Origin of the sequence: Gemmata obscuriglobus (assembly GCF_008065095.1) — a bacterium.
Classification (GTDB): domain Bacteria; phylum Planctomycetota; class Planctomycetia; order Gemmatales; family Gemmataceae; genus Gemmata; species Gemmata obscuriglobus.
Genome location: NZ_CP042911.1, coordinates 3733022 through 3790446, shown reverse-complemented (window position 1 = coordinate 3790446; position 57425 = coordinate 3733022). Strand labels below are relative to the sequence as shown.

Sequence of the window (57425 nt, the reverse complement as noted above, 5' to 3'; positions counted from 1 at the left end):
CCTTGCCGACCCCCGACCCGCCGCCCGTGACCACCGCGACCTTGTTTGCGAGCTTGCTCATGTGACGACTCGTTTGGAACCAAGCGCCCGTGGCTTCAGCCCCCCTCGGCGCCCCGGCTGGCCTTCTGGCGCTGAACCCCGTTCGCTATGCTACTGTCTAACTCGACGTGCGGCCGTTGCACCGCACGCAATACGGAAGGACGATCCCGCGATGAACCCGGACCTGCGCCGCCGGACCGACGAACTCTGCACCCGGCTCACCCAAGTGCGAGACTCTCTTTGACATCGCTGGCAAAACAGCGGTGCGGGACCAGCTCGAGGCCAAGCAGGCCGAGGGCGACTTCTGGAACAACCCCGAGAAGGCCAAAAGCGTCATCGGCCAGTTGAAGGTGTGTAACGCGCTGCTCAAGCCCTACGAAGAGCTGACGGCCGCAGCGAACGACATCAAGGCGATGGCCGAGCTGGCCGAGGAGGACGCCGCGTTCGAGTCCGAGCTGGAGCCCGCGCTCCAGAAGGCCGAAACGCAGTACGAGGCGTTCGAGCTTCAGATCATGATGGGCGGGAAGCACGACTCGCGGTCCGCGATCGTGACGATCAAGCCCGGTGCCGGCGGCACCGACGCGTGCGACTTCGCCGAGATGCTGTTCCGCGCGTACGGGCGGTGGGCGCAGCGGCACGGGTTTTCGGTCGAGGACGAGGACATCGAGCCGAACCAGGAGGCCGGCGTCGCGAGCGTGTCGTTCAAGATCGTCGGCCCCTACGCCTACGGCTACATGCAGTCGGAAATCGGCGTCCACCGGCTCGTTCGCATCAGCCCGTTCGGCGGCGGCGACACGCGCCAGACCTCGTTCGCGGCGATCGACGTGCTCCCCGAACTGCCCGACGACATCGAGATCGTCATCAAGGACACCGACTACGAGGTGCAGACCTTCAGCACCGGCGGGCCGGGCGGTCAGCACGTGAACAAGACGCAGTCGGGCGTGCGCCTCATCCACAAATCGGGCATCCGGGCCGAGTGCCGGATGGGCCGGAGCCAGCACAAGAACAAGGCCGAGGCGTTGAAGATGCTTCAGACCCGGCTCGAAGCCGTCGAAGAGCAGAAGCGGATGGGCGACGCGGTGAAGAGCTACGACGCCAAGGGCGAAATCGCGTTCGGCTCCCAGATCCGCAGCTACGTGCTTCAGCCGTACACGCTGGTCCGCGACGAGCGCGACGGTATCGACGTGAAGACGCCCGCCGTCAACGATGTGCTCGACGGCAACTTCGACCAGTTCATGCACGCCTACTTGCGACACAAGGCGGCCAAAAGCAACAAAGTGAAAGCGAAGTGATCGGCTCCGCTGATCCGCAGATGGTGCCGGCGGTCGCGGGCTCGAACCGAATTTCGAGCCCGCGACCGCCGGCACCGTTCCGCCCCCGTCGGCTGGCCCAACTCCCATGCCTCACACCCACAACATTGCCGACCTCGCGGCGACCGAAGCCTTCGGCCGGAAGCTCGGCACCCTCCTCTTCCCGGGCGCCGTGGTGGCCCTGGTGGGTCAGATGGGGGCCGGCAAGACCCACCTCACGCGGGCGATCGCCGAAGGGTTGTCGGTCAAGAACCCGGCCGCGGTGAACAGCCCCACGTTCGTGCTGATCCAGGAATACCCGGCCCGGTTGCCGATTTACCACTTCGACACGTACCGCCTGTCGGGGCCGACCGAGTTTGCCGAACTCGGGGCGGACGAGTACCTCCGTGGCGACGGCGTGTGCGTCATCGAGTGGGCCGACAAGGTCGAGACCGCACTGCCGCGCGAGCACCTCCGTGTCACCATCGAAATCGTGAGCGCGGACCGACGCCGGTTTCACCTCGCGGCCTCCGGCGAGCGGCACACGGCACTGTTGAACGAATTTGCGGAGCCGCCCGAGTAACGAACTCGCGGCGGCGCGGTTTGGCAACTTGCTTCCGCCGGCGCGGGCTGCTACGTTACGAACTTGACGCGCAACTCAACGACGGACCGCAACTTGCCGCCGGGGCCGGGTCATGCCGCTCACACTCGAGCAGTACGTCGAGAAGATCCACGACCGTCCGGACCTGCCGTGGCCCCCGGCGCCCAAGGTCGACGCGCCCAAGGCCAAGCCGTCTCTCACAGCGATGCCCGTCAAGTGCGTGTTCTGGACCGTGTACGGGACGCTCGTTTCCGTCCCCACGGGCGACATCCAGTTCGAGCACGAAAAGGACTTCATCACCGCAGCGGCGCTCGAGAAGGTGATCAAAGAGTTCAAAATGTGGAACTCGATGAGCCGCAAGCCCGGGGCGCCCTCGGAGTACATGCGGGAGCTGTTCAACAAGGCGTTCAGCACCCTCCGGCTCACCGGCGGGGGGGGCGAGAAGTTCCCCGAGGTTCAAACCGAACGGATCTGGGACGACATCGTCAAAAAGTTGCAGCAGAAAGAGTACACGTTCGACGCGATGCAATACGGAACGCTCGCGGAATACGTCAAGAAGATCGCGTACTTCTACCACGCCAGCATTCAAGGGGCCGGCGCGTACCCGGGCGCGGCCGACGCGCTCACGCAACTCGCCGCCCGCGGGGTCGCCCAGGGGTTACTCGCGGACGGGCAGTGCTTCACCGCCGCGCAACTCGAGCGCTGCGTGCGGCAGCAGAACCCCGACTTCGAGTTGCGCGCCGTCATCCCGGCCGCGATGCAGATCGTTTCAAGCGACCGGAAAGCCCGCAAGCCGTCGGACACGCTGTTCAAGGCGGCGGCCGAGCTGGCGGCGGGCCGCGGGTTCGTTCCCGCCCAGGTTCTGCACGTCGGATCGAACCTGGAGCGTGACATCGGCCCGGCGAAGCGGCACGGCTTCCGCACGGCCCTGTTCGCCGGCGACAAGGCCAGCCTCACCGCGACCGGGGAACAGCTCAAAGACCCGGCCCTCCGCCCCGACGCGCTCGTGACCGAACTGCCGCAGGTGCTCGAACTCGTTGAATGAACCGCTGGTCGCCCACGACCGACCCAACCGCTGTCAAGGAGTGTTCATGTCCGCCGCAGGACCGGTGCTCGATCCGACCGCGTTCGACTTCTCTCGGCCCATTGCCGGGATCGAGGAGATCCGGGCCGTTAACCCGCACCGGTACGAGTTCGAGATGCTCACCGGGATCGTGCACGTCGACCCGTCGGCGCACGTCATCGTGGGCTTCAAGGACGCCACACCGGACGATTTCTGGACCCGCGGCCACATGCCCGGGTTCCCGCTGATGCCGGGCGTGCTGATGTGCGAGGCGGCCGCGCAGCTCTGCGGGTACTATTATTCCACGCAGAAAATCGGCGAGGCCGGCTCGCTGCTCGGCCTCGGCGGCGTGGACGAAGCCAAGTTCGTCCGCACGGTGCGCCCGGGCGAGCGGCTCGTGCTCGTCGGGACGGGGCTCCGCGTCCACCGGCGGCTCACGCGCTTCTTGGTGAAGGGATACGTCGGCGCCGAGCGCGCCTTTGAGGCAGTTATCACCGGTGTACCGCTGGGCAAGATGGAGGAGCTTCGGGGTGCGTAAGCCGCGGCGTCTTTCGGCCGAAGAACTCGCGCCGTGGGTCTGGGAGCTGCCTCGAGAAGCAGGGGCGCGGACGGTGGGCCTCAAGGCCGCAGCGGCGGCCCTTCCCGCGGCGCCGGTCGCCCTCAATCGCATCGACTGGGAGCAGTTTTATGGCAACGCGAACCCGGTCGAAATCGAGGTCGGGACGGGCAAAGGGCTGTTCCTCCTGAACGCCTCGATCGCTCGCCCGGGCACGAACTTCCTGGGCATCGAGATCGTCCGGAAGTACCAGCTCTACGCGGCCAGCCGCTACGCGGTCCGCAAGATCCCGAACGTCAAGACCGCGTGCGCCGACGCGAAACTCGTCCTCCGCGATTTCGTCGCGGTCGGAAGCGTTCAAGCCGTCCACGTCTACTTTCCGGACCCGTGGTGGAAGGCGCGACACAAGAAGCGCCGGGTGTTCACCCCGGAGTTCGCGGCCGACGCTGCCCGTGCCATCCGCGAAGGCGGCCGGCTCTACATCGCAACCGATGTGGAAGAGTACTTCGGCGTGATGACCGCAATCGTCGGAGCGATGCCCTGCTTCGAACTCCGTCCCGCAGAGGAACAGCTCGCCGCGCCGCGAACGGATGCCGGCTTCGCCACCAATTTTGAGAGAAAAGCCCTGGAGAAAGGCGGAGGGGTCTGGCGTGCGGTCTATGAACGCACCAGCGCACCGGTGACGGTGGCCGCCGATCCAACTGAAGCGGAAAACGAAGGCACGAGCAGCGATTAGCCGCCCGTGCCCTCTTAACTGGCGCCGTTTACTTTACGTTCGCGATGCTCGCTGCAGCACCGGCGACGGCCTGAATGGCGGAAGCCGAACAGGCCTCATCGCAGCAGCCTTTGATCTCGCGCGGCTTCGCGGCCGCGCGAACGCTCTCCGCGGTGCAGCAGGCGGCCTGCACGAGGCAGCACTCGTCCTTGCCTGCGCAGCAAGCCGAAGCGGTCGCCTTCGGCTGGGTGCTGACGCCAGACGCGATCGCACAGCAGGCTTCGACGGTCTCGCAGCACTCGTCCTTCGCCGCGCAGCAGTCCGCCACGGCCTGTTCCTTCGCGCAACAGCCGCCGCTCTTCGCAACCGGAGCGCCGCACGTGGCCGTTGAGCAGGTGGAAGAGGAGTAGAAGTACACCCCGCCCGCAACAGTCATCAGCCCCGCCGTGATGATGGCAAACAGCTTCATGTCACAGTCCCAGTAATGTGTAATGGAGTGAATGCGAACGTTGTTCGCGCCGGACAACCCGGCCAAGACGACACAGCTTATCCCAATTCGGGTCGTTGTGACCACGAAATTCTGTCTAACAGCGCAAAACGTGGCGTTCGAAGAGCGCGGAACGGCGAGCGTCAACGCCGACACCCGGCTGGATGTTTCTCCGGGTCAAGTCGGCGTGTGCGGAGGCGCCGAGAAGATCGCTCAGCGCGAGGGAAAGCCGTTCGCCGGTCGGCTGTGGTGCCGAATCGGCAACGGTGCTTTTAAGCGGGACCGCTTCGGCCCGCTCTGGGCAGCAAGCACAGCCGGGCACGCGGGCCGGCGTGGGCTTCTCGGGGGCGGTCGATGAGTGCTCGTGCGGTTGAGAACCGCAACACGCCTTTTTCACCTTCAAACAGCAGACACTGGACTCGACAGGAATCGGAGCCGGTGTCTTGAGTGTGGACGTGCGAGCGGGGCGCGCGGATGGAACGAACCAATCCGCTCTACAGCAGCAACGGGAGGGCGAAAGCACAAGTGCCACCGCCAGCCCGATGTGAAGGAGTGCCCGCGTCATGTGGTCTCGATTTATCACCCTGTACTGATTTGAATTGTTCCATCACCCCGCGTAACTGTCAATTCCACTACGTCCCGGGCGCAGGCGGGCGGATGGCAGGCAGAGCCGCTTGGACGAATGAGCGACCGGCAAACAGGGTGCGGCGGGTTGTCGTGATCCGCGTCATGTCGTTGAGGTTGAGGAAGGATTTGCGGCACAACCGGGGCGAATGAATGCCCCGCCCGTTCGGTGGTACTTCAGTTGCCGCGCCGATCTCACTCCGGCACCCCGAACGCTGCGAAGTACCGTTCCAGAACGACCGCCTCCAGATCGAACGCGTAGCCTTCGGCGAACGGCTCGCCGCGCGGGCCGCTGTCTCGCTTCGTGCGGGTGTGCATGCGGTCCGCGTGGTGCCCGAGTTCGTGAAGGAACACGTGGCAGAGTTGGTACGCGCGAGCAGTGTCGTCGGTCCAGTGTATCACCGGAGCGTCACGGGGCTCATCTACCTCCACCCGGGCGCCAATGCGTTCGAGAAAAGCCCGGTGCCCGCGATACCAGTCGCCTCGGAGTTCGTACCGCATCTGCTCGGACCAGGCGCACACGCCGAGGACGCCGCGGTTGTACCACCCGTCGCAATCGTCGCGGCCGTGATCGAGGCAAATCACGTCCAGCCCAACCGCCAATTTGTCCCAGTTCGGGATGAGGGCGATGAACCGCTCGACATCCCGCTTGAGTAGCAAGTGCCGGTAGCCGGCGCTCGGGCGCCGGCGGTCGATCACCAGCCGTGCCGGTGTGTGCGTGTACGGGCTCGGCGACCGTTCCCAGTTGTTCGTGCGCTGCACGCGACCGTTACGAACACCCGGGGCGGTTTTGCGGTGGAACCGGGACATGGGGTTGATCCTCCGCACCCCGGACGCGCGCCGGTCGGCAGAGGTTCGCTCTACGAGGCGTCGCGGTGCAACGCGATCGGAACGACAACCTTCGATCGTCTCGGTCCCGTCCGTTCGGCGCTTCGCATAAATTGCTCGAGATGGGGCAGTGCTGTTGACGAGTATCCGAGGGCCTTCACCGTGATGTTCCAGTGTGGCATGTAAACGGCGAACGTGTCGTTCAGCCCCAAAGGGCTACTCTGACCGTGGCACATTGAATCGCGACACACGTACTCGGCGGCACCATTCGCGTCCGTTTTCAGAATGAACTCTTCCTCCCGCACCCCTTTCGCCCGGAGCCGATTGTCACCTTCGTAAAAGCCGCCACGAGAGGTGACCACGATTTCTGCACCGTTCAGCGGTTGCCCGGTGTCGGCATCGGTGATGACGAACTCCACTGTCAGGTCGGTGCTGCCGACCCACATCAGTCGGGATGTTTCAACCAGTAACAAGACGAGCGCGCAGCCCCCAACGACGAGTAGCAGATTCCGCACGGGTTTTCGCATGGGCGTCTCGGTTGGGGAATGCGGCAACGGATCGCGACTCCAGTTTACCTTCTTGCGGAGCGGGTTTACACTCCCGCTCATGATCCGACCCATCACACCGGCCGACGCGCACGCGCTCGCGGACCTGTCCGCGGGGACGGGGTTCTTCCACCCCGGCGAGATCGAGACGCTCCACGGCGTTCTCGCGGACTACTTCGCCACCAACCGCGACGACTACGGGCACCGGGCCGTCTTGTACGAAGAGGCGGGCCGACCGATCGGCTACGTGTACTTCGCGCCGGAGGAGATGACCGACCGCACCTGGTACGTGTGGTGGATCGCGGTCGCGGCCGACCGTCAGGCCCGGGGCATCGGCAAAGAGCTGCTCGCGTTCGCGGAGCACGAAGTCCGCGCCGCGGGCGGACGGTTGCTCGTGATCGAAACGTCCTCGACCGCGAAGTACGAGCCGACGCGCCGGTTCTATCTCAAGTGCGATTACGCGCACGTCGCGACAGTGCCGGACCTCTACGCCGACGGTGACGGAATGGCAGTTTTTACAAAGCGGGTGTGAGCGCGGACCCGCACACATTGCGCGTCCGCTCCCGCGTTTACACTCGCCTCATTCGGCTCTTGCCCGTCGGCCTATACTGTGTCGCGGGTCGGTAGAACCGGAGTAACCGGACCTACCGGTCCCTCTGCCACGGAAGGCACGTCTCGGCGAAGAGTTCTCACCCAAGTTACACATCCAGCCCGAACGATCACTGTGACTGACAGTGCGAGCGCCCGGAGGCCGGTGGTCGGCCTTGGACCGTTCGCCCGATCCAGTGGGCTATACCCCCGCCGGAACCCACGGCGCTTACCAACCTCCCAATTTCGCGGGTTTTGCGAAGACGGGTGCTTGGTGTAGCCGATGGAGTTAGCGTCGCAACCGTCACCCGCGCCACCGGGCACTTTTGCCCGGCCCGCTCCGCCCGCGTAACCCGCCGGCGGAGCAGGAATGGTGCGAGCGGCGCGCGCAGTGCTAAGTATTCCGGAATCGGCCCGCCGGACGTTCATACACCCGCCGCCACGACGCCCCGGTCGTGTGCGGCACGCCCCGCGACCCTGCGGGTCCGCACCAGACGGCTGCGGACCCGTCAAGCCCGCCAGGACGGCCGAAAAGGCGAAACGGGCGCGGGGTTAGCGAGTTCAAACGGAGTGTCTCGCCATGAAAAAGGTGTTCACCACCGGACAGGTCGCGAAGATCTGTAAGGTCGCCCCGCGCACCGTGTCCAAGTGGTTCGATTCGGGCCGCTTGAAGGGGTACCGCATCCCCGGCAGCCAGGACCGGCGCATCCCCCGCGAGCAGCTCATCCGGTTCCTCAAGGAACACGGCATGCCGCTGGGTGAACTCGAAGAAGAGGAATGGCACAAGGTGCTCCTCATCGGCACCGAGCGGCTGTTCAACGACCGGATCAAGGAGCTGCTGCCCGAGAACGACGACTACAAGTTCGAGCTGGCGGACAGCGGGTTCCAGGCGGGCATCCTGGCGAGCAGCTTCCACCCCGACACCATCATCATCGACCTGGGTCTCGGCCGCGCCGAATCGATCCAGATCGTCTCCAACCTGCGCAAGGACGAGGCGTTCGCCACGACGCTGATCGTCGGGCTGGCGAGCGAGGACGAGGCCGCGCCCGAGCAGCTCCACCAGTACGGCTTCAACGACGTGTTCAAGAAGCCGTTCGACGTGGCCCTGCTCGGCGAAAAGATCAAGAGCATCGCCGACGCCAAGCGCGAGGACTGAGACGCGCCGCACAAAACGCATGAGCCCCGGGAACAGGTTCGGATGCCTGCTCCCGGGGCTCGCGCGGTTAATCGTCGTCGCGCCGGCGCGACCGTCGGGGCCGGTCGTCATCCTCGTCCTCGTCCCGCCGCCGGGGCTTCGGCCTCTTTCGCGGCGGCTCGTCCTCGTCTTCGTCCACCACCTCGAATTTCGGCTTACGGGCGGGGCGCTCGTCCTCGTCTTCGTCTACCGCCTTCGGCCGCCGCTTCCGCGGCCGTTCTTCTTCCTCCTCATCGTCTTCGTACTCCTCGTCCGCACGGTACCGGCGCTTCGGCTTCTTCTTCGCGGTCAGGCCGGCGTCGAGGAACGCGGTGCCGGCGGCGCCGAGCAGCAGTATGAGCGTCAGGTACAGGGGGATCTGCCACCGGACCCGAAACACCTCCGGCTCGCCGGCCGTGCCCGGAGCCGCCTTCGCACCGGGCGCGGCCCCGAACGCGCCGCCCCCCTTCATTTTCTCTTTCTGCTTCGCGATCTCCTTCTCGAGCGGGAACCCGATGGCCGCGTGCGCGCCGACGATGCCCATCGCCCCCAGGCAGCACACGACCAGAACCAGCCGCCGGGCGAGGTGCGGCCACGGGACGAACCCGATCACGATCCCGGCGAGAAGCGCGACCGGAAAGAGGAACAGCAGCGGCGCGGTCTGGCCGTCGGCCTTGTTGGAAGGGTCCGGACCGAACTTGGGACCGGGTCCGGCACCAGCACCGCCCCTCACGCGCTCAACACCCTTCTCAAAATCCGGCGACACGGAAACGTCACCGGTGGCGATCTGGAGCCCGCTCTGGGTGTACATGCGGATGGGCCTGGACGGATCGATCCCCGTATCCTTTTTCAGCTTTTCCAGTTCGCCGGGCGGCGCGTTCTTGGCCACATCCGGCGGGAGCGTACACGAGAGCTCGATCCACGGGAGGAAGAACAGGATCAAGCAGAAGATGAGTTGCACCGGGCTGAGCAGTTGCAGCGGGCTGAAGGAGAGTTTCATGAGCGAGTCCGCGACGGGCGTGAACAGAAGTCGATCCCGGCTGTAGCGTACCCCTGCACCTTCCGGGCAGCAATGGCATTCGCGCGGGCGGCTGGGGGTGCTTTCGCGACGCCCGACGAGCCGATACCTTGGGGTACCCCGTTCCCCGGAGCCGACGAAATGAACCGCCGCGGATTCCTCTCGCTCTCGGCCTTCACCCCGTTCGCCCACCTGCTCCCCGCGCACGCCCGAGCGGGCGCCGCGCAACCGCCCGTGCGAGAGCTGAAGGCCGATTTGGTGGTCGTCGGGGCCGGCGTGGGCGGGGTCGCGTGCGCGCTCGCCGCCGCCCGCAACGGGCTGAAGGTACTGCTCACCGAGGAGACCGGCTGGATCGGCGGGCAGCTCACCTCGCAGGCGGTCCCGCCGGACGAGCACCCGTGGATCGAGGACCGCGGCAGCACCAAAACCTATCGCCAGTTCCGCACCAAGGTCCGCGACTTCTACCGGCGCAACTACCCGCTCTCGGAAGACGCCGCGAAGAACCCCAGACTCAACCCCGGCAACGGGAGCGTCTCGAAGCTGTGCCACGAGCCGCGGGTGGCGCTGGCGGTGCTCCTGGAGATGCTGGCCCCACACATCACCGCCGGCCGGGTCAAGCTGATCCAGCCGTTCGTGCCGGTGCGGGTCGAGACGGACGGCGACACCGTCACCGCGGTCCTCGGCGTGGCCCAAAACTTCGGCACGCGGATCGCGCTCACCGCGCCGTACTTCGTGGACGCGACCGAGACCGGCGAGTTGCTGCCGCTCGCGAAGGTCGAACACGTCACCGGGGCCGAATCGAGCGCCGACACCCGGGAGCCGCACGCCCCGGACCGCGCCGCCCCCGGCAACCACCAAGCCGCGACCGTGTGCTTCGCGCTGGACTACGAGCCCGACCAGGACCACACCATCGACCGGCCCGACGGCTACAAGTGGTGGCGCGACTACGCGCCGAAAATGCAACCCGCGTGGCCCGGCAACCTGCTCTCATGGGAGATGTCGGACCCGGTCACCCTGAAGCCCCGCGCCGTCGGCTTCGACCCGACCGGCCCGGTCGCGAAGGGGCTGAACCTGTGGACCTACCGGCGGATCGTCGCGCGGGATAACTTCGAGGACGGCGCCAGCCTCCGCGACGTGTGCCTGGTGAACTGGCCCCAGAACGATTACTGGCTCGGCAACCTGTACGACACCGCGGACCCGGCGGGGCACCGCGCCGCCGCCCGCGAGCTGAGCCGGTGCCTGCTGTACTGGATGCAGACCGAGGCCCCGCACCCCGGTGGCAAGAAGGAGGGCTGGAAGGGCCTCCGGCTCCGCGGCGACGTGTGCGGCACCGACGACGGCGACGGGCTGGCGATGGCGCCGTACGTCCGCGAGAGCCGGCGCATCAAGGCGCTGTTCACCGTCACCGAGCGGCACGTCGGCGTCGAGGCGCGGGCGAAGCTCCTCGGGAAGAAGCCCGGCGAGTTCGCCGCGGAGCCGTTCAAGGACAGCGTCGGGACCGGCAGCTACCGCATCGACCTGCACCCGTCCACCGGCGGCGACAACTACATCGACGTCAGCTCCCTGCCCTTCCAGATCCCCCTCGGCGCGCTGATCCCGGAGCGGGTCGAGAACCTGCTGCCGGCGTGCAAGAACATCGGCACCACGCACATCACGAACGGCTGCTACCGGCTGCACCCGGTGGAGTGGAGCATCGGCGAGGCGGTGGGCGAGTTGGTGGCGTTCTGCACCGCCAAAAAGCGGGTGCCGCGCCAGGTCCGCAAGAGTGCGGAGCTGCTCACCGACTTCCAGGCGCAACTGACCAAAGCCGGCAGCGACCTGGAGTGGCCCGACAACATCGCCAAGACGCCCCGCTGAGCACGCGGTCGGGGTTGTCCGAAGCGGTCGGCGTACCCGCGTGCTTGCGACCCCGTCCGGCGCTGCTTAGAATCCGCGCACCGTTACTGTCCCGCGCGGCGCCGGACGCGCCCGCCCGTAGGAGCGCCGATGAACAACACGTGCCCGAGCTGTGGCGTCCTCTACAACGTGGCCGATAAGGACGTCGGCCGGCGGCTGAAATGCAAGAAGTGTGGCGTCCGACTCACCGTCACCGAGGCCGGGCTGACCATCGACGACAGCCCGCCCCGCGACGCGGAGTCCTCGGGTTCCGACCTCGACGACACGCCGGCGGCGCGCCGCCGCAAGCCGCCCGCGCTCGACCCGCTGGCGCTCCTCGCCGCGGTCGGGGGCGTCCCGGGCGTCCTGTTCGGGGCGGGGATCATCGTCGTGCTCTTTTTCACCTCCCTCCGGCTGCTCTCGGTACCGTCCGACGAGCGCGCCGCGGAGTACACGAAGAAGGTGGCGCTGGCGGAGCAGATCGAGCTGCGCGAGCTGCTCAACGCGGTCGCGCCCGACAAGCGCGACCCCGCCGAGCTGGAGGGGGACAAGCGCAAGGAGTACGAGGACAAGAAGAAGAAGATCGAGGACCGGTACTTCTGGAAGAAGAAGATCGCGGACGAGGACAAGCGCGCCACCGAGATCGGGAACCGGCGCACGAAGGTGTTCGAGGGCTACGGCACGATGTTCGGTTTCGTGCTGCTCGCGTTCGGGTGCCTCGGGTTCCTCCGCACCCAGGACGCCCTGCTCCTGCGGATCGTGGCCGGGGTGATCCTGACCGCGATGGTGCTCGGGCTGTTCCGGCTGGCGATCGGGGCCGGCGCGGGTTTCGGCGCGGCCGTCACCGTCGGGTAGTGTCGGCCCGCACCGCCGTTCGTAACTTAGACTGGCGAGCGCCGGCGCATTCCGCGCTGGTGCGCACAGCCACCCGCGAAACCAATGCCCGATTCCGACCCGACGGCTCTGAAGTACAAGCGCGTCCTGCTCAAGCTCAGCGGCGAGGCCCTCGGCTTCGGCGGCGGCAAGCTCGGCATCAACCTCGACGAAACCAAGCTCATCGCGGCCCAGCTCGCCCGCGTCGCCGCCCGCGGCATCCAACTGGCGGTGGTGATCGGGGGCGGGAACCTGCTCCGCGGCGCCCAGTTCTCCGCAGGGGACGAGCAGATCCGGCCCGCGACCGCCGACTACATGGGGATGCTCGCGACCGTGATGAACGGCCTCGCGCTGCAGGACACGCTCGAAGCGATGGGCGTGGAGACCCGGCTCCAGTCGGCCGTGCGCATGGAAACGGTCGCCGAGCCGTACATCCGCCGCCGCGCCCTGCGGCACCTGGAGAAGAACCGGATCGTGATCCTCGCCGGCGGGACCGGCAACCCGTTCGTCACCACCGACACCGCCGCCGCCCTCCGCGGCACCGAGCTCCAGGCCGACGTGCTGCTGAAGGCCACCAAGGTGGACGGCGTGTACAACGCCGACCCGGTGAAGAACCAGTACGCCGAGAAGTTCGAGCGGCTCACGTTCGATCAGGTGATCCAGAAGCAGCTCGGGGTGATGGACATCGGCGCCTTCGAGATGTGCCGCCTCGCGAAGCTGCCCATCCTCGTGTTCAACTACCGGCAGGACGGGGCCATCGAGAAGGCCGTCAGCGGCCAACCGATCGGCACCGTCGTGACCGGGTGACATCGACCTCGCCGAAGGGCTCCCCACAAAGAGGGTTCCCGCTGGCGGGGCCCCTCTTTGTGGGGAGCCCTTCGGCCCGTCTTTCTGCCCGTCTTCCCGACCGGCTCGCGACCTGCGACAATAGCCCCATGTGCCCGCCCGGGCACGAACCACCACCGCACTGACCACGGGTGCCCCATGAGCGGACCGCAAATTCTGAAGGACACGGAAGACCGGATGGAGAAGGCGCTGGACGTGTTCCGCAACGACCTGAAGGGGATGCGAACCGGCCGCGCGTCCCCGCAGATGCTCGACTCGCTCCGGGTGGACAACTACGGCACCATGTCCCCGATCCGCGACGTGGCGTCGGTCACCTGCCCGGACGCCGCCACCATCGTCATCAAGCCCTACGCGGCCGAGAGCCTGAAGGAAATTGAGAAGGCGATCCGGTCCAGCGACCTCGGGCTGGCGCCCAACAACGACGGCAAGGTGATCCGGCTCACGATGCCGGCGATGAGCGGCGACCAGCGCAAGAAGATCGTCGCCGCGGTGAAGAAGTCGGCCGAGTCCGCGAAGGTGTCGTGCCGCAACATCCGCCGCGACGGCAACAAGCACTTCGAGGACGCCGAAAAAGCCAAAACGATGACCGAGGACGACCGCGACAAGGGCAAGGCCAAGGTCCAGGACCTGCTGAAGGTTTACGAGGGCAAGATCGACGACCTCGCAAACAAAAAGGAAAAGGAAGTGCTGGAACAATAAAACAGCAGCGGGTCCGGGGGGAACGGCCGCGAGCGCCGGTCCCCCTACCCCGGTGACCAGCTCTCGTGGCCGCCGCTCGCTACCAAGTGAACCGAGCTGCCGAATGCGTTCTCTTCGCGCCGTGTCCGAGCTGTTCCCGCGGGCCAGCGACGCGGGCCTCACCGACGAACAGATCACTGACAGCCGAGCCCGGTTCGGGCCGAACCGGCTCACCCCCCTGCCCCGCGAGCCCGTCTGGAAGAAGTTCCTCGACAAGTTCGACGACCCCATCATCCGCATCCTGCTCGGCGCATCGCTGCTGAAGATCGTCGTGGACCTGTTCGAGGCGTCCACGGTCGCGGGGGTGGTGGCGCTGGCCACCGTGCTCGTGGTGCTCCTCGGGGCGCTCGTGGGCCGGCTCGGCGCGTGGGCGCCGGCGCTCGCGTTCGCACTCGCCGGCGGGCTGGTGGGGGTGAGCGTCGCGCTGGACGACCCGTCCTACGAAGGCGCCGCCGTGATGGTCGCGGTGCTGCTCGCCACGGGCGTGGCGTTCTTCAGCGAGTACCGCAGCGACCAGGAGTTCGAGAAGCTCAACGCCACCCGCGACGCGATCCGGGTGAAGGTGACGCGGGGCGGCGGGGTCCAGACCATCGCCCTTGAGGACGCGGTGGTCGGCGACCTCGTGATCCTCGAAATGGGCGACGAGATCCCGGCCGACGGGCGGATCGTCCGGGCCAACGAACTGCTCGTCGATCAAGCGCTGATGACCGGCGAGAGCGAGCCGGTGCGCAAGGCGGCCGGGCCGCCCGACGACACCGCCGACGGCCCCGACCAGCCCGGATGCGTGTTCCGCGGCACGCAGGTCGTGGACGGGGCCGGGCGCATGGTCGTCACCAACGTCGGCGACGACACGATGCTCGGGCAGATCGCCCGTCGCCTGTCCGGGGAGCCGGAGCCCGCCGGACCGCAGGACCGGGTGGCCGAGAAGCTCACCATCTCGAAAGCCTCGACCCCCCTCCAAGAAAAGCTCGAAGCGCTCGCCGGTCTGATCAGCAAGATCGGGTACGCCGCCGCCGTCGCCATCTTCATCGCGCTGCTGGTCCGCGGGCTGGTGGTCGGCGAGGTCCGGCTGCCGGCCGCGGGAGAGGACCGCGCCCAGGTGCTGCTCGCGAGCGTGCAGGCGCTGCTCTCCTACTTCGTGTACATGGTGATCGTGATCGTGGTCGCGGTGCCCGAAGGGCTGCCCATGAGCGTCACCGTGTCGCTGGCGATCGCGTGGCGGAAGATGAGCCAGGCCAACTCGCTCGTGCGGCAGCTCGTGGCGTGCGAGACGATCGGCTCTGCCACCGTCATCTGCTCCGACAAGACGGGCACCCTAACACAGAACAAAATGTCGGTGTCGCGTCTCGGCATCGGCGGGCGCACCTTTGAAGGCGCGTTCGACGGCGCTGCGGCTCCTGCCCCCGGCGCCCGCCCGGCCGAGAACACGCCCCTGCACTGGCTGATCGTCAACGCGGCGGTCAACTCGACCGCGAACCTCGAACAAAAGAACGGGGAGCTGGTCACCGTCGGTAACACCACCGAGGGGGCGCTGCTTCACTGGCTACGACGCGGCGCGTGGGCCGGGTCCGGGCCGTTCGACCACGTCCGACTGCGCGACGAATTTCCGGTGCTGCACCAGGTTCACTTCTCGTCCGAGCGCAAGCGGATGACGACCGTCGCGAGTGTCGGCGGACGGCCGACGGTGCTCGTGAAGGGCGCCCCGGAGGCGGTCCTGGCGCGCTCCTCCTCGTACCTCGCTCCGGACGGCACGATCCACCCCATGACGCCCCAGGCGCGGGCGGAGTTCGAGGTGCAGATCTTCGCCGCCGCGGCCGACGCGATGCGCACCCTCGCGTTCGCGCACGCCGAACTGCCCGGCGACGATCCGGCACACGCGGACACGTTCCACACCCGCCTCGAAGCGCTCGAAACGGGCCTGGTGTTCGACGGCTGGGCCGGCATCCGCGACCCGCTCCGCGACGACGTGAAGGAGGCCGTAAGGCAGTGCCGGGGCGCCGGTATCGAGGTGAAGATGATCACCGGGGACACGCTCGAAACCGCCCGCGCCATCGGCCGCGAGATCGGGCTCCTCGACGCCCCCGACGCCATCGCGATGAGTCACGCCGAGTTCGACAAGCTCTCCGACGAGGAGCTGTCGGCGCGGCTGCCCCGGCTGCGCATCCTGGCGCGCGCGCTGCCGGGCGACAAGTACCGGCTGGTGCGGCTGCTTCAGGCCCAGAAGCACGTCGTCGCGATGACCGGCGACGGCACCAACGACGCGCCGGCCCTGAAGCGCGCCGACGTGGGTCTGGCGATGGGGATTTCGGGCACCGAGGTGGCGAAGGAGGCCAGCAAGATCGTCCTGCTGGACGACGCGTTCAGCACCATCGTGAGCGCGGTGTGGTGGGGCCGCGCGCTGTACGAGAACATCCAGCGCTTCATCCAGTTTCAGCTCACCATCAATGTGTCGGCGCTGCTGATCGCGCTCCTGGGACCGGTGATCGGGTTGAAGCCGCCGTTCACGGTGCTGCAACTGCTGTGGATCAACGTCATCATGGACACGTTCGCGGCCATCGCGCTGTGCAGCGAGCCGCCCCGCGCGAACCTGATGCAGCGACCGCCGAAGCGGCGCGACGAGAGCATCGTCACGCGGCAGATGCTCGGGACCATCTTCGCGACCGCCGGCTTCTTCGTGGTCGTGATGCTCGTGATGCTCGTGGGGATGCAGTACGGGGGGTGGTTCGCCGGGGACGGCGCGGCCTCCGAGTTCCCCGGCCTGACGCTCCGACAGGTCACGCTGTTCTTCAGCGTGTACGTGTTCTTCCAGGTGTGGAACCAGATCAACTGTCGCTCGCTCGACCCGGGCGAATCGGGGCTGCGGGGCCTGTTCGCGAACCGCCAGTTCCTGCTCATCGCCGCGCTGACGGTGGTGGGGCAGGTGCTGATCGTGACGTTCGGCGGGAAGGTGTTCAACGTCGCGCCGCTCGGCGTACTGGACTGGCTCGCGGTGGCGGCCGGCACGTCGAGCGTACTGCTGTTCGCAGAAGTCGCACGGCGCGTGCGGCGGTGGTTCCGGGCCAGCGCGTAGCGCAGGTTTCCGATTCGCGATGCGGCTGGTTGTCTTATGTCTTTGTGGCACAGACATTCCTGTCTGTGCGGCGACAGATGGTCGCACAGACAGGAATGTCTGTGCCACAAAGACACAAGACGAAAATGAACACGCACACTCGCAACCGGACGTGAACGAGGTGTTTCCGATGCCGGAATCGAACGAGAAGCTCGCCAAAATCGCCGAGAACCTGCTGATCGGCGAGTTCCACCGGCACGTGATGTTGTGCGTGGGTGATGCCTGTTGCGGCGCCATCGGCAAGGACGGCGCGCAGGCGGCGTGGGACGCTCTCAAGGACGAACTGAAAACCCGAAACCTGTCGCTGGCAACCGGCCCGACCGCGTGCTACCGCACGAAGGTGAGCTGCCTGCGCGTCTGCGCCGGCGGGCCGCTCCTCGTCGTGTACCCCGAGGGAACGTGGTACGGGAACATGACCGCCGACCGCATCCCGCGGTTCGTTCAGGAGCACCTCATCGACGGCAAGCCGATCGAGGAGTGGGTCTTCGCCCGCAACCCACTACCGAACCCGCCGACGGCCGAACCGGTTCAAGGTTAAGGCGGTGGCAGCGTAAGTACGCCCTGTGGTCCTCGGCTCGATCGACGCGGTGTTCAGTCAGAGCGTGATCCACAGGGCGCGGTCCGAGGGGATCGAGCCCCTATCCGACCTGGGGCATAGGAGCGCGAGTAACGGAAACAGAACCGCGGCCGCTGTCAGGTGCAAGGCCGGGTTAGGCCGTTCTGCCGCGCCGTGCACGATGGGCTGAGAAGGGGCTGACCGACGCGAACGAGAACCTCAAAGCATTCAAGGACGGGAGCAAGTTCTATTATGGCACGCTCTCCCACCCACTGAAGCTCGGTGACATCGGGCAAATCTACTGTGACTTGGAACACGGTGAACGTGCTCCAAGTCACTGACAAGACCACGATGTTTGTGAAGGTGTGCTTCACCGCGGATAGCTTCGAAGTGAAGGGCGGGGCCACCGCTAGCGATCTGAAGACCGCCGAAGTGCTGCTGATGGAGAAGAACTTGCCGAGTAAGGGGGCGACGGACGGGGTCGGGTTCGACTTGCCGCGGATCTTCGAGGCGACGGACACGAAACCTACACGACCACCGGCTCGAAGACGGTGGTCCTCATTCGGCCCCTCGACGCGAAGAAAGTGGAAGCCTACCTGAAGAAGATCAAGTGAGCTGCTCGTCCGATCTTCGGGTTCAGGGCTGGTCCGGCCAGACTTAGCGCGAAAGCGGTCTTGACAGTGTGATAACGACCGATAATGTGGGGTGAAATTGGTTCTTCCCATCTCGCAAAGTCACGCACCATCTTGAGGGGCCGCTCTGCTACGCATCCTGACGCGGTGGCTGGGAGACGAGACTGCTTCCAAGACGGGTAATCGGGCTCAACTGAAGTTGAACTTGTTCGAAGACCGCAACGCACCGTCGAGCCTCCTGCTCGATGACCCGTTGTTGCCATACGAGGGGTCGGTTCTCTCGACGGCGAAGGTGATGTCTGAACCGGCGCCCACCACACCCGCCGCGACGGCGGAACCGATCACTGATCCGACAAAGGAACCTGCCCCAACGCCGACAGACTCGTCGCAAACCCAGGTGGGGCCGACACCCATCGGCATCACGCCCGTGTTGGACGACTTGACAGACATCCTGGTCCCCAACCCGATCAGCCCACCCGTTCTGTTTGACCCCCTGCCGGTCCCGGTGCTGCCGCCGGTCGATCAATCTCCGACCGCGCCCCCCGTCAGCCCGACGCCTGCATCGGTCGAGCCGACGCCAGTTGCTGACCCGATTGCCACGCCAACGCCGATCAGCATCGACACGACGCCTGCTCCCAGTCCCGCCCCCACGCCTGCACCGACTCCGACGCCGGTTCCCGGCCCGACACCGACGCCCGACCCTACGCCGGTGCCTGATCCTGGCGAGAGCATTGCTGTCGAGGTGGACGAGTTTGAATCGGTCATCTACGATGGGAGCCAAACCGGGCATTATCCACCTGAGTTGCCCGGTAATGATAGCGCTGAAGCTATAGTTGCCGGCCTCGCGCAACCTGTAGCAGCCCCGACTTCGACCAATCTGAAGATGGATCAGGTTGCGGATAAGATGTTGGGCGTGTACGGCTCTAAAGAGGCAGCGAACGCCGAACTCAAACGGCGTGGCCTCACAGTTGGTAACAAGGCGATTTACAACGACATTGATCAACTGAAATCAGCCAACATCAAGGACAAGCTTCGCTTCATTGAAATGGGCCAGACGACCGTCAACAAGAATCCTCAGATCATGGCTTACTTCATGTGGGGCCAAGATATTTCTCTGCCCAACTATAATGGCACAGTCATTCAGACGTTCGAGTTCGAGACTAAGGCATGGGCTACCGGGCAGAATAACCCGGTCGTTACTAACGAAGTGCAGTAAGCGTTCACAGTTGATGCGGGTGTATCTCAACAGCCAGCGAAAGTTGGGTTCATCATCGGTGGTTGTTGAGCCGGGACCGGGATCAGTGTTGGTGGCTTTGCCCCGGTACGGTGTGCGGTGACGGCGTCGGTGAGGAATGCGAGCACGTTGCGGCCCTGCCGGCGACACGAGGCCAGGACCGTGAGGATCCGCTCCACGAACCGGCTACCGCGTTCGGAGTCGGTGCCGTAGCTGGTCTTGCGCCAGCACACGGCGTGACGCAGGGCCCGCTCGGCCGCGTTGTTGGTCGGTTCCACCCCGCCCACGCGTGCGAACGTCCACAGGGCCGGCTCCACCGCCAACAGCTCGCGGCACACGGCCCCGGTCTTGGGGCACCCGCACCGGCCCCCGTACCCCAGGTGCGTGCGGAACCGGGCCCGCACGGCGCGGGCGTACACGCGAGCGAACGTGGACCGGGCTAACGTCCCGTCCCGCACCCGGAACCAGTGCCCGAACAGTTCGTCGGAACAGGCCAACAGGGCGGCCCCGATCGGGGATCCGTCGTTGCCCCGATCGATCATCGCCTGGAAGTCCCGCCGCAGGTGCGCCCAGCACACCTGGCGCCGATGCACCGGCAGATGCGTGTACACCGGATACCGATCGGTCGTGTGGACCTGGGCGGACCCGTCCCGCAGGTCGTCGAACGCGCTCCGGCCCCGGGTGGCGCGGATCAGGAATGCGACCACCGAGGTGCTCACCGCGACCCACAACCAGGCCCGCTGGCGCCCTTGCGTCCAGCCCGTTTCGTCCACGTTCGCCGGGTGCCCGCGGGTGTACGCGAGAGCCGCTTCGGCCACCGGGGCCAGAGCCGCCGCGGTCGTGTGCTGGAGTTTGCACACCGTGGCCGGACGGATGGGCAACCCGAACAGGTCGTCGAACAGTTGGCTCACCACCCGCTTGCCCAGGCGGCACGAACCGGTGAGCATGGCGGCCACCGCCTGGACCCGGGGACCGTACCCGGGAGCCGCGTCGGCGGGCACCGGTGCGGTCGTCACGGCGCCGCAGTGCGGGCACCGGAGCCGATGGCACCGATACTCGGTCACCTGCGGCCGGACGACCGGGATCTCATGCACCTGGTGAATCGACGGGTTCGGGTCGTCCCCGGTGAGTGGGCACGCACACCCGCGGCAGGTGTCCGGTTTGAGGGTGTGGACCGTGTCGGGCGGCAGCACGGTGCGCTCGGCCTTGGGGTGCCCCGATTGACCGCCGCGCCGCTTCCCCGAGGGACTCTTGGGCGGGGCCGGCTTCACCTGCGGACCATCCGACGAGGGCGGTTTCGACGAGTTGCTGGAATTCTGGTTGAGCCGGGTCTGAAGGTCGGCCACCGTGACCTGGAGAGCCGCGACCGTGGCCTGCAACTGCGCAACCGTCGCTTCCAGCGCACGAATGTACGCCACCACCGCTGGCGGCAGGTCACTCGGTAGCTCCGGCGGTTGAGGAACAGATGTCATCGCGTCCGTTCGATTACGGAACACCGGCTCTTGAGGCAACCCCGCGCAGAATCGAGTCACAAAGGCCTGGAAAATGCACGGCCCGCACCCCGTGAACGGTTACGAAGTGCAAGTAGAGGCATTCTTCCTCAAGAACGGTGTAACGAATCCCGACCTGCAAACAATTCGCAGATCATTCAACCCGACGAAAGTAGACAAGGTCGAGCAAACTGTAAAGATCACGCTTGGAGCTGGAACGTACAACGGCAAAGGCGTGAACAGCTTCACGATTTTGGAAGCCCGTCACGCCGGTGCGATGAAGGGCAAGATCGCATGGGCCGGCGCGACAACTGAGATCACGCTAAAAATCACCATCGACAAGCAAGGTGCGGTTACGTTTACGGGACCGTGGAGCAACAATTAGTCCGCAGGAGGCGGCATGCTCTCATTATTAGTGACATTCGCACTATCACATAGCGGCCTGTGCAAAATCCCCAACTCCGGCCTGGGGCACAATCTCGACAATCTCACAACAGTCATAAAAGAAAAGATCGGAAGTTACCTGATCACACCCCAGATGACGGGCGTCGAGGTTGAAAGGCTGATGGGGCAACCGTTCGGCGTTGACAGTTTTGGCCCGCCGGGTGAGTTTTACGTCGTATACAGTTACCTTGCTTCCGGCATCAACATCACGTTCGGGCCGGATGGGAAGGTTAAGTCGGTAGAAAGGTAATCGCGAGAGTCGCCGAGCTGCGTCGAGGCGTTTCACCTCGACGTGACTGCCTATTAGGCCCTGTTCAAGATAAGCGCCCACCCCCATCAGCAATGGGTTTATGTCGAACATGCGACTTCAGATGCAAGTCTTTGCTATGAAAGAGTTTGAGTGCGGTTCTTATCGTTGTGGTGAACAGGGTCTATTCTCAACCCCGCTCTCCGCAAATCAGCCTCAACACCGTTCCTTGCAAGACGTCGAACGACGGAGTGGGGCCACGACGACGGTCAGCACTATTACGCATTAGAGTCGTTGCACAATAGCTTAGGCTTTGCTTTAAACCATTGAGCCGTCAGACGTTAATGTAGCTTTTGCATCTCGGCCCGATTCTTGCCATAAGATCAAGATTCGAAAGCAGTTGCGCGCGAAACTGGGACTATTGTGCAGCGACTCTATTGTTCGACCGCGGGCACTGTGATTGAGGAAACTCATGCTGAAGCGACTGGCCAAAGCGTACCTGTGGTAGAGGCACGGGGTTCACGGTGCGTAGGCAGGGCATCAAGCCACCGATCTGGTGATCTCCGCAGGCCCACCTCGCTCCTGCGGGGATTGCGGTAGGTGCGGGCAGAACGAGCCTTCCGCGTCGAACGGCGGCTAAGTGGGCCTACCGAGATGAACGGGGACTTGGCGAACTAACATTTCGCCGTTTAATTATACTGGAAGATATAACATAAAATGGACAAGCGTATTCATAACTCGCGAACGAGTGCTTGGTTAGCGATGGACCGGTTACGCCTCTTCGATTTGCTCACGGACCCATTCCACCGTCTTCTTCCACTCGTCTCGGGCACGCGGGTCGGTGGTGAACGCGGTGGCCACCTTTTCCAGCCGGTCCGGGGCGTCGGCCTCGTCCATTGCGATGACCTCCGGCAGCCGCGGCTGAAGACGCCGGTACCGGTTGCCCAGCATCCCGCGGCAAACCAGTTCGTCGGCGGCGGCGGTGCCGTCCAGCATCGCGTTGAGCAGCGGCATTTCGGGCGTGTCGAACGACTTCACGGCCGCCGGCCACATCCACGCCAAGATGCCCATGTTGGGCGGTGGAACCTTCAATTTCTCAATCGGGTATCGGTTCAACACCCCACCCGTTCCGACCGACAGCACCGAAATCGATTGCAAATCGTGTCGGGCCGCGAGCGCCGCCGAGAGGGCCAGCGCCGCCGGGTTGTTCGCGAACACCCCGCCGTCAACACAGTAGCCGAGTTCGGTGTGCTTCCACGGGGCGAAGTAGGTGGGCGCGGCGGTCGTGGCCATCGCCGCGTCGAGCAGGTGCGAGTCTACAACCGGCGCCGCACCGGCAGCGCCTTTCGGTACAGGAAGGTTGTGCAGCGTCAGCGGCTGCCAGCCGTCGGGGCCGTCCAACCGCAACGTCGTGACCAGCACGTTCCGCGGCAACAGCGACAACCGCGTATCGGTGCCGACGAACGCTTTCACCAGCTTTTGCAGCCCGGCACCGGGGTCGTCGTTCGAGTACCGCGCCCCGAGAAACGCACCGAGCTGCGCCCGGTTCAGCCCCTTGGGACTCACATCGAGCTGGCTCTGAAGGGCGTCGAGCCCTTGTTCCAGAACGCCCGCGAGGTCCACTTTCACGGTGAACCCCGCCACGCCCAGTTCGAGTTTTAACCGGCCCACCAGTTCTTCGGGCCGCACCGATTTGAAGGCGCTGGCTCCCTGCACCTTGTACAGGCGAACTAGATCCTTGAGCGCCGCGGCCCCTTGCTCAGGCTTTCGGGCGGCAAGCCCGAGCGCGAGTAACCCTCCGGTCGAAGTACCGGCGAAGAGGTCGACGCGGCGCAAGAGCGCACCGCCAAGGGCGGCGTCGAGTTCTTGAATCAGCCGGGCGGTCAGATAGCCCCGCATGCCCCCGCCGTCGCACGCGAGGATGAGGTACCGTTTCGGCATTGAGATTCTGCTCCGCGGTACGAAGCCTGAACGAATGAGCCACGCCCAAAACTCAAGATCTGCTTGTTTCGTGCCAGCGTCTCGAAATCCGCTAATATTGATCGTTACGTTACCAACAGGCTTATGGAATGATGTTGGTCTGCGGTTTCCGCGCGGATAAATTGAAACTTGCTACAGGATGTGTTTGTGTCAGATCAGTCGAGTTAAAAGCGATGGGTTAATAGATGTGACGAAATGACGTATTGCGTTCAGAATCGAGAATGCGACACAACTCGCACAAACAACAGTCGCGTGAGCCTCATAAATTAGTGAACCCCCGAGTAGATACGCTCGGGGGTTCGGTCGGGCGGCCGGCTTACGTCCACCCGTAGCGGCCGTTAAGACAGCCGGCCCTTCGAACTATGGTCACTAGGCACGGGACCACCTCCTTTCAACAAAGCCACACCTCAGGCGCCGCGACCAAGCGACGCCTTCGGCCTTCAGTTTGTCGCGTCACGGACACGCGACCCGTCGAGCCAACAGCATAATACACCCTCCGAATGTCGCGCGAAGCCCTCTTCGATTTTTTTCTCGGCGGCAACAATCGGCACTCTTTGCCCGTTCGTTACGATGAGGTTGCGGACCCGCGCGGACACCGCAGCGGAGTTGAAGGACGCCCCGCCATCTGCCGATAGGAGGGCCATGCCTACGGAAAACACAGTGGTAACGTTCACCCCGGGACCGAAGCCCGATACCGTTCGCGCCGCCGACGGCACCGTCCGCACGGTACCCGCGGGCTGGGTGCTGGTTCCGCCCGGTGATGCCGCCTTGACCCGCCGCATACGTGCGGCGGGGGAGAGCTGGTCCGTTGCCGAGAAGCGCGGGCGCAAAACCTTCTCGCGCGGCACGTGGGCGCCCGCCGCAACCGTTGAACAAATCCGCGGCGACCTGGAAGCGGAACGCGCAACCGAGGCGCACGCCAAGCGGCGCCAGGCCGACGCCGATCGGCGCGAGCGGACGCAAACGGCCTACGTCGACGAGTTCGCCACCGCGGTACGCGACTTCCTTGCGTTCCACGCGACCTACGCCGACCTGGCGCAGCGGCTCGCGCTGGCCGTCACCACGCACGCCACACCGGTGGGCAGCGGCACCGTCGCACGGACGAAACGGATTCCCGTTGAGCAGCGAGCCGAGGCGGCCGTGATCGCCTGGATGCGACACCAAACGACCGGCTACGATTCGATGGTGATTCCGCGCGTGAAGGGCAAGCGCCGGGAGGTCCGGCGTATGCTCGCGCGGCGGTCGCAGGAGTTGCTCACACGTTACCGGCGCGGCGAATCCGCGCCCGAAAACTGTCCGCTTCAAAAGGCGCTTGCCCCCCGGCCGGGCGTCGGCGCGGCGTGACGCTCCGAAGAAGCCATAAGAACCGGTGGCAGAATGGGCGGCCGGCCACGGCTTCGTTCCGGCCCACATGGGCTTCGTACTTACGAAAACGATTTTGACAGGATCGACAGGATTCACCGGATGAAGACCGATCAACTCTAAATCCTGTCTATCCTGTTGATCCTGTCAAAATCGTCTGAACTCCACCATCGCGTGTTGGTGCGCGCCGGCCTCGCCTCGGTGGCCGCAATGCCACCCCGAGCGGGGATCATTCTGCCACCAACTCTAACGCTACTACTGCATCTCGTCGTCAAACGGGCGCCGCGACGGCTTGTCCTCTTCGCGACGGGCGGCGCGGGCCTTCAGTACGGCGTCCGCGAGTTCCAAGTCGTCCCGTGTGGTGATCTTGAAGTTCAGCGGCGAACCGGGCACCACCACGACGGAGTGCCCCAGCGCTTCAATTAGCTGCGCGTCATCGGTAATGGGAACCGTCAACCGCCCCCGGGCCGCGTAGGCTTCGGCGAGCCAGTCCCGCCGGAACACCTGCGGGGTCTGCGCTTGCCACACACCCGCTCGCGGGACCGTACCGGTGATGCGGTTCGTTTCGGGTTCCACCTGCTTCAGCGTGTCGGCAACGGGGACCGCCAGCATCGCGGCCCCGTGCTCGGTCGCGGACTGCACCACGGCGTTGATGAGCGCGGGCGTGACGAGCGGGCGGACCGCGTCGTGAACCGCCACGAGAGGGACACTCTCCGGCACCCGAGCCAGCGCGTTCGCGACCGACTCGAACCGCTCCGAACCGCCTTCGACCAGTTCCGCATTCGTAAACGCGAGGTGGTGGCCGAATCGCGCACGGAAGTCGTCGCGGTCCGCGGGGGCGACGACGATGTACACCTTGCTCACGTCATCGCGGCCCCAGAACGTCTCCGCGGAGCGCAGCCACACGGGGCGCCCGTCCAGAGCGACGAACGGCTTCTTCTCGGCGCCGCCGAACCGCGACGACTGACCCGCCGCCGGAATAATAACCGCGAACTGCGACACGCTTGCTCCCTCCCGACGCGCCCGACAGCATACACGTACCCGGTAATATTGCTGCTTTCTTAGCGGGGCCGCGAACCCTCGGGAGCGGGATACGAACGCGCGGTAGGAATGCGAAGGCCGTTTTTGACAGGATCGACAGGATAAACAGGATTTAAAATTGATCAGTCTTCATCCTGTTCATCCTGTCGATCCTGTCAAAAACGGCCTTCCGAAGCGTGCGGGCCGCAAAACGCCCCCCGTTCTCGCACACGTGACCGGTGGTCGTGTCGCATTTCTTGACGCGGCGCGACCGCCCGGGGGCGGTATACGTGTCACCGCTTCCGAGCGGTCGCGGCGCGTCAGAAAGCGACACCGCAGACGGGTTCATGTATCAGGGCGCGACGCTCCCTCGTTTTAGCAGTTGCTCCCAGTCCGCGAACAGCGCACGCCACGCCCCCGCCGCCGTCGCGCGATCGGCCAGTTCGCGCTCGACTGACGCCACCAACTCTTCGGCCGCCCGGAGCCGCGGCTCCCAGTCCGCCAGGCGGGCGTCGATCCGGTCGAGGGCGGGCAACTCCCCTTCCCCGGCGGACGGCGCCACGGCCCGTTCGAGCCGCTCGTCGCGCCGCTCGATGGCCTGGGTCGCGGCCGCCAGCGCGGCGTCCATGCGGTCGAGTGCGACGGTCCACTCGGCGAGCGGCAACGGGGTCATCAACGGTTCCTTCGGGGAGTGCGCAAGCTGCGCGGTTGGTAGCCGCGCCCGGCTTTAGTAACAAGCCGAATTCGCCTCTAATTTTTTCTTGCATGCGCGGGGACCGGCTGCTATTTGATCCGTCCCGGGGGGGAGCCGTGTGAGTGCCGACGGGGGTCGATACCACACGGTCGGAAGGATTGGGGGAGCGCGTCCGGAGGCCGTTCGGCGGCCGCGTGCGCGCTGGGGAGGAGACACCGTGTACGTTGCCTGCTCGACGCTCAGCTTCAGCAAGGTGTCGCTGGAGGATGCCCTCCGCACCGTCCGCGAGATGCGGTTCACGAAAGCCGATTTGGCGATTCACGAAGGCGGCCCGCACCTCACTCCGGCGGAGGTGGTTGCGGACCTGGGGCGGTGCGTGCAGCGCTTGAAAGCCACGAACCTCCCCCTCGCGTCGATTCACCTGATCACCAGCGCGACCGACACGGTCGGCGCGCGCAAAGAGTTTCAGGCCGTGTGCCGGCTGGCCCGCGTCTGCACCGTTCCGCTTCTCACGGTCCCCGCGGCGCCGATCGGGAGCGACCTCGACGCCGAAGTGGCCCGGCTGCAAGACTGGGTCCGGATCGCCGAAGCGGAAGGCGTCATCCTGTCGGTGGAGACGCACGCCCAAACCGTGACCGCAGACCCGCAGGGGGCGGCGGAGTTGTGCCGCCGGGTGCCCGGACTCGCGCTGACGCTGGACCCGAGTCACTACCACTCCGGTCCGCACGCGAGTGCCGACTACGAGTGCCTGCTGAAGTTCGTCCGGCACGTCCGGCTGCGCGACACGGGGACCGGCACGGACCAGTTCCAGGTGCGGATCGGCCAGGGGGAGATGGAGTTCGGGCGGCTGCTCACGCAACTCGACCGCTGCCGCTACGACCGGGCTCTGACGGTGGACGTCCGCGACATACCGGACAGCCCGTTCCCGATCGTGCCCGAGGTGCGGAAGCTCAAGTACCTGCTCGAATCGCTGGTGTAAAACCGTTGCGAGAACGTACCGTCCCGAGCCGCGCACCCGGTGCGCGGCCCGGGTTCATTTCGTTCCGTCCGGACCGGTGCGCCGGGCGAACTTCTCGGCGATTCACCCACCCGCGCACGAGAACGTTGCGCAGAATAGATCGTGACTCAGCGGCACCCACACCCATCAACGTTTCACCACACACGGACGCCCGGCCCCACGCACAGCGGTCACGAACGGGGCGCCGACTGGACGTTTGCTACCACCGGACTGGCGATTCGCTACCAACCCGCTGGGTTGTTGCTACCCACGAATCACACGCATCGGCCCAGATTTGCGGTCCTCAAGCCGGCTGGATCTTTCACGACTGAAAACCCACAAACTGTTGCGATTTAATGTTTTAGAACAGCAGCGATTCGCGTTTACGAGTCCCACGACTCGGCTGAGAAGCACGTCCAACCGCTCCCAAAGCGTCGCCTGCGGACTGCGGAAAGTTCCTTGCAGCAAAAATGGGTCTGGAAGTGCCATATGTGCCGGCCTTGCAACTGAGCGTCGCCAGTGAGCGGACAGGAGACCGCTCGGTCCGGTTCCAACCCCGCGGCGGTAGATCACGGGGTCCAAATCATGGAGAATTTCCGGTAAGACCGGCGGGAGCAACGCGTCTCATCTGCAACACTGCTCCGCGCCGCGTGTGCCTTGTCGAGGGCTTGTGATGCTCGCCCGCTTGTGCCTGTTCGTCTTATTAACGTTTGCACTCGTGCCGCGAGCGCCGGCGAGCCGCCGACCGCCCCGCCGCCGAAACCGGCCTCCAGTGCCGGACTGCCGGAAGGTGCGGTCGCGCGCCTCGGCCAGACGCGCCTCCGGCACGCCGAACGACCGACCTGCGTTGCGTTCGCGCCAGACGGCTCGACGTTCGTCACCGGTGGTGAAGACGGAACGGTCCGCGTGTGGTCCGCAGCGACCGGCGATATGGTTCGGATGACGCAAAAGACGGGCTACGGTGTGTCGGCAGTGCAGTACACGAAGTCCGGCAAGCAACTCGCAGTCCACTACACGGCAGAACACTTGATCCGGCTTCTCGACCCCGGGACCCTTCGTGAAATCGACACGGTCGCGTGTACGGGCACAAACCGCTTCGCCTTCAGTGCTAACGGCAAACTGCTGGCAACCAACGACGGGAGCGGCAACCTCGTCATCACCGAAGTGGAGCTGGAACTCCCGAAGCTTGAACTGACTGGCACCGACGTGTTTGCCTTCAGACCCGACGGAAAAGCGATCGCGGTTGGGAACCACGACGGAACCGTTGCCGCGCACCTGATTACCGGCGGAAAGCGAACGCTTCACCTTGCTGGGAAAGATCGGGCACGGGGGGTGTCCTACAGCCCGGACGGGAAGCGGCTTGCAGTCGGGTCGCGCGCCGCCGACGGCACCGACACGGTACGCGTCTACACCGACCGTGCCGCGCTCGTGAGCGAAGTGCCCGAGATGAACGTACCGCTCGCGTGGCTCACGAACGACCGGCTCGCGGTGAGCAACGGCACCGATGCCGGCATCTACGATTTAGCGAAGAACGCGTTCACCGCGAAAATTCGTGGCGCCGCAGGGTCGGTTGCAATTTCACCCGATGGCTCGAAACTGGTCGCGACCGGAAACGGCGGGTTGCGGGTGCGGCTCTGGGATCTGCCGTCCGGGAAACAGCTCCACGCCGAGAACGACCGCTTCCCGGCCCCGGCGCTCATGATCGGCACAACGGACGGTGAGTCACTGTTTCTGCTTTCCAATGATGCCGCTTTCCTCTGGCCCGTCGGCCGCCAAGAGGTGAAGGCGCGTGGCGTTCTGCCCGGCCCTGCGGTCGCGGCGGCGGTGGGCGGCAGTACGCTCTTGGTCGCGACTGCCGAAGGCGTTGTCGCGTACTCCGAATTCGACCCCATGAAACCGCTCGCGGCAAAGCCCACACGCGCCTTCGACAAGAGTGCGCAGGCGCGAGCCGTCGCCGTTGCACCGGACGGCCATCGCATCGCGTGGGCGGACTCGTCGGGCGCGGTCGTCCTGGCCGATCTCATGGGCGACGAACGGACCCGGTTGCCGCTGGTGACCAGTTCCGTTCTGGCACTGGCGTTCAGCCCGGACGGAACCAAGCTCGCGCAGTTCGGCCGCGACGGCTTCTTGCGGCTCTGGCCCGTGAACGGAAAGGGCCGCCCGGCTGACGAAGTGTGGAAAGCCCGCGTCGGCCGGGGGCTCCGCGCGACGATCGCGTTCAGCCCGGACGGAAAGCTCGTGACGGCCGCTTCACGCGCACAAGTGCCGATCTTCAGCGTGGCGGATGGGTCCGAGGTGTTCAAAACGGACCGGCACAGCGAAGAAGGGCTCGCACAGCACGTCGCGTTCAGCACGGACAGCCGACTGTTGATTATCGGAACGAGCGGCACGGCCGGCGGCGTCGAAGTGTGGGACGTGGCCCGTCGCCGCCTGGCGCGCCGGTTCTTGACGGGGTACGGTGACATCTCCCGGCTGTGCGTCTTCCCTGATGGGAATCGCATCGCATCGGCCGGTGCCGAAGAAGCCGTGACGGTGTGGGACCTAACCAAAGGTGGCACCGACAGCGGATCGACTCCAGGCGCGCTCCCCAAGCGCTAAGCCCAATTACCGGAGTACGCAGTTACTTGCGTCTCACGCGTTCGGCCTCCGCGTGCTGCGCGGCCAGCGACTTATGCAGGTCATCCAGCATCGCCTCGCGCTTCATGCCTTCGTAGCGCGCCGGGTTAATCGGTTCGCCCACCGAGATCGCGAGCGTACCCGGGGCGGGCGGCAGAAAGAGCGGAGCCGGCCGGGGCACGGTCATGAACCGCGACCACGCGTCGAACGCTCCCGCGATCCCGACCGGGACGATGGGGCAACCGGCCCGTTTGATCAGCAACGACACCCCCGGTTTGAGCGGATGCACGTTCCCGTCGTGGGTCCGCTCGCCCTCCGGGAACATCAACACCGCCTGCCCCTGGCCGAGGGCGTTCAGCACCGCCTGAATACCGTCCTTACCCGCGTTCCGGTCGATCGGGATCGCGTTCAGGCTGCGGATCATGGGTGCCAACCCGCGCTGCTCGAACAGCGTGTGTCGCGCCAGATAGGACAGGTACCGGCGCGACGACAGCCCCACGAGCACCGGGTCGAACATCGACTGGTGGTTCGCCAGCACGAGAACCGGTCCCGTGCGCGGCATGTTCTTCCACCCTCGGCGTCGGATGCTGAAACCGAACGTGAAGGCCGTGAACGAGGACCAGAAAACCGTGTCGTACCACAGCCGGCCGACGAAGTTCGGGCGGTCTGCCATCAGGAGGGTAGCCTTTCGGGCGATCGCCGCCGTTTACACGACCGGACCGCAAGAACAATGTTTTCCAACCGCTCGACCACTTCGGCCGTTGTGAGCGTTGTTGTATCGACCACGACCGCGTCCGGGGCCGGGCGCATCGGCCCCAGGTCGCGCTGCGCGTCCCGGTGGTCGCGCGTCTCCTGGTCCCGGTGGATGTCCTCGACGCTCACCGTCGCGCCGTCGCGGGCGAGTTCTGCGGCCCGGCGCTCGGCCCGGACGCGCGCGTCGGCAACAAGAAAGAACTTACACTCTGCGAGCGGAAACACGAACGACCCCTGGTCGCGCCCGTCGCACACGATGTCGCGGCCGACCGCTGCGGCGCGCTGGCTCGCGACTAACAGCAGACGCACCGCGCGGTGGACCGCGACCTCACTCGCGCCGCGGCTCACTTCGGGGGTGCGGATAAGTCCGGAGACATCCGCCCCGTTCAGCAGCACTTTCCCGAGGGGCACGTCCACCCGCACCCCGGCCAGCGCAGCGCCCACCGCTCGCTCGTCGCTCGTGGGCACGCCGAACCGGTGCATCGCCAGCGCGACCGCCCGGTACATCGAGCCGGTGTTGAGGTACTCGAACCCGAAGCGGGCGGCGAGTTCACGGGTGGCCGTACTCTTCCCCACACCTGATGGGCCGTCGATGGTCACAATCATAGGTAATTCGCAACACGGAACTCGGCGCGCGGGACCGAAGAGTTCGTGGCTCTTCGGTCCCGCGCGCCGAGTTCCGCTGTCCGCGTTGGCGGGTAGGTTATTTGATCCGAAGTGTCACGGTTTCCTTGTCCTTGATGACACTCCGCGTCACCGCGGCACCGGACTGAAGCAGTTGGTAACTGAAATCACCGGCGGGCACTTCTACGTCGACCTTTGTGCTCGGCGCGACCCGGTGCGTGCGGTCGTTAATGAGCATCGTGATCTCGACCGGGTACTCGTTCACCACCCGAACGATGCCCTTCGGCTTCACCTCGGGCGTCTCGACGGCCGGCTTGAGCGCGGTCTGCGTCTTCAGCGAACTCAGCTCCTTCTCCAGCTTGTTGATCTTGTCCTTGAGGTCCACGACGTCCGCGACGGCCCCCCGGTCCAAACTGTTCGTCAGCCGTTTCCCGTCAGGGTCCTTTTTGCCCAGCACCAAGGCTTCCAGCTTCTCGACTTGCTCTTCGAGCTTCTTAATTCTGTCGCTGGCGGCCTTGAGATCCGTTTTGAGCTGTTCGACGCTGACTTTGTCGTCGGCAGCGGGCGTCTGGGCCGCTGGAACCAGAGCCGCCGGAGCAGCGCGAACCGGTTCGGCGCCCAGGATCGCGCCACCGAGGATCGCAGCGGCGGCCGCGTGCTTGAGGTTTAACATCGTTGCGTCTCGTGGTGTCGAAGCCCCCGGGTCCGTTGCGCCCGGTGCCGGGAACACGAACTTCTCGGTCGTCCCGAACACGGGTTCGGGCGGCTTGGGCCGGTCCACGGTTGTCGCCGGCACGTCACGCCCGCCCGGACCAGTCGGCGGCGCGGTCGGTGCCGGCGGGCCAGCCGGGGACGATGGATTGAGCGTATTCTGCGGGTTCGCCCGGTTCAAGCCAGAATCCGGTTTAACCGGCATTACCGCCTTGGCTGGGTCTGGTGACGGCGCAGGGAGAGGAAGCGGCGCGGCCCCCGCGGGTGGGGCAACCGCAGGAAATGGTAGAACGGCCGACGGCACCGCCGGGGCGGGCGGGCTGGTGGGAATCTTCGGCGGGTCCACCGTCCCTAACGGCGTCGGAAGCGCCGGCAGTTCAGCCGGAGCCGGCAGTGCCGCCGGCTTCGGGTCCGGCACCTTCGGTATGCTCGGCACACTTGGCAGCTCGATCGAAGGCACCGGCGGCAACGGAATTTTGTCCGCATTCAGCAGCCCGGCGTCGGGCGCGCGCGGCCCGGAACCAATCGGCTCGATGGCGGACGGCACCGACGGAACGGGCGGCAGTGCCGGGGGTGCGGCGGGCACCGGCACGCTCGGCACTGGGGGCAGCGGCACCGGCACCGCCGCGCCCGCCGGCACCACCGAGCCGGGCGCCACCGGCGCGTGCTCCAACCTTGACACGGACGGAGGCACCGGGCTCGGGGCCGCGGCGCGGCTCCAGGTGGTGTCTGTGACGACCGGCGCCGCAGGAGCGACCGGCGTCTTCTCGGGCGAGGTAGCACGGACGATGCCGAACAGCCCGCCCACCGCAACGGTCCCGCCGACCGAGGCCAGCGCCACTTTCCGCCACCACATCCTGCGCTCCGTCGTCATCGCTGCGCCCTCTCCATGTGCCGTTGCGGTTCGTGCCCCTGTGCGGGTGCGGCCGGTGCGGCGCGTCCGGCCGAACCGCGCGGTCCCTTTAGCCCTGGTTGTCTTCGTACATCGCGACCCGGTTCACCGGTTCGCCGCCGAACTCGGCCCACTCTTCGGGCTCCGGCCGGTACTCCATCTGGTACGCGTCCTCGCCGCTGTCCTCGTAGTAGTTGCGCAGCACCTTCGCCGCTTTGAACCGGTGCGCCCGGAAGAACATCTGGGCCGCGATGTTGCGCTCCCGCACCGCCAGCGTCAGCTTCTGGCGGCGGTGGCTGCACAGCTTGTAGATCAGCTTCCCGATCAAGAGCTTGCCCACGCCGCCGCGCCGGGCCGCCGGCGCGACAGCGAAGTTCAGCAACTGCAGCCGCGTGCGGTGCAGCTCGTAGATCATAAACCCGGTGACGGTGTCGCCCCGCTCGGCGACCATCCCGATACAGTTCCGCTGGCGCAGGCACCGCAGGAAGTCGTCTTCGGTCCAGGCGTACTCGAAGCTGGCAAGCTCCACCCCCATCACGTCCGGCATGTCCCGGCGGATCATCCACCGGATGTGGATCGCGTTCTCGTCCGACTCGGCCCGGTCCCGGTCCTTACGCAGCGCGCGACTGATGCTCATTGCGGACTCCCTTCCCCCAGCCCCACGACCGTGCCCCCGCACGGCCGTGGGACGAAAATCCGAACCGAGGAGATCTGCCGAAAGAAGGCCGTTGCTCCGCCCAGAGCGCCTTCTCTCGGACGCTGCACGTCCCACCGTCTGCCCGCACGGCGCGGGCAACTATTCCTTGTAGAATCGCGTGCATTCTTCCTTGACGACGGCGTTGCGCACCTGGTCGCAGGTGAGCTGAACGCGGAACCGCTGCTCGCCCGCGGCGTTCCCGCGCACCCGCACCCGGTACACCGTCTCGCCCTTAACCGCCAAACTCGGGATCGGCTCGAACACCAGCGTTTGCCCCGTCGCCTTGCCCGCGGTCGGGCCGTTGGCCCCGCTGTACGTCGTCCCGTCGGCGAGCGCGGCCATGACCTGCACGTTGGTGCACGCGCCGGTCCCCTGGTTCACGACGCGGATCTCGTACACCGCCTCCTTGCCCACCTCAACGGGGTTCTCGAGCCCCGCCACCTCGAACCGCAGAGCCGCGACGCCTTCGGCCTTGATCGCGGTTTCGGCCTTGGCCTCCAGCCCGCGGCCCGCGCGAGCCGGGATGCCGCCCACCGGAGCGATCCCGTTGGGCTGAGCCTCGGGCGCGGCGATCGCGACCGTGCGGAGCATCACGTCGCCCGCGGCCCCGGCCCGCAGCTTGAGGCCCACCAGTTTCGTGCCCCCGGCGGCCAGCGGTTGGAGCTTCCAGGTGACCGCCCGCGTGGCCGGGTTAAACGCGCCGCCTTCCGACGCTTGCAGGAAATCGAACCCGTCCGGCAGGACGGCGTAAACCGTGACCGCGTCGGTGGTCGCGGTGCCCGGGTTGGAGAGCGTGATCTCGTAGCTCGGCTCGGCGCGGACGAGGCACTTGACCGGCCCGGCCTGCGCCACCTGGAGCATCGGCTCGACCACGTTCACCGACGCCTTCGCGGTCGCCTCCGGGCTGCCGTCCGCGGTCACCGTCACCTGGCACGACTGCAGGCCCGCCTTGAGCGCGTTCAGAGGGAGTTCGACCGTGCGCGTCTCGCCCGCGGGCAGGTTCGCGAGCTTCGTTTCGAGCCGCGCCCCCTGGTTGCGGAAGTCGAGCCCGTCGCTCAGCAGCGCCTGGAGCACCATCTGCTGCGCGGGACCGGTGCCGCTGTTGGTGACCTTGATCTTGAACACAGGTTCCTCGCCGGCGCGGGCCACCTCGGGGCACACCACCGCGACCGCAACGCGGGGGCGGGTGACTTTGGTTTTCGCGTCCACCGAGGCCGAAAAGGTGACCGTCGCACGGCTGCGAAGTTCGCCCTCTTCCGTGGGCCGCACCCGGACCGCGAGCCGCTTGTCGGAGTTGGCTTCAAGGGCGCCGAGCGCCCACACGAGCCGGTCGCCGTTCAGCTCGGCGGGCGGGTTACTGCTCACGTACCGGCACCCGGCCGGGAGTTCGTCTTCGACGCGCACGTGCTGAACGGCGACGTTGCCCGCGTTGCGCACGACGATCACGTACTCGGCCTCGGTGTTAAACACAACCGAATCCGGGCACACCGCCTCGACACTCACGCTCTGAGCCATCCGGGCCGGCAGCGTGACCGCCGGAACCGTCGGAGTTGCGGCCGGAGCGAGCGCAGGCCCCGGAACCGTCGGCATCGTCGGAGCACTTGCTCCGATACCGTTCGGCAGCGGCGGAAGGGGCTTGGGGTTCGTCGCGGGCGGCACCGCAGTTACCGGCGGCATGCTCGGTCCGGCGGGCGGGAACGACGGGGGCGGAACGGCGCCCCCCGTGGGTGCCGGGGTGCCAGCCGGGGCGGGCGGGACCGGCACGTACGGCGCAGGCGTGCTGCTGCCCGGAGGAGCGGACGGGGCCGCGAACTTACTTTCGCCCGGCTCAAGGCTCAAACTCGGCGGCGGAAGCGGCCGGGTTGGTGCGGCGGCCGGCGGTGCGGCGCCTGGGAACTCCATGCTCGGTGCCGGCACATCGAACCCTCCGGCCGGACGAATCGGATCGGCCCCGGCAATGCCCGGCCGCGGTCGGTTGGCGGAGCCGGTCGAATATCCGGCTGGCGGCACCTGCCCGGCCGGCGCAGCCGTCGCCCCGCCCGTGGGCCGCACCGCGGTGCCGGTGTTTGCGGGCCTGCCGAGCCCCAACCCCGCCGCCGGAGAGACCGGTTGCGGGTTCGTCGGCGTCCAGTCGCCGTAAGGGCGAACGGCCGTCCCCGGGAGGGTGCCGCTGGCGGGCACCACCTTCGGCTGCGGGTAGGTGCCGGTGGGCTGCTGCGCGACCACCGTTCCCAGTATGGCGAGCCCCGCGACCGCAACAGCGGCCGCGAGGACAATCGGTCGTTTACGCACGGCCCACTCCCCCTCGAACAGGCTGGACAAGTCCCTATGGCCGGCGAACCGATCTCCCCCGATCGGCCGCCGCTGGCGGTGAAATACTTGGCGCCGGGTCACCCGGGCGCCGGGTACTTCACCGCGTTCTTGGTCATCTTCGCCGCCACCGCCTCGGACAGATCGATCCCGGTGTGCGCGCTCAGCAGAAACACGATGTTCGCGATGTCGGCCAATTCGTCCGCGAACGCCTCGCGCTGGACCGGATCACGCGCCACCGCCACGGACTCCTCGGGCGTGAGCCACCGCAGGATGTCGCACAGCTCCCCGACCTCGCTGGCCAGCGCCATCGCGAGGTTCTTGGGCGTGTGGTACGGCTCCCACCCGCGGGCCGCTGCGAACGCGCGAATGGCGTCCTTCAGCGCGGCCACGGGCGTGGTCGCATCGGGCATTGAACCGGCTCGTGAGTGCTGGCACGGCGCCCCCGGCCGTGTCCCCCGCCGGATGAGTCGCCGATTTCGGCCCGTGGGTATAACGGGCCGGACAGAGGTGTCAACAGAAATGCAGAGCGGAAAAGGATCAATTATCGAATGACCGAAAGCCCGAGAGTCCGACTGTACGTCGGCGAGCGGCGCACTCACCGCTCACCGCGTCCGCCGACAGCAACCGGACGGAGCCGGCGTCACTTCCGCGGGACTAATTCCTTGGTGGTGCTCTGCACCCCGTCGGACTTGACGGTCACCTTGACGCCCATGGCCTCAGCCGCCACATCGAACCCGAGCACCGACTTGGTGTTCTCCGAGTTGTCGGTTCCGTCGATGCACACGTCCGTGTTGACGGTCATCTTGATCGTGCCGCTTTTCAGCGTCACGCCCTCTTTGCCCAGATCCTTCAGCGGGAACGTGGCGCTCAGCTCGAGCACGCCGAACAACTTGCCGTCTTTCTTGTACGTCTTGAGCAGCCGACCGGTCATAACCGACTTCTCAGCGTCCACGTTCAGCTTGTCCTGCCCGAGGCTTTTAACGAACTTTGTGGGATCGATTTTCCACGAGTCTCCCGATTTTACCGGCTTGCCCGGCAGAAAGTCCTTCGTCGACGGCTCGTTGGGCTTGTTAAACTCGCGCTCCAGTGCGGTCGCAAACTCTCCGATCGGTTTGTCGGCCGTGAATTCGAACTTGTCCCCTTTTTTGGCGATGGTGATCGGGGTGTTGAGCGGCGGCGGGCCGTCTTTAGCACTTGTGACATCGTACTTCTCGTACACGCGCACCACTTTCGCCGGCTTCTCGCCGTCCGCCCCGGCCGTCACCACTTGCTCGGTGTAAACGATGAGTCGGGAATCCTCTTTGTCCTTGCTGCTTGCCTTGCCACCGAACTCGAACGCCTCGGTGCTCTTGGTCTTCTCGGTCTTGGTCACCTTGAACTTGTCCCCGGCCTTGAGTACGGGGGGCTTGATCTCGACCGTATCGTCGGCCAGAGCGGACAAAGACAGGGCCGCGACAAGCGCGACAGATACAGCGAACGGGCGCATCGGTACGGTTCTCCAAGGGAAGAGGAATTACGCCGGGCTCGCTCTTCGGACAGAGTATCGCGTGCTCGGCAGCCACATGCGTTCAGTTCACCACTCTACCATTCTGGTCACGCAAGTGACCAGTAACGTCAGCCGTTCCATATAATCGGCGCGGCGTAACGGTCTGCGTCATTCGGGCAACAAGATCGCACCGGGACGGCCAGTGCGATCGTCATCACACTTCGCCGCGGTCACCCTCACATTACCAAGCACTCCGCCCGATTTCGGCCCATCTCACCCTCCCCTGCCGCCGCTCATTGGGGACACTCTTGCCGATGCGCTCTTGGCCCGCTGGGTTGTGTTCATAAGTTATTCGGAGTTTGCGCCGAACAACCTCCGTATGCGACCACAATGCCGAAACGCACTGACATCAAGAAAATCCTGCTCATCGGTTCCGGGCCCATCATCATTGGCCAAGCGTGCGAGTTCGATTACTCGGGCACGCAAGCCTGCAAGGCACTTCGCGAAGAGGGCTACACGGTCGTCCTGGTGAACTCCAACCCGGCGACCATCATGACCGATCCCGAGACCGCCGACCGCACGTACATCGAGCCGATCACGTGGGAGGTGGTCGAGAAGATCATCGCCGCCGAGCGGCCCGACGCGCTGCTCCCCACGCTCGGCGGCCAGACCGCGCTCAACACCGCGATGGACCTTTTCAAGAGGGGCGTCCTCGCGAAGTACGGCGTGGAAATGATCGGCGCCGACGCCGACGTGATCGACAAGGCCGAGGACCGGCAGCGGTTCAAGGACGCCGTGCTCAAGATCGGCGTCGCGGTGCCGAAGTCGGTCGTCGTCCACACGCTCGAGGAGGCGATGCGGGCGCTCGACGAAATCGGTCTGCCGTGCGTGCTGCGGCCCAGCTTCACGATGGGCGGCAGCGGCGGCGGCATCGCGTACAACCGCGACGAGTACCGCGACATCATCACCCACGGCCTGGCCCTGTCGCCCACCACGGAGGTGCTGGTCGAGGAGTCGGTCATCGGGTGGAAGGAGTACGAGCTGGAGGTGATGCGCGACAAGGCCGACAACGTCGTCATCATCTGCTCGATCGAGAACCTGGACCCGATGGGGGTCCACACCGGCGACAGCATCACGGTCGCGCCCGCGCAGACGCTCTCCGACAAGGAGTACCAGCGGATGCGCGACAAGGCGAAGGACATCATCCGCGAGATCGGGGTGGAGACGGGCGGCAGCAACATCCAGTTCGCCATCAACCCGGCCGACGGGCGAATGATCGTCATCGAGATGAACCCGCGCGTCTCGCGGTCCAGCGCGCTGGCCTCGAAGGCGACCGGGTTCCCGATCGCCAAGATCGCGGCCAAGCTCGCCGTCGGGTACACGCTGGACGAGTTGAAGAATGACATCACCCGGGAAACCCCGGCGTGCTTCGAACCGACCATCGATTACGTGGTCACGAAGGTGCCGCGGTTCGCGTTCGAGAAGTTCCCGGAGGCGAACGCCACGCTCACCACGCAGATGAAGAGCGTGGGCGAGACGATGGCGATCGGGCGCACCTTCAAGGAGTCGCTCCAGAAGGCGCTGCGCGGGCTGGAGGTGGGCCGGTTCGGGCTGGGGTGCGACAAGCGGGACCGCTGGGGCACCCCGAACGCGCCGTCGCTCGAAGAGATCACCGTCAAGCTGTCCAACCCGAACGCGGACCGCATCTGGTACGTCCGCTACGCGATGCTCGCGGGAATGACCGTTGAGGAAATTCACCAGCGGTCGCGTATCGACCCGTGGTTCCTGCGCGCGATTCGCGAACTGGTCGATGTGGAAGGCGAACTGCGCGGCGTGTCGTCCCTCGACGCGGTCACCCCGGAACTGATGCTGAAAGCCAAGCAGCACGGGTTCATCGACCGGCAGCTCGCGGCCCTCTGGCAAGTGTCCGAAGCCGAAGTGCGGAAGCTCCGCACCGCGCAAGGCGTCACCGCCGTTTTTAAGAGCGTGGACACCTGCGCCGCCGAGTTCGAGGCGTACACGCCGTACTACTACAGCACCTATGAGGCGGGGGTCCGGGCCCAGGGTTCGGAATCGGGAGTTCCCACCGGCTCTTCGCTGCTCCCCGGCGAGGACGAGGTTCGTCCCGGCATCGGGAAGCCGCGCATCATGATCCTCGGCGGCGGACCGAACCGCATCGGCCAGGGCATCGAGTTCGACTACTGCTGTTGCCAAGCCGCCTTCGCGCTCCGCGCCCGCGGGTACGAGGTCATCATGGTCAACTCGAACCCGGAGACCGTGAGCACCGACTACGACACCTCCGACCACCTGTTCTTCGAGCCGCTGACGCCCGAAGACGTCATCAACATCCACGAGCGGATGAAGCCCGAAGGGGTGATCGTACAGTTCGGCGGGCAGACCCCGCTGAACCTCGCGACCCCGCTCCAGAGCATGGGGGTGCCGATCATCGGCACCAGCGTGGACAGCATCGACATCGCGGAAAACCGCGAGCGGTTCGCGCGCCTCGTCACGGACCTGGGGCTGCTTCAGCCGGCCAACGGCACCGCGGTGGACGAGGCCCAGGCCCTGCGCGTGGCCCGCAAAATCGGCTTCCCGATCCTGGTCCGCCCGAGCTTCGTGCTCGGCGGCCGTGACATGAAGATCGTTTACAACGAGGACGAGCTGACGGCGTACATCCGCCGCGTCGAACCCGACCTGTCGCGGGACCGCCCGGTGCTGATCGACCAGTTCCTGGAGAACGCCACCGAGGTCGACGTCGACTGCCTCTCTGACGGCACACGCACGGTGATCGGCGGCGTGATGCAACACATTGAGGAGGCCGGCATCCACTCCGGCGACTCGGCGTGCGTGATCCCGCCGTACAGCCTGCCCGCGACCGTCATCAACGAGATCAAGGTCCAGACGCGGAAGCTCGCGGCGGCACTTAACGTCAAGGGGCTGATGAACATCCAGTTCGCGGTCGCCGGCATCCGCGGCGGCGTGACCGCGACCGAGGCGGCGAAGGTGTACATCCTGGAAGCGAACCCCCGGGCCAGCCGCACGATCCCATTCGTGTCGAAGGCGACGGGCGTCCCGCTGGCCCGGCTGGCGGCACTCGTGATGGTGGGCAAGACGCTCGACGAGCTCGGGGTGAAGGACGAGGTCATCCCCACGCACTACTCGATCAAGGAGAGCGTGTTCCCGTTCAACAAGTTCCCCGGCGTGGACATCATCCTGGGGCCGGAAATGAAGTCCACCGGCGAGGTCATGGGCATCGACGACTCCATGCCGATGGCGTTCGCGAAGGCGCAGCTCGCGGCCAGTTCGCGGCTCCCGGAGGGGGGCACCGTGTTCATCTCGGTCGCGAACCGGGACAAGGACGCCACGGTGCCGATCGCGCGGGGGTTCGCAGAGCTGGGGTTCCGGGTCATCGCCACCCGCGGCACGGCGGCGTTCCTGCGCGAGCGGGGGGTGCCGGTCGAGGACGTTCCGAAGATCGCCGAGGGCCGTCCGAACCTGCTCGACCACATGAAGAACGGCAGCGTGCAACTGATCATCAACACGCCGACCGGCCGCGGCAGTTCGACCGACGAATCGCGCATCCGGGCCGAAGCGGTGGCCAGCCGCGTCACCGCAATCACCACGATTTCGGCCGCCCAAGCCGCCGTCGAAGCATGTCGGGCGCTGAAGCAGCGGCAACTGACTGTTACCGCGCTTCAGGACCGGTTCCCGACTCAAAAAGCCCCCGGAATGTAGCTGGCTGATGAGACTAGGGAGGTAGGCAGGGCCACTTCGAGCAAGGTGGTGTGGGTCATACGAACCACACTCACCTTGTTGCGCGCCCGGGGAAAAGCGGTCACGCGCGGATGCAAGTCGTGCTTACGGGCTCCGCGAGGCAGTCGTCGGACGCAACGGAGGGCTACCCAATGGCCCTCCGTTGCGTCCCCTGAAATCCCATCGCCGCCTTCGTCCCACGCCGCAATCTCGTTAGCCCAGAGGAGGCTACCGTGCCGCGGACGCCGTGAGCAGATCAATCTCCGACTGACGCCCAGGTTACACACACCGGCTGACGCCAGCGGTTAGACGAGCACGGCCGAACCGCCGTTGGGTGGCGCACAACCAACGAACTTGAAACGACTGAAGTCGCATTTTGTCCATCGGTAGCACTGTCGAGCGTACCCCCGGTTCAATCAGCCCCACCGAACCCGACATTGCGCCTTCCCGCTGGCCATTTCACCGGGTACCCTCGCCGTGTACCTTCTGGAGTGCCGCATGTCGCGTCGAGTCATCGGTCTCTTCGCCAGTGGGCTTGCGCTGTCGTTCCTGGCGTTACTGGCAATCGGATTCGCCGGGAGGGGGCAACCGGTGCCGCGACCGGAGCCTTTCGGGCCGTTTAAGGTGCCGCACGGAACGGTGCGCGACCACGGCGCGAAGGGCGACGGTTGCACCGACGACTGGCAAGCCGTTCAGAACGCCGTCAACGCCGGGAACGGCCCGACCGTGTTCCCGCACGGCACTTACCGCATCAGCAAACCGGTTCTCGTGAACTTGAACAAAGCCGGGTTCGCGGCCCTGCGCGGCGACGGCACCGCGCGAATCGTAATGGCCGGCGAGGGACCGGCGTTCAAATTCGTGGGCACACACACCGGCACAGCGGACCCGAAAACGGTCGGCGCGCAGGTTTGGAATGAGCGGATGCCGAGCGTTGAGGGGTTGGAAATCGTTGGCGGGCACGACAAGGCGAACGGCATCGAAGCGGCGGGCACGATGCAGCTCACCGTCTCAAAGGTGCTGATCCGCAAGTGCTTTCACGGCATCCATCTGACAACGCGCAACCGCAACGTCCTCGTTTCGGACTGCCACATCTACGAGAACCGCGGGGTCGGCGTTTACCTCGACAACGTGAACCTGCACCAGATCAACGTTACGGGTTCGCACATCAGCTATTGCGATCTGGGCGGCGTCGTGGCCCGGGCCGGGCAGGTGCGGAACCTCCACATCACCGGTTGCGACATCGAGAGCAACCACGGGGTGAACGGTCCGCCCACCGCGAACGTGCTCATCGACAGCACCGGCGGGTCGAACGCCGAAGTCGCGATCACCGGCTGCACCGTTCAGCACAACCACAACGCCCCGGGTTCGGCCAACATCCGTATCAAAGGTCCGAGCGCGACAAAGGCGAACGGCACCGGTGAACTCCGCGACGGACACGTCACCATCACCGGCAACGTCCTCAGCGACGTAAAGGTAAACGTTCACCTCGATCACGCCCGCGGGGTCTTAATGACCGGCAACACTTGTTGGACGGCCTACGAGCACAACGTGCTCGTCGAGAACAGCACCGCAGTAACCATCGGTCCAAACAACTTCGACCGCAACCCGCGCTACGCGAGTGAAGAGAAGCCCGAAACGGCCAACGACCTTGTGTTCCGCAACAGCACCGACTGTGTGCTGACGGGCTTCACGGTTTCGCGCGTCCGGGTGGCGCCCGCGGCCGTCACGCTCGACACCTGCGACCGGTTTAACGTTACGAATGTGACGATTTTAGATTCCGATGCCGTCGGGCTGCTCCTGAAAGATGTGTCGCGCTCGCGCGTCAGCGGGTGCCTGATCCGCGACGACCGGCCACGAACCGACTCACTCGCGGTGAAAGCGGACGGCGGGCGAGCGAACATGATCGTGGACAACTACTTCGGCCGCCCTTCCGAAATCCCCACAGGCGTCGGGCTGGTCGAACGGAACTACGACGGGAACAAGCCGTGAGTCTGACCCGAACCGCGGCGGCGCCGTTACGCTACCTGTGGGCACTGCCCGTGACGCTTCTCGGGCTTTCGTGCGTGCCGCTCGCGGTGGTCACCGGCGGTCGGATGCGCGTCGAGCGCGGCGCGCTGGAGGTGTACGGCGGGTTCGCGCGGTTCGTGCTCCGCCGGTGCCTGTGGATCGAGGCCTCCGCTCTGTGCCTCGGGCACGTAATCCTGGGCCAGGACCGCGACGCCCTCGACCACTCGCGCGACCACGAACACGTCCACGTGCGCCAGTGCGAGCGGTGGGGGCCGCTGTTCCTCCCGGCATACTTCCTGGCGAGCTACCTCGCGTGGCGGCGCGGCGACCACTTCTATTTCGACAACCGGTTCGAGCGCGAGGCCTACGGTCTGGATCGGAAAAAGTTCTCGCGCGGCAGATAATCCGGCGCTACCAGCGGCGAATCACTGGCGAGTGCCGGCCGGCACGCCGGCACGTTCACCTCACATCGGGAGCGACTCGTGAAGCACCTTCGGCATGCGGTTCTGGCGCTCGGGTTCGTATTCGCGGCGATCGCTCCGGCGCGGGCGGACGACGCGGCGGAGGCCCGAAAGTTGATCGAGAAGGCCGTAAAAGCACACGGCGGGCAGGACAAACTCGACAAGTTCGGGGGCGCCGTCAGTAAGCTCAAGGGCACCTTCTACGGGCAGGGCGACGGCCTCGCAATGACCGGCGAAATCTCTGTCGCGGGACAGGACAAGCAGCGCATCGACCTGGAGATCGACGCCGGCGGGCAGAAGATCCCGATCGTCATCGTCCTGGCCGGCGACAAGGGTTGGACGAAGATCGTGAAAGACGTGACGGAGTTGGACAAGGACAAGCTCGAAGAGACCAAGGAGCAGGCATACGCCTCCTGGGTGACGAACTTGGCCCCACTGAAGGACAAGCAGTTCACCTTCGCCACGACCGGCGAGATCAAAGTGGAAAACCGCCCGGCGCTCGGGGTGAAAGTGTCGAGCAAAGGGCACCGCGACATCGACCTCTACTTCGACAAAGAAACCGGCTTGCTCGTGAAGAGCGAAACGCGCGTGAAGGACGACACCACCGGTCAGGAGGTGACGGAAGAATCGTTCCCGAGCGAGTATAAGGAAGTTCAAGGGACCCAGCAGGCGATGAAGTTCCTTACCAAGCGGGACGGCAAGAAGTTCATCGAAGGCGAGGTGACGAGCCTGGAGTTGGTCGAGAAACTCGACGCCAGCACGTTCACCAAGCCCTAAGAAACGGCGGCGGAGCGGACGGTCGCGGCTGCGTTCCGGCCCACGGGCCTCATGATTACGAACACCGATTCTGACGGAGTTGAAATCCTGTCGATCCCGTCAAAATCGTCCGGACCACGCCATCGAGTGTTGGTGCGGCCCGCTCCGCCAGTCGCCCGCAGTGCTACCGCTGCATCAATGGGCCGCCGGGATCGCCGACCGTGTGCGATCCTTACGCGAGTGGCTGGCAACACCTGCCGCGCAAGGAAAGCCGGGCGGCCCATGCGGCGCGTCAACCTGAAATGCCCGCGGCGGCCTGGAACCGCGGGGCTCAGCATCAAGCGGCTCGCTTCATCTGGTTGGCCTGGACCGCCTGCTCCCATGCGCGGAACTCGGTCATGAACTGGGCAACGGCCTCGTCGGTCTTCGGGTGAGCGCACATTTGCGAGAAGAACTTGGGCGGCACCGTGAGAATGTGCCCGCCGGCCTGGATCGCCTCGTTCACGTCGGCGATGTGGCGGATGCTGCCGACGATGATCTCGCTGTCGAGCCCGCGCCGGTCGAGCGACTCGCGGGTGGCGCGGACCACGCTGCCGGCGTCGTAGCCGATGTCGCGGATGCGCCCCCAGAACAGGCTCACGTACTTGGCCCCCGCGCTGGCGGCCATGATCGCCTGGTTGTACGACATGCAGCAGGTGCAGTTCACCGGCACGTTCCGCTTGGCCAGCTGCGCGATCACCTTCAGCTCGTTCCAGCCGATCGGGATCTTGATGTTCAGGTACGGGTAGTCGCCGAACTCGCGGACGAACTCCTCGGCCTGGTCGGCCATCTTGTTCGGGTCGGCGGTGTTCACCTCCACCGACAGCGGGATCTTGGCGTCGTGCCGGATCAGGGCGTCGATCATCGAGCGGATGTGCGCGCCGAAGTCCGTGCAACCGGACCGCGCGACCAACAGCGGGTTGGTGGTGACGCCCGACGGGAACCCCCGCTCGAGGCACATCTCCAGCTCTTTCACGTCCGCGGTGTCGACGAACAGTTTCATCCCAAACTCCCTTTTGGCGTGAACCCGTACCCGTCATCGGGCGGCCGTGCGACCAGTCGCTTCGGCCGCCGCTGTTTTGAGAACCCAGTCCACGGCCGCGGTGATGTCCGCCGCGGTGTGGTCGGGCGAGCACCTCTCGGGCGAGCTGAACGGCGTGTCGATCAGCACGCCGCGGCACCCGGCGGCGGCCGCCGCGGCCACATCGCTCCACCGGTCACCGATCAGGAACGCGGCGGGCAGGTCCAGATCCCACTTCGCCGCCGCCGCCAGCAGCATTCCGGGCTTCGGCTTGCGACAGTCGCACCGGTCCGCGGTGTCGTGGTAGCACGCGAACAAGTCGGTCAGCGGCAGCTCGGCACACATCTTGGCGTTAATCGCCTCGACCGCCGCACGGGTCTGCTTGCCACGGGCCACGTCCGGCTGGTTGGTAACCACGACCCGCGCGAACCCGGCGGCGCGTAGGCGCTCGAGAGCCGCAGGCACGCCCGGCAGGAGTTCCAGTTCGTCGAGCGTCATGGGCGGGCGCGTGGTGCCCCCCTCGGGGAAGGCCCGGTTGAGCACCCCGTCCCGATCCAGGAACACCACGCGCTGCGCCATCGTCAGTTTCCAGATCGCCTTCGCGGAGCCGACGCGCCCGTGCTTCGCACGGGCGCGAGTTACGCCGCCTTCTTGGTTACCGCATCGGCGGCGGCGGTCGACTCCCACTTGGTAGCGGCGGCCTTGAGCGCGGGGTGCGTTACGAACAGGTGCCACACGATCGCCTGGAACGCCTCGGCGTGCGGCGTCACGTGCGCCGCGTTCACCGTCGGGACGATCACGCACGCGTCGGCCACCTTCGCCGTGTACCCGCCGTCGCGGCCCACGATCCCGCACACCGTCGCCCCGACCGCCTTGGCGTGTTGGACCGCGCGCACCAAGTTCGGGCTGACGTTCCGTTCGAGGTCGCCGCCCCCGACGGAGAACACCAGGATCGCGTCCTTGCTGTTGAGCCGGCTCCCCTTGAGCCACTCGGCGAACACCGTCTCCCAGCCCTCGTCGTTCGTGCGGGCCGTCAGTTCCGAGACGTTGTCGGTGGGCGAGTAGGTCTCGATGCCGGCGATCTTGCGGAAGTCGTTGACCGCGTGCGCCGCGTTCGAGGCGCTGCCGCCGACGCCGAGGATGAACAACCGCCCGCCGCGGGCGCGGGTGTCCGCCAGCGCCTTCACGGTCCGATCGATGGCGGCGACATCGAGCTTCGTGACGATCTCGCCGGCTTCGGCGAGGAACTGCTGCGTGAACGACATGTGCGACTCCGTTCGCTGATGTTCTGGGACCGCGGGCGCCGCCCGCACGAAGCAACTCGGTTCAGGAGCCAACCCGGTCAATCGGGCGCGTGCGGGTCGAAGCGGACGCCGCGATTCGGGGATCAGCCGGCCCGCCGGAGGACGAACGCTTCGGCCTCCTGCAGGCCCGCCGGCGAGCCGATTTCGTAGAACCGCTCGGTCACCTCGAGCCCCACCATCTCGCCGCGGTCCACCAGCCCCGTGTACAGTTCGGCCAGGTCGGACGGTTCGTGCTCGGGGATCCGCTCGACCGCGCCCCGGCGCAAGAGCGACAGCCCGTAGTCGATGTGGGTCATCGCGGGCGTGCGGTCCCGTTTGCTGTACCGCAACAGGCGCCCATTTTGGAAGACCACGTTGCTCGTGTCGTAACTGTTCTCGTTGCGGAACACCGTCATTACGGCCAGGGCCGCCGGCGGCAACGCGCCCAGCACCGCGGCGTAGCTCACGTCCAGCAGCGAGTCGCCGTACAGCACGAAGCACTGGTCGGGGATGAGCGGCAGCGCCCGCCGAACTGCGCCGCCGGTGCCGAGCGGCTTCGCGCCGTCTTCGGAGTACCGGACCCGCAGCCCGAACCGCTCCCCGCCGCCGACGTAGTCCCGGATCTGCTCTGCGAAGTGCCCGACGCACATGACCACTTCGCGAATGCCCTGGGCGTGCAGGTCCGCGAATTGGTGATCAAGAAACGGCCGCCCGGCCAGCGGCACCAGCGCTTTGGGCACGGCCTTGGCGATGTCGCCGAGGCGCGTGGCCTTCCCGCCAGCGAGGATCAGCACGGGCGTCGAAGCGAGGTCGTTCACGGCTGTGCCTTCGTGCCTTGGTCTCGTGACACAGAGTGGGAATGCCCCCGCGGCCCTTGGCTCGGGCGGGGCGCCGCGAGAGAACCGCTCACGCCGCCCGGCGGATCGCGGGGCGCAGCACCGGCGACGGGGCGCCGCCGCTGATCACGCGCGTGCCCTCGAAGTCGAACCGGAACGGCACGTTCTGGAGGCCCGCCTCGCTCATGGCCTCGGTCAACTGGTCCGGGTTCTCGGTGTAGAACATCAGGAACCCGCCGCCGCCGGCGCCGATCAGCTTACCGCCCAGCCCGCCGTTCTTCAGCCCGAGGTCGTACCACTCGTCGATGCGGGAGTTGGACATGTTCCCGCTCCGCTTCTTCTTCGAGTTCCAGTGCACGTTCATCAGCTCGGCGAAGCCCCGCAGGTCGCCGGCCTCCAGCGCGTCCTTGCTCTTGAGCCCCAGGTCCTTGATGAAGTGCAGGTTCTGGATCATCGACGCGTCGGACGCCTTCGTCTTGGTGTCCTGCTCGCGCAGCACCTCCGACGCGGACCGCGTGTACCCGGTGAAGAATAGCAGCACGTTCTGTTCGAGCTTGCGGAGCGTGTCCGACGACGCCCGCAGCGGCCAGTACTCGACGTGCCCGTCCGGGTGGAACCGGAAGCACGTCACCCCGCCGACCGCCGCAATGTACTGGTCCTGCTTGCCGACCGGCTCGTGCAGTTGGTCGATCTCGATGTGGCACGCCTGCTCGCCGATCTCGGCGGCGCTCGGGTTGCCGTTGTGCAGGGCGTGCAGCCCGCGCAAGAGTGCGGTGCAGAAGCTGCCGGACGAGCCCAGCCCGGTGCCCGCCGGGATGTCGGCCATGGCGGCGATTTCCAGGCCCTCGGCCGGTATGCCCACCAGCTTCATCGCCTCGCGGACCAGCGGGTGCTGGATCTGCTCCACGTCGGTGACGCGCTCGGTCTGAGAGTACTTGAGTATCATCTCCGGCAGGATGGACCGGTTGATGACGATGTGGACGTGGCGGTTGATGGCCGCGGCCACGAGGAAGCCGGTGTGGTCGCGGTAGTAGGACGGCAGGTCGGTCCCACCACCACCGAGCGAGATGCGGAGCGGGCTTCGTGTGATAATCATCGGTCACTCCGCTTCCATGCGGTGTGGTGCGGTCGGGGGCCGAGCGCGTCGCGCGGCATTGTAAATATCGGCTACCACAAGCGTAAAACTTTACCGAAGGTTCCGTCCGCGCTACCGACCGTTTACGCCGCGCGGCGGCCGTCCCCGGCCGACTGCGCGTACACCGCCGCGACCACATCGAGCGCCGCGACCGCGTCGCCGAGCGTCGCACCCGACCCCTGCCGTCCCGCGACGGCGGCCTCGAACGCGCGGAACTCCGCGTTCCACGACCCGTCCTCACCCGGGTACTCCCAGATGGTCGTCTCGGGCGGCCCCATTTGCGGCAACATGCGGTAATACGCCAGCCGCTCCAGCCCGTAACTGCCGCCGAGCCCGTCGACCTGGAGCTTGCCCGTCTTGCCGTAAATTTCAAGGCAGAACAGGTTCTTCCACTCCGAGCAGCTGGCGTGTAGCCAACCGACCGATCCGTCCGCGTGGTGGGTGCAGAGGAAGCCGTTGTCTTCGACCGGCATGTCCCAGAAGAACGTGCCCGCGAACCCACTTACGCGGCTCACGTCGCCGAGGAACCATCGGGTCAGGTCGATCAGGTGGACGCCCTGGTCGAGCAGTTCGCCCCCGCCGGCCAGTTCCGGGTTCGCGCGCCACTCGCGATCGTAACCCACGCGCCCGCCGTGACCGTACCGGCCGCGAACAAACATCAGCGGCCCGACCGCGCCGGCGTCGACCAGTTCCCGCGCCTTCAGCAGCGCGGGGTGGAACCGGTGGTTGAACCCGACCCGGACCGTGACGCCCGCCTGTTGCGCCGCCGATTCGACCGGGCGCAGCTCCTCGGCCGACCGCGCCGCCGGCTTCTCCACCAGCACGTGTTTGCCCGCCTCAACCGCCGCCAGGGTGATCGACGCGAGCGAATCGTTGATGGTCGCGACGACGACCGTGTCCAGGTCGGCGCGCGCCACGAGTTCGCGCCAGCCGCCGACCGCGTCGCACCCCGGGTACGCCTTCGCGAGCGCCTGTGCGCGCTCAAGGCTAATGTCTGCGGTGGCGGCGACCGTGTGTCCAAGTGCGGCAAGGCTCTTCGCCCGCTTCCCGCCGATAAGCCCGCACCCGACGATGCCTACGCGCATTTCTTCCACCCCCCGCGGTCGTCCGGCGTGATGCGGCGCAGCGTGTAAATGTCGCTCGACGCGAGCTGGTCGGAGTGTGTCGGCAGGTTCTGCCAGTCGTCCCAGACCGCGCTAATGAGACGCCCCGAGATGCCGTCCGAAGCGGCGGACGCGAGGAACACCGACAGCTCCGCGCCCTTGTCGAGTGGCGTGCCGCCCGAGTCGCGCGTCTTGGTCATCTTGTCGAAGAACGCCGCGCCCACTTTCTCGGGGCCGGCGGCGATCAGGTCGTCCATGAGGCGCGTGTTGAGCGCGCCGGGGGCTACGGCGTTGACGTCGATCCCGGCGCCCCGCGTTTCTTCCGCGAGCGTCTCGGTGAACCGCACCACGGCCGCCTTCGACGCCGCATACGAGCTGATGCGCGGAAGGGGCGCCGTCGCGCCACCCCCCGAGAGGTTGATGATCTTCCCGTACTGCGCTTCACGCATCCGGGGCAGGAACGCCCGGCACATGAGGATCGTGCCGAAGAGGTTGATTTCGATCGCCTTCACCCACTCGGCCCAGTCGTTCTCCTCGACCAACCCGAAGGGACCGTACACCCCGGCGTTGTTCACCAGGACGCACGGGTTGTTGAGTTCGGCGAAGGCTTGCGCGGCGGTGGCGTTGCAGTCCGCCTCTTTCGCCACGTCTGCGACACGGGTCAGCACCTTCTGACCGGACACGCAGGCCAGTGGGAGCAGTTCAGCAGCCGTTTTCGTGAGCAGGTCCGCGCCGCGTGCGGTAAGGAGGACGCTCGCGCCGGCGCGTACGAGGTGTTCGGCGATGACGCGCCCCAGCCCTTGGTTCGCACCCGTCACGACCGCCGAGCGGCCGGCCAACGGGGTAGCCCGCGAGTCCATCGCACCTCTCCTGAAGAGTTCCGCGTAAGGTGCGGCGTCTATACCTTGCCCGGCGGTTCGGGAACAAGGGGAAATAATCACCGCGGGGCGCGGCAGGGCCAACGCACTCAACCTCGTAATTTTTTCAGCAGTAGTATTTCGAGGTAGGTAGCATCAAATTCTGGCGTGGGTGAGTGCGTTGGCCCTGCCGCGACAGGGGCCAGGGACAGCCGCCTTCGGCGGTTCGCTGGCAGCGGTGCGCCAGCGATCCCGGCGAACAACTGACGGTTTGAGCCGGATCAGGCTACTTCTTCTCCCGCTTCCCTTCGATGTCGAACTCTTGCTTGTTGCCCCCGACTTCCGCCGCCGCCTTCCCCTTGAGGTTCTCTCCCTCGACCTTCAGCTTGTAGTCGATGGCGATCTCGTTATCCATGAACTTCCGCACCGCGGAGAACGTGAGTTCCCCGTCCTTGAACTTCAGATCCTTGACCTTCGCGCCCTTCTGGTCCGGCCAGTTCATCACCCCGGCCAATTTGTCCCCGTCCTTCGTGACCACCAGTTCGGCCGTCCGCTTCATGTCCCCGATCGTGTACTCGCACTTCCACGTGCCCACCGGGTTCGCTTTGTCTTCCGCCCGCGCGAAACTGCCCAGCCCGAGAACCAGCGCCGCTGCGATGATCACCTTCATGGTCGCCTCCGAGAAGTGGCCGTCCCACTTGGACCGCCAGGGCCGATTGTAGTGGCCGGCCCTCCGATGCCGATCACACCGCCTCGACCTCGACCGTGAAAACAAAGTTGATCGTGTAGGTCCGCCGGTTCGCGTCATGCTCCACGGGCGGCGTGCGTCCGTCGGTGCAGTGCCCGGCCCATCACTTTGTACCGTCCAGTAGTTTCAGGAGCGTCCCACGAAAACGCCCACAGCCGCCACGCGAACGGCACCGCGTGCCCCAGCCGCTTGGCCTCCGACCACGACTTCCCGGCGTCCGCACTGATCTCAACCACGGCCACGTCCGACTCGCCACTCCACGGCGCCCCGAAGGTCCGGTACGGCTTCCCGGCCGGCACCGCTTTGGACAGCCCCGGGCGGGCGATCTGGGCCCTTTACCTGCACCTCGGCGACAGACGCAAGCGTGGTAAAGTTCCCAAGAACGGTAGACAGCGGGAAAGCGGTGTAAACTCCCTGTGGCGAAAATCGGCGTACAGTTTCTTTGGGCGGTTGGGGATTGCTTCGACGCGAGTGAACCAATAGACTTCTCCAAGCGTCACCTTCTCGGCTCAAGAGGTTGGTAAGGTGTCTCTATCCGGTTGCAACCTGCTGAGAGCATCTGTTCACTACAGTATGTATTCTGGTCGTAGTGAGTGGTTAATGACACGAAACACAGGCGGGTGATGCAAACGGCTGAATGGGTTAGTTTTTAAGCCATTTGGAGAGGTGGCTGAGTGGTCGAAAGCACCGCTTTGCTAAAGCGGCGTACGAGTAAAATCGTACCGCGGGTTCGAATCCCGCCCTCTCCGCTAACTTGACGTGATTACGTGGTTTTCAATCTGATCGGCGAGTAGCGAAAGCTACTCGCCGATCTCGTTCATTTCCGCTCTCACCCGCTCAAAACTGCCCTCGCCCGCAGGCGCTAGTGTAAGTTTGTGTAAGACAAATCGGCGTTCGGCTCGGTCATCAGAGGCGGTGAAAATCACGTTTTTTTGTTGCTGCTTCCCCCAATTCGGACAACTTCGTCCGTGTGTATCGCTTCATCGTGAGCCGCGGACCCGAGTGCCAAATCAGTTCCTGACGCGACTTCAGGGAAATGTTGATCCCGTCCAGGAACGTTGCGAAGGTTCCCCGAAGCGAGTGGAACTGAGTTCCTGCGGCCCGTCCTTAATGGCAACTTCGGTCGCAATCCCGGCGGTCTGAGCGTCGATCTTGATCATGTCGGCCCCGCGATCTGACCAACTCCCAGGTCACACCGGTTCGTCAAGCGACTTCCCGTCGAGGTACCCGCGTAACACGTCGGCTAGCGCGGCGGATATCATCACGCGCCGCTCGAGCTTGAGGAAGAGTTGAAGCGGAGGGGGATCATCTTCCCGACTCGGCTGTCATCTCCATATCTAGACCCACTGCCAATGGTTTGGGCGGGATGCCGGGAGGCGTGGTCGGAGATCGGCCACTGGTAGGCGGGCGGATGTCACAATCGCCGATGAGCTTGGCCAAGCGAACGAAGTTGTGACGGGTGATAGGCACGACGGGGCGATGGCAAGCGCTTCAGGGCACCAACCGCGGGCGAAACGAATCCGGCCACCGGCGGGTCAGAAACGTGCGGTTGCTTTACGGACGCTCAGGGGCTGTTTCGGCCCCTTGGGCGTTTCCTGTCGTGGGGCCGGACTTACGGCTTCTTGGCGCTGCGGACCTTCTTCGCCGTGGGAGGCGCGGACTTTACCACGGGGGGAGGGGGCTGGGGCGCCGGGCGCTTCGGCTCGTACTCGTACTCGCCGTATTCGGCCGCGTGCTCCCCCTTCTCGGTCAGTGAGAACGTGGCTTCGAACGGGGCGGCCGGGGATCCTGTGACGAACTTCAGCAGTCCTTCGTCAACGAGCGCCGTCAGGAACGAACCGTCCTTGGACCTCGGTGTCGGGGAAATCCGCAATTGGCGGCCGGTCGGCGGTTTCTTACTTCGCTTCGTGGCACGCAGAACCTGCCAGAGGAAGTGCGAGATTGAACGAATTGCCATAGGCGTGGGTACGTCAGCGGGTACGGTGGCGGGCGGATATGACGAATTGTATACCATGCGCTGCAATGTGGTGAGTGCAAGATCACGCGATGTCAATTTGTGTCCAGAGACCGACACGGGTGGGGTCCTACTTGCGTCGTCCGGCAGGAAATGCCAGCCACTTGGCAAGCTCCACACATGGTCGGTTAATCCAGCGGCCGTCACCGGGATTCTTCGCCGCAAAAGTCCGTCCACGTCCTTGGAACGTCGCGTCGCCACCGAACGACGGAAGTTGTCGCTAAATTCGTTCAAGCGAGTGGCCGCCCGGTGCATCTCCCGGTCCTTTGAGAAGCTGCACGTCTTGCGCACATTGCAGTTCCGATCCGTTCGGTAGTACCGCTTCACAGGGCGCGTCTTGACCAACCCGGTCCATCGCCAAGCTCACCACCGCCAGCGCCACCCCAAAACGCGCCGATCACCAACCGGGTGCCCACCCGCACCAACCTGTTGTTCTCCCGCACCTTGTGAGCCGCTGCGGACGTGACTGCGGGTCGTGCGACGATGCACCGGGGGCGTGGGCGACCGGTTCAAGGCGGCGCCACCACCCGTCCGCCGCCGCTCGGATGACCGACGCATACACCGGGTGCCATCGGCCGCAGTACGCACCGGCCGTTGCGCCGGTGGGAGTTCTCACCAAGGCATGCGTCGCGTTCGCGGTTCGGTCTTCGGCCACCGAACTCAGCGCCAAGCGGCAACACGGACCGGACAGCGCCGCGGAAGTCGGAAGTGGAGGAACGGGAATGTCTGTTCGAGGGAGATTTGGAGTAGCTGTCTCGGCGCAACAAGGTCGCCCGGCCCGCTGCTCTGTAACGGGGGTTACAGTGCCGCTTCGCTCAGCCGGCTCCGACTGGACACGAAGGGGACATCTGCTGGCGTCTGACTGGTCACGAGTTGGCCATTCGCTGGGTGGCAGCTACCCACGAAATCACGCGTTCTTTTCGCCCGATGAGGACCAAACAGGCGCACCAGCTTCGCCCAGTACTCGGGTTGAATGTGACGCAACGTGTTCAAAAATTGATGCTTGCGGCCGAAGCGTTTTCTGCAAAAGAGCCCGCTTCTGGAGCGACGACAGGGCACCGATGGCACCCAAGTGCCCGCAAGGTGTGGTGAGAACTTCCGGAAGCCCCTCACGAGAGAAAATGGTGGGGAACTACCCGATGTGCCGATCAGTCAACCCGCAGCAAATCGGTGATTGGGAATGCTCCTTCTCGCTCCGGCTTTCGGGTGTTGCTGTTTGGTCCAGGGCGACACCTTACATCGGGCAACACGGGCAAGATGCCCGCGCGTCACAGCGAAAGACATTTAAACGGGATGTTCCCGAGGAATCACGGGTCGAACTTGATCTCGGCATCGCGTTCCTGCATCCGACGGCGGTCGCCCGCGTCACCCAGTGCCTGCAGGAAATGGACCACGTCCCAGATCTTGTTCGGACTGCCCGGGGCGGCGTTCGTCACGCGGTCGTGGAAGGCCGTCATCCCCGATGGGGCGATCCCGCCGTAGATCCGCGCGTACAGGTCTTCGCCCTTGCGTCCGCCCCGGTACACGCCGAGCGTCAGGTTCCGGGGCTGAACGATCGTGCCCCAAATGTCCCACTTCAACTGCTGGGCGCGACCGTAGTTCGCGTGGCAACTCCCGCACCCGAACTCCGGCGAGTTGTACAGCCGGTACCCCCGCACCGCCGAGTCGATCCGCTCCTTCTCAGTCATCACCGGCTCCGCGGGCACCGGGATCGGGTGCTTCGCAGCGACGCTCCAGTTGTACAGGACCGCCAGTTCGGTCTGAGCGACCAGCCAGTCCATTTCGGCGCCTTCGTAGATGGGGTCGTCGCCGCCGGGCTTGATCGCCCTCGCCAGCGCCGCGAATTCGACCTCCCCGCGCACGCTCAGGTGGATCACGTAACTAATCACGTCGTCGAGTTCGGCGGCCGTCAGGGACGGGAACGCCGGCATCATGGTCCCGTCGATGCCGTTGCGGACGGTGCGCACGAGGTCCGAGCGGAGCGGCTTGCCGGCCGCGCCCAGGCCGGCCTTTTTGGGAGCGGTCGCCGGCACGAGCACCGTCGTGTATTTGAAAGCGCCCTGGCGGTAGTCCCGGGGCATCGGCCCGGCCTCGATCGCGTAGGCCGCGTCGCCGGCCCCACTCGGGCCGTGACACTGCATGCACCACCGCCGGTACAACACGGCCCCGCGGGCGAGCGTCGCGTCGTCCAGTTTCAGCTCCCGCTTCATCTCGCTCGCGGTCTGCCGGTCCGCTTCCAGCTCCTTGAACTTGGCCTTACCGAACTGCTTCTGCGCCTCCTTCAAGTTCGCGCCCAGGCTGAGCGTCGGATCGAACCGGACCGTACTGGTTGCCGCGAGGTGATTGAGTTCCGGCACCACGACGGTCGGGGCGGCGGGTGTGCCGAAGTGTGCGTCGAGTACCCGGGCGAGGCGGTCCGCCTGGGCCGGCATCCACACGTCCTGTTCGTAAACGATCGGGTCCAGGATGTTCTTGCCGAACTGCTTCCGCAGATCCGTCGCCAGATCGGCGTCGGGCGTGTGGGGCATCAGCCGAACGCTCTTCAGCGGCGGGAACCGCGCCGCAGACCAGTGCGCGGGGGCGCCGTCGGGGATCTTCACCGCCATCAGGTCGGTACGCGGCGCGTACCGCGTCGTCGGCGGGGCCGTGGCGGCGGCCGGTTGCGGCGCGTGCCCTTCGGTCGAGCCGCCGCAGCCGGTGAACCCGAACGCCGCAACACCGACGCACGCCAGGAACCAACGCGAGTTCGTCATGAGCGGATCGCGGCGACTTTTTCGGCCGCCGGCGCTTGTGCTTTGGGCCGGAATGTCAACAATAAAGCGGTCCCGTCCGACGGGCGGGGCACTCTCGGGGTACGAGCGCATTCTATGAACCGGGCCGCCCGCGCCGCCGCAACACTGGCCCTGCTGACCCTCGCCGGCGCTGCCGCCGCGCAACCGGCCTCGGCCCCCGCGCCGGAATCGGCCGCCGTCCGCGGCGCGTCGGCTCAGACCCGCAAGCGGTTGCTGGAGATCGAGCAGAAACTGGCCGCCGGCAAGCACGCGGACGCGGCCGATGACCTCCAGCGCGTGCTCGACGAGTCGGGCGGCGACCTCATCCCGCCCGAAGTGAACCAGTCGCACCCGACCGCGCGGCGGCTGGCCCACCAGCTCCTGAGCCGACTCAGCCCGGACGTGCTGCGGACCTACCGGGACCGGATCGATCAGCCCGCGAAGCGGCTGCTGGCACAAGCGAAGGAGGGGCGCGACCCGCAGCCGCTCTACCAGCTCCTCGACCGCTACTTCGTCTCGCGCCCCGCGGGCGAGGCGCTGCTCCTTCTCGGCGACCTGCTGTTCGAGCGCGGCGAGTTCCGCGGCGCGGAGTCCGTGTGGCGGCAACTGTTGCCGGACGCAGGCGCGGACCTCGTGTACCCCGATTCCAGCACCGATCCGGCACTTGTGCGTGCGCGAATCGTTCTCGCGCTGGCGGTCGGCGGTCAGCCCTCCCGTGCGAAGGACGCTCTCGACGGGTTTAAGCAGAAGCACCCGAACGCGACCGGCGCGCTCGCGGGCAAAACCGGGCTGCTGGCTGACACACTTCAGGCGGTTCTGGACGCCAAGCCGCAACTCGCCCCGGAGCCGTCGGCCGAGTCGTGGGCCACGTTCGGCGGCGGCCCGGACCGAGCGGGGCGCGTGCCCGGCGGCGTCCCCCGCGACT

53 protein-coding genes and 1 tRNA gene (2 of these 54 running past the window's edge) are annotated in these 57425 nt (G+C 66.0%); 26 read left to right on the top strand and 28 right to left on the bottom strand.

Annotated features, from left to right (window positions below):
- A protein-coding gene (locus tag GobsT_RS15785) for an SDR family oxidoreductase (protein ID WP_010044500.1) crosses the window boundary here: on the bottom strand, positions 1–61 show its start. 674 nt of this gene lie to the left of the window's left edge; 61 of the gene's 735 nt are visible here — the first part of the coding sequence; the start codon lies at positions 59–61; the stop codon falls past the left edge of the window.
- Between the two features lie 150 nt (positions 62–211).
- Between GobsT_RS15785 and prfB the strand changes: the two genes are divergently transcribed.
- The 5 genes from prfB to trmB all read left to right on the top strand — a co-directional run bounded on the left by prfB (position 212) and on the right by trmB (position 4284).
- A protein-coding gene (gene prfB / locus GobsT_RS15780; protein WP_109571071.1) for a peptide chain release factor 2 occupies positions 212–1331 on the top strand; the annotation gives its coding sequence in 2 pieces (ribosomal slippage) (positions 212–280 and positions 282–1331; 1119 coding nt in all).
- 106 nt (positions 1332–1437) lie between these two features.
- On the top strand, positions 1438–1911 hold the full coding sequence (tsaE, locus tag GobsT_RS15775) for a tRNA (adenosine(37)-N6)-threonylcarbamoyltransferase complex ATPase subunit type 1 TsaE (protein ID WP_010051200.1): 474 nt from the start codon (positions 1438–1440) through the stop codon (positions 1909–1911).
- A gap of 112 nt (positions 1912–2023) precedes the next feature.
- Positions 2024–2974 carry an HAD family hydrolase gene (locus GobsT_RS15770; RefSeq protein ID WP_010051201.1) on the top strand — a complete coding sequence of 317 codons (951 nt, stop codon included), beginning with the start codon at positions 2024–2026 and terminating at the stop codon, positions 2972–2974.
- Positions 2975–3020: 46 nt separating this feature from the next.
- A complete protein-coding gene (locus GobsT_RS15765) occupies positions 3021–3530 on the top strand; it encodes a 3-hydroxyacyl-ACP dehydratase FabZ family protein (protein WP_010051202.1) in 510 nt (169 codons plus the stop codon).
- Between the two features lie 73 nt (positions 3531–3603).
- A complete protein-coding gene (gene trmB, locus GobsT_RS15760) occupies positions 3604–4284 on the top strand; it encodes a tRNA (guanosine(46)-N7)-methyltransferase TrmB (RefSeq protein WP_157507089.1) in 681 nt (226 codons plus the stop codon).
- A 28-nt stretch (positions 4285–4312) separates the two neighbouring features.
- Here trmB and GobsT_RS15755 read toward each other — a convergent pair whose 3' ends face one another.
- Positions 4313–4732: a hypothetical protein gene (locus GobsT_RS15755; RefSeq protein ID WP_148087758.1), complete on the bottom strand. Its 420-nt coding sequence runs from the start codon at positions 4730–4732 to the stop codon at positions 4313–4315.
- A gap of 31 nt (positions 4733–4763) precedes the next feature.
- On the opposite strand from GobsT_RS15755, the gene GobsT_RS37795 reads away from it, so the two are divergent.
- Positions 4764–5108 (top strand): hypothetical protein, encoded by a 345-nt coding sequence (locus GobsT_RS37795; protein ID WP_010051207.1) that lies wholly within the window; start codon positions 4764–4766, stop codon positions 5106–5108.
- Positions 5109–5569: 461 nt separating this feature from the next.
- Here the strand turns inward: GobsT_RS37795 and GobsT_RS15750 are convergent, their stop codons facing one another.
- Positions 5570–6184, bottom strand: coding sequence for a hypothetical protein (locus GobsT_RS15750; RefSeq protein ID WP_010049268.1), 615 nt, complete (start codon positions 6182–6184; stop codon positions 5570–5572).
- A gap of 50 nt (positions 6185–6234) precedes the next feature.
- Positions 6235–6729 (bottom strand): hypothetical protein, encoded by a 495-nt coding sequence (locus GobsT_RS15745; RefSeq protein ID WP_010049266.1) that lies wholly within the window; start codon positions 6727–6729, stop codon positions 6235–6237.
- Positions 6730–6808: 79 nt separating this feature from the next.
- On the opposite strand from GobsT_RS15745, the gene GobsT_RS15740 reads away from it, so the two are divergent.
- On the top strand, positions 6809–7279 hold the full coding sequence (locus tag GobsT_RS15740; RefSeq protein WP_010049264.1) for a GNAT family N-acetyltransferase: 471 nt from the start codon (positions 6809–6811) through the stop codon (positions 7277–7279).
- A 636-nt stretch (positions 7280–7915) separates the two neighbouring features.
- On the top strand, positions 7916–8491 hold the full coding sequence (locus GobsT_RS15735) for a helix-turn-helix domain-containing protein (RefSeq protein WP_010049263.1): 576 nt from the start codon (positions 7916–7918) through the stop codon (positions 8489–8491).
- 67 nt (positions 8492–8558) lie between these two features.
- On the opposite strand, the gene GobsT_RS15730 is transcribed toward GobsT_RS15735, so the two are convergent.
- The gene (locus GobsT_RS15730) at positions 8559–9509 is read right to left on the bottom strand and encodes a hypothetical protein (RefSeq protein WP_010049262.1); all 951 of its coding nucleotides are present in this window, start codon (positions 9507–9509) and stop codon (positions 8559–8561) included.
- A 159-nt stretch (positions 9510–9668) separates the two neighbouring features.
- On the opposite strand from GobsT_RS15730, the gene GobsT_RS15725 reads away from it, so the two are divergent.
- The 8 genes from GobsT_RS15725 (at position 9669) to GobsT_RS38780 (ending at position 19372) form a co-directional block, all read left to right on the top strand.
- Complete coding sequence (locus GobsT_RS15725) at positions 9669–11384, top strand: FAD-dependent oxidoreductase (protein WP_010049261.1); 1716 nt, start codon at positions 9669–9671, stop codon at positions 11382–11384.
- 129 nt (positions 11385–11513) lie between these two features.
- Positions 11514–12257 carry a zinc ribbon domain-containing protein gene (locus GobsT_RS15720; protein ID WP_010049260.1) on the top strand — a complete coding sequence of 248 codons (744 nt, stop codon included), beginning with the start codon at positions 11514–11516 and terminating at the stop codon, positions 12255–12257.
- Between the two features lie 84 nt (positions 12258–12341).
- Positions 12342–13082, top strand: a complete 741-nt coding sequence (pyrH, locus tag GobsT_RS15715; protein WP_010049259.1) for a UMP kinase — start codon at positions 12342–12344, stop codon at positions 13080–13082.
- Positions 13083–13259: 177 nt separating this feature from the next.
- Positions 13260–13820 (top strand): ribosome recycling factor, encoded by a 561-nt coding sequence (gene frr, locus GobsT_RS15710; RefSeq protein WP_010051453.1) that lies wholly within the window; start codon positions 13260–13262, stop codon positions 13818–13820.
- Positions 13821–13923: 103 nt separating this feature from the next.
- Positions 13924–16929: a calcium-translocating P-type ATPase, PMCA-type gene (locus GobsT_RS15705; protein ID WP_010051451.1), complete on the top strand. Its 3006-nt coding sequence runs from the start codon at positions 13924–13926 to the stop codon at positions 16927–16929.
- Between the two features lie 169 nt (positions 16930–17098).
- The gene (locus tag GobsT_RS15700) at positions 17099–17506 is read left to right on the top strand and encodes a (2Fe-2S) ferredoxin domain-containing protein (RefSeq protein WP_148087757.1); all 408 of its coding nucleotides are present in this window, start codon (positions 17099–17101) and stop codon (positions 17504–17506) included.
- Between the two features lie 342 nt (positions 17507–17848).
- The gene (locus GobsT_RS15695) at positions 17849–18124 is read left to right on the top strand and encodes a hypothetical protein (RefSeq protein ID WP_033199991.1); all 276 of its coding nucleotides are present in this window, start codon (positions 17849–17851) and stop codon (positions 18122–18124) included.
- Positions 18125–18361: 237 nt separating this feature from the next.
- Positions 18362–19372 carry a hypothetical protein gene (locus GobsT_RS38780; protein WP_085948106.1) on the top strand — a complete coding sequence of 337 codons (1011 nt, stop codon included), beginning with the start codon at positions 18362–18364 and terminating at the stop codon, positions 19370–19372.
- Positions 19373–19398: 26 nt separating this feature from the next.
- Here the strand turns inward: GobsT_RS38780 and GobsT_RS15685 are convergent, their stop codons facing one another.
- Positions 19399–20862 (bottom strand): IS66-like element ISGob3 family transposase, encoded by a 1464-nt coding sequence (locus GobsT_RS15685; protein ID WP_033199793.1) that lies wholly within the window; start codon positions 20860–20862, stop codon positions 19399–19401.
- A 91-nt stretch (positions 20863–20953) separates the two neighbouring features.
- Between GobsT_RS15685 and GobsT_RS15680 the strand changes: the two genes are divergently transcribed.
- Positions 20954–21265, top strand: a complete 312-nt coding sequence (locus GobsT_RS15680; RefSeq protein ID WP_148087756.1) for a hypothetical protein — start codon at positions 20954–20956, stop codon at positions 21263–21265.
- A gap of 45 nt (positions 21266–21310) precedes the next feature.
- Here the strand turns inward: GobsT_RS15680 and GobsT_RS37790 are convergent, their stop codons facing one another.
- Both GobsT_RS37790 and GobsT_RS15670 read right to left on the bottom strand, forming a co-directional pair.
- On the bottom strand, positions 21311–21685 hold the full coding sequence (locus GobsT_RS37790) for a hypothetical protein (protein WP_157507061.1): 375 nt from the start codon (positions 21683–21685) through the stop codon (positions 21311–21313).
- Between the two features lie 657 nt (positions 21686–22342).
- Positions 22343–23512 (bottom strand): patatin-like phospholipase family protein, encoded by a 1170-nt coding sequence (locus GobsT_RS15670; protein ID WP_109571074.1) that lies wholly within the window; start codon positions 23510–23512, stop codon positions 22343–22345.
- A 681-nt stretch (positions 23513–24193) separates the two neighbouring features.
- Between GobsT_RS15670 and GobsT_RS15665 the strand changes: the two genes are divergently transcribed.
- Positions 24194–24895 (top strand): DUF2293 domain-containing protein, encoded by a 702-nt coding sequence (locus GobsT_RS15665; protein WP_029601353.1) that lies wholly within the window; start codon positions 24194–24196, stop codon positions 24893–24895.
- Between the two features lie 273 nt (positions 24896–25168).
- Here GobsT_RS15665 and ispD read toward each other — a convergent pair whose 3' ends face one another.
- Both ispD and GobsT_RS15655 read right to left on the bottom strand, forming a co-directional pair.
- Entirely contained in the window at positions 25169–25915 is a 747-nt protein-coding gene (gene ispD / locus GobsT_RS15660; RefSeq protein ID WP_010052410.1) for a 2-C-methyl-D-erythritol 4-phosphate cytidylyltransferase, read from the bottom strand.
- Between the two features lie 370 nt (positions 25916–26285).
- Positions 26286–26606 carry a hypothetical protein gene (locus GobsT_RS15655; protein WP_010050354.1) on the bottom strand — a complete coding sequence of 107 codons (321 nt, stop codon included), beginning with the start codon at positions 26604–26606 and terminating at the stop codon, positions 26286–26288.
- A gap of 238 nt (positions 26607–26844) precedes the next feature.
- Between GobsT_RS15655 and GobsT_RS15650 the strand changes: the two genes are divergently transcribed.
- Both GobsT_RS15650 and GobsT_RS15645 read left to right on the top strand, forming a co-directional pair.
- Positions 26845–27606 (top strand): sugar phosphate isomerase/epimerase family protein, encoded by a 762-nt coding sequence (locus GobsT_RS15650; RefSeq protein ID WP_010050352.1) that lies wholly within the window; start codon positions 26845–26847, stop codon positions 27604–27606.
- 705 nt (positions 27607–28311) lie between these two features.
- A complete protein-coding gene (locus tag GobsT_RS15645) occupies positions 28312–30222 on the top strand; it encodes a WD40 repeat domain-containing protein (protein WP_071529365.1) in 1911 nt (636 codons plus the stop codon).
- A 22-nt stretch (positions 30223–30244) separates the two neighbouring features.
- Here the strand turns inward: GobsT_RS15645 and GobsT_RS15640 are convergent, their stop codons facing one another.
- From GobsT_RS15640 to GobsT_RS15610, 7 genes are all read right to left on the bottom strand, one after another.
- Positions 30245–30913, bottom strand: a complete 669-nt coding sequence (locus tag GobsT_RS15640; protein WP_010050348.1) for a lysophospholipid acyltransferase family protein — start codon at positions 30911–30913, stop codon at positions 30245–30247.
- Positions 30913–31599, bottom strand: coding sequence for a (d)CMP kinase (gene cmk / locus GobsT_RS15635; protein ID WP_010050346.1), 687 nt, complete (start codon positions 31597–31599; stop codon positions 30913–30915). The genes GobsT_RS15640 and cmk overlap by 1 nt, the downstream gene beginning before the upstream one ends.
- 97 nt (positions 31600–31696) lie before the next feature.
- The gene (locus GobsT_RS15630; protein WP_010047968.1) at positions 31697–33184 is read right to left on the bottom strand and encodes a hypothetical protein; all 1488 of its coding nucleotides are present in this window, start codon (positions 33182–33184) and stop codon (positions 31697–31699) included.
- Between the two features lie 106 nt (positions 33185–33290).
- A complete protein-coding gene (gene rimI, locus GobsT_RS15625; protein WP_010047966.1) occupies positions 33291–33857 on the bottom strand; it encodes a ribosomal protein S18-alanine N-acetyltransferase in 567 nt (188 codons plus the stop codon).
- Positions 33858–34016: 159 nt separating this feature from the next.
- On the bottom strand, positions 34017–36209 hold the full coding sequence (locus tag GobsT_RS15620) for a DUF11 domain-containing protein (protein WP_148087755.1): 2193 nt from the start codon (positions 36207–36209) through the stop codon (positions 34017–34019).
- A 98-nt stretch (positions 36210–36307) separates the two neighbouring features.
- A complete protein-coding gene (locus GobsT_RS15615; protein WP_010047960.1) occupies positions 36308–36640 on the bottom strand; it encodes a nucleotide pyrophosphohydrolase in 333 nt (110 codons plus the stop codon).
- A gap of 230 nt (positions 36641–36870) precedes the next feature.
- A complete protein-coding gene (locus tag GobsT_RS15610) occupies positions 36871–37716 on the bottom strand; it encodes a hypothetical protein (RefSeq protein ID WP_010047958.1) in 846 nt (281 codons plus the stop codon).
- A gap of 390 nt (positions 37717–38106) precedes the next feature.
- Here GobsT_RS15610 and carB point away from each other — a divergent pair, with 390 nt between their 5' ends.
- The 4 genes from carB (at position 38107) to GobsT_RS15590 (ending at position 44714) form a co-directional block, all read left to right on the top strand.
- Positions 38107–41451 (top strand): carbamoyl-phosphate synthase large subunit, encoded by a 3345-nt coding sequence (gene carB, locus GobsT_RS15605; RefSeq protein ID WP_010047956.1) that lies wholly within the window; start codon positions 38107–38109, stop codon positions 41449–41451.
- A gap of 516 nt (positions 41452–41967) precedes the next feature.
- Positions 41968–43458: a right-handed parallel beta-helix repeat-containing protein gene (locus GobsT_RS15600; protein ID WP_010048331.1), complete on the top strand. Its 1491-nt coding sequence runs from the start codon at positions 41968–41970 to the stop codon at positions 43456–43458.
- On the top strand, positions 43455–43880 hold the full coding sequence (locus GobsT_RS15595; RefSeq protein WP_010048330.1) for a hypothetical protein: 426 nt from the start codon (positions 43455–43457) through the stop codon (positions 43878–43880). Before GobsT_RS15600 ends, GobsT_RS15595 begins: the two co-directional genes overlap by 4 nt.
- A 78-nt stretch (positions 43881–43958) precedes the next feature.
- A complete protein-coding gene (locus GobsT_RS15590) occupies positions 43959–44714 on the top strand; it encodes a hypothetical protein (RefSeq protein WP_010048328.1) in 756 nt (251 codons plus the stop codon).
- 316 nt (positions 44715–45030) lie between these two features.
- On the opposite strand, the gene GobsT_RS15585 is transcribed toward GobsT_RS15590, so the two are convergent.
- The 9 genes from GobsT_RS15585 to GobsT_RS15545 all read right to left on the bottom strand — a co-directional run bounded on the left by GobsT_RS15585 (position 45031) and on the right by GobsT_RS15545 (position 52014).
- The gene (locus tag GobsT_RS15585; RefSeq protein ID WP_010048325.1) at positions 45031–45735 is read right to left on the bottom strand and encodes a transaldolase family protein; all 705 of its coding nucleotides are present in this window, start codon (positions 45733–45735) and stop codon (positions 45031–45033) included.
- 33 nt (positions 45736–45768) lie between these two features.
- A complete protein-coding gene (locus tag GobsT_RS15580; RefSeq protein WP_330591319.1) occupies positions 45769–46440 on the bottom strand; it encodes a D-glycero-alpha-D-manno-heptose-1,7-bisphosphate 7-phosphatase in 672 nt (223 codons plus the stop codon).
- On the bottom strand, positions 46392–47018 hold the full coding sequence (locus tag GobsT_RS15575) for an SIS domain-containing protein (RefSeq protein WP_010048320.1): 627 nt from the start codon (positions 47016–47018) through the stop codon (positions 46392–46394). The genes GobsT_RS15580 and GobsT_RS15575 overlap by 49 nt, the downstream gene beginning before the upstream one ends.
- 122 nt (positions 47019–47140) lie before the next feature.
- Entirely contained in the window at positions 47141–47854 is a 714-nt protein-coding gene (locus tag GobsT_RS15570; protein ID WP_010048319.1) for a nucleotidyltransferase family protein, read from the bottom strand.
- An 88-nt stretch (positions 47855–47942) separates the two neighbouring features.
- A complete protein-coding gene (locus GobsT_RS15565; protein WP_010048317.1) occupies positions 47943–48968 on the bottom strand; it encodes a GHMP family kinase ATP-binding protein in 1026 nt (341 codons plus the stop codon).
- Positions 48969–49090: 122 nt separating this feature from the next.
- Positions 49091–50092, bottom strand: coding sequence for a Gfo/Idh/MocA family protein (locus tag GobsT_RS15560; RefSeq protein WP_010048311.1), 1002 nt, complete (start codon positions 50090–50092; stop codon positions 49091–49093).
- Positions 50083–50970 (bottom strand): SDR family NAD(P)-dependent oxidoreductase, encoded by an 888-nt coding sequence (locus GobsT_RS15555; protein ID WP_010048309.1) that lies wholly within the window; start codon positions 50968–50970, stop codon positions 50083–50085. The genes GobsT_RS15560 and GobsT_RS15555 overlap by 10 nt, the downstream gene beginning before the upstream one ends.
- A 283-nt stretch (positions 50971–51253) precedes the next feature.
- On the bottom strand, positions 51254–51637 hold the full coding sequence (locus GobsT_RS15550) for a DUF2147 domain-containing protein (RefSeq protein WP_010041472.1): 384 nt from the start codon (positions 51635–51637) through the stop codon (positions 51254–51256).
- A gap of 134 nt (positions 51638–51771) precedes the next feature.
- Positions 51772–52014 carry a molybdopterin-binding protein gene (locus GobsT_RS15545; protein ID WP_010041467.1) on the bottom strand — a complete coding sequence of 81 codons (243 nt, stop codon included), beginning with the start codon at positions 52012–52014 and terminating at the stop codon, positions 51772–51774.
- Between the two features lie 361 nt (positions 52015–52375).
- Between GobsT_RS15545 and GobsT_RS15540 the strand changes: the two genes are divergently transcribed.
- Positions 52376–52464, top strand: a tRNA-Ser gene (locus tag GobsT_RS15540).
- A gap of 863 nt (positions 52465–53327) precedes the next feature.
- Here the strand turns inward: GobsT_RS15540 and GobsT_RS15535 are convergent.
- Both GobsT_RS15535 and GobsT_RS15530 read right to left on the bottom strand, forming a co-directional pair.
- Positions 53328–53672, bottom strand: a complete 345-nt coding sequence (locus tag GobsT_RS15535) for a hypothetical protein (RefSeq protein WP_010041465.1) — start codon at positions 53670–53672, stop codon at positions 53328–53330.
- Positions 53673–55036: 1364 nt separating this feature from the next.
- Positions 55037–56482, bottom strand: a complete 1446-nt coding sequence (locus tag GobsT_RS15530; RefSeq protein WP_010041462.1) for a c-type cytochrome — start codon at positions 56480–56482, stop codon at positions 55037–55039.
- Between the two features lie 114 nt (positions 56483–56596).
- Between GobsT_RS15530 and GobsT_RS15525 the strand changes: the two genes are divergently transcribed.
- Positions 56597–57425 carry the 5' end (the start) of an outer membrane protein assembly factor BamB family protein gene (locus GobsT_RS15525; protein ID WP_010041460.1) on the top strand. It continues 3101 nt past the right edge of the window, so the window shows 829 of its 3930 coding nt (coding positions 1–829); the start codon lies at positions 56597–56599; its stop codon lies beyond the right edge, outside the window.

Coding starts and splice junctions, on each gene's coding strand:
- tsaE (WP_010051200.1), top strand. CDS start 1,438: ATGCCTCACACCCACAACATTGCCGACCTCGCGGCGACCGAAGCCTTC.
- GobsT_RS15770 (WP_010051201.1), top strand. CDS start 2,024: ATGCCGCTCACACTCGAGCAGTACGTCGAGAAGATCCACGACCGTCCG.
- GobsT_RS15765 (WP_010051202.1), top strand. CDS start 3,021: ATGTCCGCCGCAGGACCGGTGCTCGATCCGACCGCGTTCGACTTCTCT.
- GobsT_RS15755 (WP_148087758.1), bottom strand. CDS start 4,732: ATGAAGCTGTTTGCCATCATCACGGCGGGGCTGATGACTGTTGCGGGC.
- GobsT_RS37795 (WP_010051207.1), top strand. CDS start 4,764: ATGCGAACGTTGTTCGCGCCGGACAACCCGGCCAAGACGACACAGCTT.
- GobsT_RS15750 (WP_010049268.1), bottom strand. CDS start 6,184: ATGTCCCGGTTCCACCGCAAAACCGCCCCGGGTGTTCGTAACGGTCGC.
- GobsT_RS15745 (WP_010049266.1), bottom strand. CDS start 6,729: ATGCGAAAACCCGTGCGGAATCTGCTACTCGTCGTTGGGGGCTGCGCG.
- GobsT_RS15740 (WP_010049264.1), top strand. CDS start 6,809: ATGATCCGACCCATCACACCGGCCGACGCGCACGCGCTCGCGGACCTG.
- GobsT_RS15735 (WP_010049263.1), top strand. CDS start 7,916: ATGAAAAAGGTGTTCACCACCGGACAGGTCGCGAAGATCTGTAAGGTC.
- GobsT_RS15730 (WP_010049262.1), bottom strand. CDS start 9,509: ATGAAACTCTCCTTCAGCCCGCTGCAACTGCTCAGCCCGGTGCAACTC.
- GobsT_RS15725 (WP_010049261.1), top strand. CDS start 9,669: ATGAACCGCCGCGGATTCCTCTCGCTCTCGGCCTTCACCCCGTTCGCC.
- GobsT_RS15720 (WP_010049260.1), top strand. CDS start 11,514: ATGAACAACACGTGCCCGAGCTGTGGCGTCCTCTACAACGTGGCCGAT.
- pyrH (WP_010049259.1), top strand. CDS start 12,342: ATGCCCGATTCCGACCCGACGGCTCTGAAGTACAAGCGCGTCCTGCTC.
- frr (WP_010051453.1), top strand. CDS start 13,260: ATGAGCGGACCGCAAATTCTGAAGGACACGGAAGACCGGATGGAGAAG.
- GobsT_RS15705 (WP_010051451.1), top strand. CDS start 13,924: ATGCGTTCTCTTCGCGCCGTGTCCGAGCTGTTCCCGCGGGCCAGCGAC.
- GobsT_RS15700 (WP_148087757.1), top strand. CDS start 17,099: ATGCCGGAATCGAACGAGAAGCTCGCCAAAATCGCCGAGAACCTGCTG.
- GobsT_RS15685 (WP_033199793.1), bottom strand. CDS start 20,862: ATGACATCTGTTCCTCAACCGCCGGAGCTACCGAGTGACCTGCCGCCA.
- GobsT_RS37790 (WP_157507061.1), bottom strand. CDS start 21,685: ATGTTCGACATAAACCCATTGCTGATGGGGGTGGGCGCTTATCTTGAA.
- GobsT_RS15670 (WP_109571074.1), bottom strand. CDS start 23,512: ATGCCGAAACGGTACCTCATCCTCGCGTGCGACGGCGGGGGCATGCGG.
- GobsT_RS15665 (WP_029601353.1), top strand. CDS start 24,194: ATGCCTACGGAAAACACAGTGGTAACGTTCACCCCGGGACCGAAGCCC.
- GobsT_RS15655 (WP_010050354.1), bottom strand. CDS start 26,606: ATGACCCCGTTGCCGCTCGCCGAGTGGACCGTCGCACTCGACCGCATG.
- GobsT_RS15640 (WP_010050348.1), bottom strand. CDS start 30,913: ATGGCAGACCGCCCGAACTTCGTCGGCCGGCTGTGGTACGACACGGTT.
- cmk (WP_010050346.1), bottom strand. CDS start 31,599: ATGATTGTGACCATCGACGGCCCATCAGGTGTGGGGAAGAGTACGGCC.
- GobsT_RS15630 (WP_010047968.1), bottom strand. CDS start 33,184: ATGTGGTGGCGGAAAGTGGCGCTGGCCTCGGTCGGCGGGACCGTTGCG.
- rimI (WP_010047966.1), bottom strand. CDS start 33,857: ATGAGCATCAGTCGCGCGCTGCGTAAGGACCGGGACCGGGCCGAGTCG.
- GobsT_RS15615 (WP_010047960.1), bottom strand. CDS start 36,640: ATGCCCGATGCGACCACGCCCGTGGCCGCGCTGAAGGACGCCATTCGC.
- GobsT_RS15610 (WP_010047958.1), bottom strand. CDS start 37,716: ATGCGCCCGTTCGCTGTATCTGTCGCGCTTGTCGCGGCCCTGTCTTTG.
- carB (WP_010047956.1), top strand. CDS start 38,107: ATGCCGAAACGCACTGACATCAAGAAAATCCTGCTCATCGGTTCCGGG.
- GobsT_RS15600 (WP_010048331.1), top strand. CDS start 41,968: ATGTCGCGTCGAGTCATCGGTCTCTTCGCCAGTGGGCTTGCGCTGTCG.
- GobsT_RS15585 (WP_010048325.1), bottom strand. CDS start 45,735: ATGAAACTGTTCGTCGACACCGCGGACGTGAAAGAGCTGGAGATGTGC.
- GobsT_RS15575 (WP_010048320.1), bottom strand. CDS start 47,018: ATGTCGTTCACGCAGCAGTTCCTCGCCGAAGCCGGCGAGATCGTCACG.
- GobsT_RS15565 (WP_010048317.1), bottom strand. CDS start 48,968: ATGATTATCACACGAAGCCCGCTCCGCATCTCGCTCGGTGGTGGTGGG.
- GobsT_RS15560 (WP_010048311.1), bottom strand. CDS start 50,092: ATGCGCGTAGGCATCGTCGGGTGCGGGCTTATCGGCGGGAAGCGGGCG.
- GobsT_RS15555 (WP_010048309.1), bottom strand. CDS start 50,970: ATGGACTCGCGGGCTACCCCGTTGGCCGGCCGCTCGGCGGTCGTGACG.
- GobsT_RS15550 (WP_010041472.1), bottom strand. CDS start 51,637: ATGAAGGTGATCATCGCAGCGGCGCTGGTTCTCGGGCTGGGCAGTTTC.
- GobsT_RS15535 (WP_010041465.1), bottom strand. CDS start 53,672: ATGGCAATTCGTTCAATCTCGCACTTCCTCTGGCAGGTTCTGCGTGCC.
- GobsT_RS15530 (WP_010041462.1), bottom strand. CDS start 56,482: ATGACGAACTCGCGTTGGTTCCTGGCGTGCGTCGGTGTTGCGGCGTTC.